General features: G+C 33.0%; 51 protein-coding genes and 3 tRNA genes (2 of these 54 running past the window's edge). 26 read left to right on the top strand and 28 right to left on the bottom strand.

Features of this window, described 5'->3' with window-relative positions; all coding sequences use genetic code 11:
* The 6 genes from AC6CH4_RS16640 to AC6CH4_RS16615 form a co-directional block, all read left to right on the top strand.
* Nucleotides 1-1623, top strand: the 3' portion of a protein-coding gene (locus tag AC6CH4_RS16640) for a SusC/RagA family TonB-linked outer membrane protein (RefSeq protein ID WP_498104900.1). It extends 1572 nt beyond the left edge of the window; only the last 1623 of its 3195 coding nucleotides appear in the window; its start codon lies beyond the left edge, outside the window; its stop codon occupies nt 1621-1623.
* Nucleotides 1624-1634: 11 nt separating this feature from the next.
* Nucleotides 1635-3233 (top strand): RagB/SusD family nutrient uptake outer membrane protein, encoded by a 1599-nt coding sequence (locus AC6CH4_RS16635; protein ID WP_498104898.1) that lies wholly within the window; start codon nt 1635-1637, stop codon nt 3231-3233.
* 17 nt (nt 3234-3250) lie between these two features.
* A complete protein-coding gene (locus AC6CH4_RS16630; RefSeq protein WP_498104896.1) occupies nt 3251-4309 on the top strand; it encodes an IPT/TIG domain-containing protein in 1059 nt (352 codons plus the stop codon).
* Nucleotides 4310-4398: 89 nt separating this feature from the next.
* On the top strand, nt 4399-5634 hold the full coding sequence (locus AC6CH4_RS16625) for a glycoside hydrolase family 27 protein (protein WP_498104894.1): 1236 nt from the start codon (nt 4399-4401) through the stop codon (nt 5632-5634).
* Between the two features lie 11 nt (nt 5635-5645).
* A complete protein-coding gene (locus AC6CH4_RS16620; RefSeq protein ID WP_498104892.1) occupies nt 5646-6611 on the top strand; it encodes a glycoside hydrolase family 5 protein in 966 nt (321 codons plus the stop codon).
* A gap of 617 nt (nt 6612-7228) precedes the next feature.
* Complete coding sequence (locus AC6CH4_RS16615; RefSeq protein ID WP_498104890.1) at nt 7229-8302, top strand: outer membrane beta-barrel protein; 1074 nt, start codon at nt 7229-7231, stop codon at nt 8300-8302.
* Nucleotides 8303-8754: 452 nt separating this feature from the next.
* Here the strand turns inward: AC6CH4_RS16615 and AC6CH4_RS16610 are convergent, their stop codons facing one another.
* The 5 genes from AC6CH4_RS16610 to AC6CH4_RS16590 all read right to left on the bottom strand — a co-directional run bounded on the left by AC6CH4_RS16610 (nt 8755) and on the right by AC6CH4_RS16590 (nt 14288).
* A complete protein-coding gene (locus tag AC6CH4_RS16610; protein WP_498104888.1) occupies nt 8755-9660 on the bottom strand; it encodes an N-acetylmuramoyl-L-alanine amidase in 906 nt (301 codons plus the stop codon).
* Nucleotides 9661-9692: 32 nt separating this feature from the next.
* Nucleotides 9693-10232: a hypothetical protein gene (locus AC6CH4_RS16605; protein ID WP_498104886.1), complete on the bottom strand. Its 540-nt coding sequence runs from the start codon at nt 10230-10232 to the stop codon at nt 9693-9695.
* A gap of 41 nt (nt 10233-10273) precedes the next feature.
* Entirely contained in the window at nt 10274-11587 is a 1314-nt protein-coding gene (gene rimO, locus AC6CH4_RS16600; RefSeq protein ID WP_192187480.1) for a 30S ribosomal protein S12 methylthiotransferase RimO, read from the bottom strand.
* 175 nt (nt 11588-11762) lie between these two features.
* Nucleotides 11763-13259, bottom strand: coding sequence for an OmpP1/FadL family transporter (locus AC6CH4_RS16595; RefSeq protein ID WP_498104884.1), 1497 nt, complete (start codon nt 13257-13259; stop codon nt 11763-11765).
* Nucleotides 13260-13307: 48 nt separating this feature from the next.
* Nucleotides 13308-14288, bottom strand: coding sequence for a hypothetical protein (locus tag AC6CH4_RS16590; RefSeq protein WP_498104882.1), 981 nt, complete (start codon nt 14286-14288; stop codon nt 13308-13310).
* A gap of 101 nt (nt 14289-14389) precedes the next feature.
* On the opposite strand from AC6CH4_RS16590, the gene proS reads away from it, so the two are divergent.
* The 5 genes from proS (at nt 14390) to rpsT (ending at nt 16655) form a co-directional block, all read left to right on the top strand.
* The gene (proS, locus tag AC6CH4_RS16585; RefSeq protein ID WP_498104880.1) at nt 14390-15868 is read left to right on the top strand and encodes a proline--tRNA ligase; all 1479 of its coding nucleotides are present in this window, start codon (nt 14390-14392) and stop codon (nt 15866-15868) included.
* Nucleotides 15869-15945: 77 nt separating this feature from the next.
* Nucleotides 15946-16017: transfer RNA gene (locus AC6CH4_RS16580), tRNA-Glu, on the top strand.
* A gap of 44 nt (nt 16018-16061) precedes the next feature.
* Nucleotides 16062-16133 (top strand) — tRNA-Glu (locus tag AC6CH4_RS16575).
* 44 nt (nt 16134-16177) lie between these two features.
* Nucleotides 16178-16249: transfer RNA gene (locus AC6CH4_RS16570), tRNA-Glu, on the top strand.
* Nucleotides 16250-16403: 154 nt separating this feature from the next.
* Nucleotides 16404-16655, top strand: coding sequence for a 30S ribosomal protein S20 (gene rpsT, locus AC6CH4_RS16565; RefSeq protein WP_498104878.1), 252 nt, complete (start codon nt 16404-16406; stop codon nt 16653-16655).
* 353 nt (nt 16656-17008) lie between these two features.
* Here the strand turns inward: rpsT and AC6CH4_RS16560 are convergent, their stop codons facing one another.
* Nucleotides 17009-17425, bottom strand: coding sequence for a response regulator (locus AC6CH4_RS16560; RefSeq protein WP_498104876.1), 417 nt, complete (start codon nt 17423-17425; stop codon nt 17009-17011).
* A gap of 5 nt (nt 17426-17430) precedes the next feature.
* On the bottom strand, nt 17431-19140 hold the full coding sequence (locus AC6CH4_RS16555) for a PAS domain-containing sensor histidine kinase (protein WP_498104874.1): 1710 nt from the start codon (nt 19138-19140) through the stop codon (nt 17431-17433).
* Between the two features lie 167 nt (nt 19141-19307).
* Here AC6CH4_RS16555 and typA point away from each other — a divergent pair, with 167 nt between their 5' ends.
* The gene (gene typA / locus AC6CH4_RS16550; protein ID WP_498104872.1) at nt 19308-21104 is read left to right on the top strand and encodes a translational GTPase TypA; all 1797 of its coding nucleotides are present in this window, start codon (nt 19308-19310) and stop codon (nt 21102-21104) included.
* Nucleotides 21105-21210: 106 nt separating this feature from the next.
* Here typA and AC6CH4_RS16545 read toward each other — a convergent pair whose 3' ends face one another.
* The 4 genes from AC6CH4_RS16545 to AC6CH4_RS16530 form a co-directional block, all read right to left on the bottom strand.
* Complete coding sequence (locus AC6CH4_RS16545) at nt 21211-23655, bottom strand: T9SS type B sorting domain-containing protein (protein ID WP_498104870.1); 2445 nt, start codon at nt 23653-23655, stop codon at nt 21211-21213.
* 182 nt (nt 23656-23837) lie between these two features.
* Nucleotides 23838-26168, bottom strand: a complete 2331-nt coding sequence (locus AC6CH4_RS16540) for a T9SS type B sorting domain-containing protein (RefSeq protein WP_498104868.1) — start codon at nt 26166-26168, stop codon at nt 23838-23840.
* A 13-nt stretch (nt 26169-26181) separates the two neighbouring features.
* Complete coding sequence (locus AC6CH4_RS16535; RefSeq protein ID WP_498104866.1) at nt 26182-27018, bottom strand: ABC transporter permease; 837 nt, start codon at nt 27016-27018, stop codon at nt 26182-26184.
* A 3-nt stretch (nt 27019-27021) separates the two neighbouring features.
* On the bottom strand, nt 27022-27933 hold the full coding sequence (locus AC6CH4_RS16530; protein ID WP_498104864.1) for an ABC transporter ATP-binding protein: 912 nt from the start codon (nt 27931-27933) through the stop codon (nt 27022-27024).
* A 108-nt stretch (nt 27934-28041) separates the two neighbouring features.
* On the opposite strand from AC6CH4_RS16530, the gene AC6CH4_RS16525 reads away from it, so the two are divergent.
* Together AC6CH4_RS16525 and AC6CH4_RS16520 are read left to right on the top strand one after the other, a co-directional pair.
* Nucleotides 28042-29094 (top strand): hypothetical protein, encoded by a 1053-nt coding sequence (locus AC6CH4_RS16525; RefSeq protein ID WP_498104862.1) that lies wholly within the window; start codon nt 28042-28044, stop codon nt 29092-29094.
* A 50-nt stretch (nt 29095-29144) separates the two neighbouring features.
* Nucleotides 29145-30005, top strand: a complete 861-nt coding sequence (locus AC6CH4_RS16520) for a hypothetical protein (RefSeq protein WP_498104860.1) — start codon at nt 29145-29147, stop codon at nt 30003-30005.
* Nucleotides 30006-30224: 219 nt separating this feature from the next.
* Here AC6CH4_RS16520 and AC6CH4_RS16515 read toward each other — a convergent pair whose 3' ends face one another.
* Entirely contained in the window at nt 30225-33956 is a 3732-nt protein-coding gene (locus AC6CH4_RS16515) for a metallophosphoesterase (protein WP_498104858.1), read from the bottom strand.
* A 26-nt stretch (nt 33957-33982) separates the two neighbouring features.
* Between AC6CH4_RS16515 and AC6CH4_RS16510 the strand changes: the two genes are divergently transcribed.
* On the top strand, nt 33983-35161 hold the full coding sequence (locus AC6CH4_RS16510) for a Pycsar system effector family protein (protein ID WP_498104856.1): 1179 nt from the start codon (nt 33983-33985) through the stop codon (nt 35159-35161).
* A gap of 21 nt (nt 35162-35182) precedes the next feature.
* Here AC6CH4_RS16510 and AC6CH4_RS16505 read toward each other — a convergent pair whose 3' ends face one another.
* Entirely contained in the window at nt 35183-37552 is a 2370-nt protein-coding gene (locus AC6CH4_RS16505; RefSeq protein WP_498104854.1) for a GAF domain-containing protein, read from the bottom strand.
* A 227-nt stretch (nt 37553-37779) separates the two neighbouring features.
* Between AC6CH4_RS16505 and AC6CH4_RS16500 the strand changes: the two genes are divergently transcribed.
* Both AC6CH4_RS16500 and AC6CH4_RS16495 read left to right on the top strand, forming a co-directional pair.
* Nucleotides 37780-38532: an SDR family oxidoreductase gene (locus AC6CH4_RS16500; protein WP_498104852.1), complete on the top strand. Its 753-nt coding sequence runs from the start codon at nt 37780-37782 to the stop codon at nt 38530-38532.
* Between the two features lie 73 nt (nt 38533-38605).
* A complete protein-coding gene (locus tag AC6CH4_RS16495) occupies nt 38606-39187 on the top strand; it encodes a TetR/AcrR family transcriptional regulator (protein ID WP_498104850.1) in 582 nt (193 codons plus the stop codon).
* 75 nt (nt 39188-39262) lie between these two features.
* On the opposite strand, the gene AC6CH4_RS16490 is transcribed toward AC6CH4_RS16495, so the two are convergent.
* The 12 genes from AC6CH4_RS16490 to AC6CH4_RS16435 form a co-directional block, all read right to left on the bottom strand.
* Nucleotides 39263-40225, bottom strand: coding sequence for a hypothetical protein (locus AC6CH4_RS16490; protein ID WP_498104848.1), 963 nt, complete (start codon nt 40223-40225; stop codon nt 39263-39265).
* A gap of 12 nt (nt 40226-40237) precedes the next feature.
* Complete coding sequence (locus AC6CH4_RS16485) at nt 40238-41278, bottom strand: hypothetical protein (RefSeq protein ID WP_498104846.1); 1041 nt, start codon at nt 41276-41278, stop codon at nt 40238-40240.
* A gap of 209 nt (nt 41279-41487) precedes the next feature.
* A complete protein-coding gene (locus tag AC6CH4_RS16480) occupies nt 41488-42546 on the bottom strand; it encodes a nucleoid-associated protein (protein ID WP_498104844.1) in 1059 nt (352 codons plus the stop codon).
* 43 nt (nt 42547-42589) lie between these two features.
* Nucleotides 42590-42949: a four helix bundle protein gene (locus tag AC6CH4_RS16475; protein ID WP_498104842.1), complete on the bottom strand. Its 360-nt coding sequence runs from the start codon at nt 42947-42949 to the stop codon at nt 42590-42592.
* A gap of 93 nt (nt 42950-43042) precedes the next feature.
* Complete coding sequence (locus AC6CH4_RS16470; RefSeq protein WP_498104840.1) at nt 43043-43582, bottom strand: IS1096 element passenger TnpR family protein; 540 nt, start codon at nt 43580-43582, stop codon at nt 43043-43045.
* Between the two features lie 184 nt (nt 43583-43766).
* A complete protein-coding gene (locus AC6CH4_RS16465) occupies nt 43767-44369 on the bottom strand; it encodes an HPP family protein (RefSeq protein WP_498104838.1) in 603 nt (200 codons plus the stop codon).
* A 102-nt stretch (nt 44370-44471) separates the two neighbouring features.
* The gene (locus tag AC6CH4_RS16460; RefSeq protein ID WP_498104836.1) at nt 44472-45749 is read right to left on the bottom strand and encodes a chloride channel protein; all 1278 of its coding nucleotides are present in this window, start codon (nt 45747-45749) and stop codon (nt 44472-44474) included.
* A 243-nt stretch (nt 45750-45992) separates the two neighbouring features.
* The gene (gene gloA2 / locus AC6CH4_RS16455; protein WP_498104834.1) at nt 45993-46382 is read right to left on the bottom strand and encodes an SMU1112c/YaeR family gloxylase I-like metalloprotein; all 390 of its coding nucleotides are present in this window, start codon (nt 46380-46382) and stop codon (nt 45993-45995) included.
* The gene (locus tag AC6CH4_RS16450) at nt 46382-46957 is read right to left on the bottom strand and encodes a sugar O-acetyltransferase (RefSeq protein ID WP_498104832.1); all 576 of its coding nucleotides are present in this window, start codon (nt 46955-46957) and stop codon (nt 46382-46384) included. The genes gloA2 and AC6CH4_RS16450 overlap by 1 nt, the downstream gene beginning before the upstream one ends.
* A gap of 8 nt (nt 46958-46965) precedes the next feature.
* Nucleotides 46966-47424, bottom strand: coding sequence for a YciI family protein (locus AC6CH4_RS16445; protein WP_498104830.1), 459 nt, complete (start codon nt 47422-47424; stop codon nt 46966-46968).
* Nucleotides 47425-47434: 10 nt separating this feature from the next.
* Nucleotides 47435-47893: a DinB family protein gene (locus AC6CH4_RS16440; RefSeq protein WP_498104828.1), complete on the bottom strand. Its 459-nt coding sequence runs from the start codon at nt 47891-47893 to the stop codon at nt 47435-47437.
* A 51-nt stretch (nt 47894-47944) separates the two neighbouring features.
* Nucleotides 47945-48673: a carbon-nitrogen hydrolase family protein gene (locus AC6CH4_RS16435; RefSeq protein ID WP_498104826.1), complete on the bottom strand. Its 729-nt coding sequence runs from the start codon at nt 48671-48673 to the stop codon at nt 47945-47947.
* A 140-nt stretch (nt 48674-48813) separates the two neighbouring features.
* On the opposite strand from AC6CH4_RS16435, the gene AC6CH4_RS16430 reads away from it, so the two are divergent.
* The 9 genes from AC6CH4_RS16430 (at nt 48814) to AC6CH4_RS16390 (ending at nt 55738) form a co-directional block, all read left to right on the top strand.
* A complete protein-coding gene (locus AC6CH4_RS16430; protein ID WP_498104824.1) occupies nt 48814-50979 on the top strand; it encodes a TonB-dependent receptor in 2166 nt (721 codons plus the stop codon).
* A gap of 305 nt (nt 50980-51284) precedes the next feature.
* Nucleotides 51285-51908, top strand: coding sequence for a hypothetical protein (locus AC6CH4_RS16425; protein ID WP_498104822.1), 624 nt, complete (start codon nt 51285-51287; stop codon nt 51906-51908).
* A 21-nt stretch (nt 51909-51929) separates the two neighbouring features.
* Entirely contained in the window at nt 51930-53288 is a 1359-nt protein-coding gene (locus AC6CH4_RS16420; RefSeq protein ID WP_498104820.1) for a 2TM domain-containing protein, read from the top strand.
* A 2-nt stretch (nt 53289-53290) separates the two neighbouring features.
* Nucleotides 53291-53593 (top strand): 2TM domain-containing protein, encoded by a 303-nt coding sequence (locus AC6CH4_RS16415; RefSeq protein ID WP_498104818.1) that lies wholly within the window; start codon nt 53291-53293, stop codon nt 53591-53593.
* Between the two features lie 2 nt (nt 53594-53595).
* Nucleotides 53596-53904 (top strand): 2TM domain-containing protein, encoded by a 309-nt coding sequence (locus AC6CH4_RS16410; RefSeq protein ID WP_498104816.1) that lies wholly within the window; start codon nt 53596-53598, stop codon nt 53902-53904.
* A 2-nt stretch (nt 53905-53906) separates the two neighbouring features.
* Entirely contained in the window at nt 53907-54236 is a 330-nt protein-coding gene (locus AC6CH4_RS16405; RefSeq protein WP_498104814.1) for a 2TM domain-containing protein, read from the top strand.
* Nucleotides 54237-54238: 2 nt separating this feature from the next.
* A complete protein-coding gene (locus tag AC6CH4_RS16400) occupies nt 54239-54544 on the top strand; it encodes a 2TM domain-containing protein (protein ID WP_241775775.1) in 306 nt (101 codons plus the stop codon).
* A gap of 18 nt (nt 54545-54562) precedes the next feature.
* A complete protein-coding gene (locus tag AC6CH4_RS16395) occupies nt 54563-54931 on the top strand; it encodes a 2TM domain-containing protein (RefSeq protein ID WP_498104812.1) in 369 nt (122 codons plus the stop codon).
* A 39-nt stretch (nt 54932-54970) separates the two neighbouring features.
* A complete protein-coding gene (locus AC6CH4_RS16390; RefSeq protein ID WP_498104810.1) occupies nt 54971-55738 on the top strand; it encodes a LytR/AlgR family response regulator transcription factor in 768 nt (255 codons plus the stop codon).
* Here the strand turns inward: AC6CH4_RS16390 and AC6CH4_RS16385 are convergent.
* The 3 genes from AC6CH4_RS16385 to AC6CH4_RS16375 all read right to left on the bottom strand — a co-directional run.
* Nucleotides 55719-56744: a COX15/CtaA family protein gene (locus AC6CH4_RS16385; RefSeq protein WP_498104808.1), complete on the bottom strand. Its 1026-nt coding sequence runs from the start codon at nt 56742-56744 to the stop codon at nt 55719-55721. The two genes, AC6CH4_RS16390 and AC6CH4_RS16385, sit on opposite strands and share 20 nt — an antisense overlap.
* Before the next feature lie 331 nt (nt 56745-57075).
* Nucleotides 57076-57363 (bottom strand): hypothetical protein, encoded by a 288-nt coding sequence (locus AC6CH4_RS16380; protein ID WP_498104806.1) that lies wholly within the window; start codon nt 57361-57363, stop codon nt 57076-57078.
* 54 nt (nt 57364-57417) lie between these two features.
* A protein-coding gene (locus AC6CH4_RS16375; RefSeq protein ID WP_498104804.1) for a CCA tRNA nucleotidyltransferase crosses the window boundary here: on the bottom strand, nt 57418-57671 show its final stretch. Its footprint extends 1174 nt past the window's final position; 254 of the gene's 1428 nt are visible here — the last part of the coding sequence; the start codon falls outside the window, past its right edge — the gene reads right to left on this strand; the stop codon is at nt 57418-57420.

Below are 57671 nucleotides of genomic sequence, written 5' to 3'. Positions count from 1 at the left end.
AATATGCTTACTTACAGAAATACTATTGGTAAACACAATTTTACAATTTTAGCTGTTCAGGAATCTAACAGATCACATTGGGAGGGTTACACTATAACAGGAGAAGGTTATAAAGATAATAACGACAAATCTCTTGCCGCTTCAGATTTGCCTAACGCAGTTACTAGTGGAGTGTATTCCGGAACTCAAACTTTAGCATCTTATTTAGGAAGGGTAGTTTACGACTTTGGTGATAAATATAGCATTTCCGGAGCTGTAAGAACTGACGGATCTTCAAAATTCTTTGTTGGAAACAAATGGGGTGTTTTTAGTTCTGCTAGTGGTTCATGGAAACTTTCTAATGAATCTTTTATGGAAGGCACTAAAAAATATGTTGATGGTATAAAAATTAGATTAGGTTGGGGACAAACAGGAAACAATCAAATTGGAAATAATTTGTATGATTCAAACCTGCATTTGGTTATTAGCTCAATGGGAACTTCTTATTTACCATCAAATACTCCTAATAAAAATTTGAAATGGGAAACTCAGGATCAGACGAATTTAGGATTAGATTTTAATATGTTTAAAGCGAAACTTACAGCTTCTATAGATGTCTATAAAAAGGTTTCTAAAAATTTCCTATATCAGGTTCCCTTACCAAATTTCCTTTCCGGTGGTGGTGATTATGAAGGTGGTGTAAATCCTCCTTACTTTAATCTTGGAAATATGGAAAATAAAGGTATTGAGGTTACACTTGGTTATACTCAAAATTTCTCTGAAAATTTCTCATGGAATGGTAGTTTGAATTTTACTAAATATGTAAATGAGGTTACTGATATGGCAGGATTAAATATTGTGAGAACAATGGGAACTCTTGCATATAATACGGTAACTGTATCCAGAACTACAGAAGGTTTACCAATAGGTTCATTTCTTGGATATGAGGCTTTAGGGATTTACAGAACAGACGAAGATTTGACAACTTACGGTCATACAAATGCTACAGGTACGAAAGTAGTTTTGAAAAACGGAACCAATTCTTTGCTTCCGGAATTTCAAAAAGGAGATGTTATTTATAAAGATTTAAATAACGATGGTATTATTGATCAAAACGATTTGAAAGCCATTGGAAATCCAAATCCTAAATTTACTTACGGATTTACAAACAATTTTAAATACAAAAATGTTGATTTATCTGTTTTTCTTCAAGGTACAGCTGGAAACAAGTTAATGAACCTGACTCGTTTGTCGGGGACTTTGAATAATGGTACCGGAACTAATTATTTGACTGAAGCTGCAGATTTTTATTCTGCTTCAAATGTTAATGGCTCTTTGCCGAGACCATCAACGTACGATAATATCAATAATGCAGTATCATCACGTATTATTGAAGATGGATCTTATTTAAGAATTCAAAACGTAACCTTAGGTTATTCTTTACCTTCAGACATGATTTCAAAACTTAGTTTATCAAGATTGAGAATTTATGCTTCCGGACAAAATCTTTTCACTTTTACAAAATACAAAGGTTATGATCCTGAGGTAGGTGCTTACAACCAGGACGCCTTGTTGTCAGGAGTTGATAACGGTCGTTATCCAGTGCCTAGACAGATTACTTTTGGTTTTAATGTTGAATTTTAATACGAATTAATATGAAAAATATAATAAAAAGAAGCGCCGCTATTGCTATGACATTTGTAATGTTAATATCAACGTCTTGTTCTCAGGAATTCTTAGACGTGCCGGCAGAAGGAACGCCAACTATCGGTAATTATTACGACTCAGATGTAAAATTAGATAATGCTACAAACGGATTATACGGTCTTGTGTGGTTTAATATGAACAAATCAGCTTTTTACGGTATTACAGATGTAATTTCTGGTAATATGTATGCTGATATATATAATGATTTTGGAAAATTTACTGATTTGAGTTTTACCAACACGCAATCGTTTATATCTGATGCGTGGAGATCATGTTTTGGTGCTATTGCGAATTCTAATGCTTATATCAGCAATTTGCCACAAAGTGTGGGGCCAAATGTGAGTAAAGAAGCCTTAAACAATGCTTTGGGAGAATCACATTTTATTAGAGCTTTCTCTTATTTCTTTTTAGTAAGACTATTTGGCAATGTGCCAATTATAGAAAACAATGCTGATTATTCTCAGAATTTTGTAATTCCAAGTAATCCTACTGAAGACGTTTATAAATTTATTGAAAATGACTTAAAATTTGCCATTGCAAATTTAAGAACAAAAAACAGAGGCTCTGATTACGCTGCAAATGCACACGTATCTGCCGGATCTGCTAAAGCACTTTTAGCTAAAGTTTATTTGTATCAAAAGAAATATGATTTAGCCAGACAAATGGCGCAGGAAGTTATTAATAGTGGAGAGTTTAAATTATTAGGTGGAGATGAGTTGCCTACAAAATCTTTTGCTGATCTATGGTTGCAAAAAAACAACAATAATGAAGAGTCAATTTTTTCCTGGCAATGGAATGGTGCCGGAACTTACTTTGATGGTAACTTTTCAAATACATTATTTGCTCCTGAGAACAGATTGGTTGAAACTACTTATTCGGGGCAAATAGCACCTTCACAGGATTTAATAAAAAATGTTTATGAAAATGGTGATAAAAGAAGAATAGAGACTTTCATGTTACCGGGAGATTTTTATCCAAACCTGACTTATGCGCAAACGCTTGCTGTAGATTCTCCAAAACTTTTAGGATATACATTTGATATTCAATATGAAGCGCAGAAATCTGGTGCTGGATTAAAGAAATACGTAATCGGAAAAGAAAATTTACCTATTACAGGTCCTTTTAATCCTCCATTCAATGGAGAAAGCAGTATGAACAGTTACATGATGCGTTATGCAGAATTATTGTTAATTCACGCAGAAGCAATTTTAGGATCGCAATCAGGAAGTACTTCTGATCCAAATGCTCTTAAATCATTTAATGCAGTTCGTAAAAGAGCTGGTGTAGCGCAAAAAGCATCTATTTCTTTTGATGATATATTCAAAGAAAGAAGAGCAGAATTAGCTTGCGAGGGAGATTATTATTTTGATTTAGGACGTTTGCCTTTTGCAAAAGCCAAAGCAATATTAGAAGCTCAAAACAGAGGAAACAGAGAAACTGAAAAACATATTTCAATTTCAGCAACTAACCTTTTATTGCCTTATCCTTCAGATGATTTGATTAAAAATCCAAAATTGACAGAAGTAGCACCATATACTTTTAAATAATTTTTAAAAATAAAAACATGAAAAATATAAAAATTGTTTCGTTAACAGCATGTATGGCATGGATGTTATCTTTAATGCTTTTTAGTTCCTGCTCAAATGATGATAGTGCTTCTTCTACTTATGTCGGAGCTCCGGTTATTGAGTCTGTTATGCCTTCTGGTTATAATCTGGATGGCAGCCTTAAGCCTTTAACTCCAACAACGCTAGTAGATCCTAAAAATTATTATGTCATTCACGGAAAAGGATTTCTTAGTACTACAAAGGTTTATTTTAATGATTTCGATACCTACTTTAAACCAGTATTTGTAACTGATACAGATATAATTGTATTGGTAGATGAAAAAACGCCGTATGCGAATGCTTCTAATCAGTTAAAAGTTGTGACCAAAAGTGGAACTGCTGTTTTTGATTTAACGGTTGCGCCTCCTATACCAACATTTAATTGGTTCAATTCTATAAATGCTGCGGAAGGCGATGTTGTAACTATTAATGGGGATTATTTTCTAAATCCTATTGTAAAAGTTGGAACTCAAAATGCCACTGTTATATCTTCTACTTTAACAGAAGTTAAATTTAAAATGCCGGCAAATGGTTTAGATAAATATGTGTCAGTTGCCAATATTTCTGGTGTCACATCGTCTACTGTTGCTGTTGGATCGGCATTATATGATGATGTAATGCAAGGAGATGCAGGGCATTGGATGTGGAATGGTTCAGATGTATTCGATACAAATTATAAAACAGATAAGACTCAGGGAGATTCATCAATTAGATTTGTTTTTGCTGGATGGGGCGGAGCCGACATGAAATTTAATTCTAGAGATGTTTCAAAATATAAAGCCTTCAGAGTAAAGGTTAAAAGTATTTCTGCCAATACAGATGCTAAAATAACGTTTGTTTTTGGAGGATGGGCTTATCAAATCCAAAAATCACTTGCTTCAACATGGACAACAATTGAAATTCCATTTTCAGCGATAGGAAACCCAACTACATTCGATCAGCTGACGCTTCAGGAATCAGGTAATTTTGGCGGTAATACAATACTTATGGATGACATGGGATTTGTCCTAAAATAAAAGAATTGATTATTTGAGTTAGTTTTAGATATTCCCTAATTGAAAGATTAGGGAATATCTTTTTATAATATATTTTAAAATTTTAAAGAATGAAAAATATCATTTTAGCAATTGCATTAAGTATATCAAGTTTAGGCTTCACTCAGGGAAATACACATACACAGGGAGCAGGCAAATTTGAAGGTCTGGCAATGACGCCGCCAATGGGTTGGAATTCATGGAATACTTTTGAAACTAATATCGATGAGAAATTAGTAAGGGAAACAGCTGACATTATGGTTTCATCAGGAATGGCAGCTGCAGGATACAATTATATAGTACTTGACGATGGATGGATGACCAAAGAACGCGATGCAAACGGAGACTTAGTTCCGGATCCGGTTAAGTTTCCAGGTGGAATGAAAGCTGTTATTGATTATGTACACAGTAAAGGTTTAAAGTTTGGTTTGTATAATTGTGCAGGAACTCAAACGTGTGCAGGATATCCGGGAACTCGTGGTTACGAATATCAGGATGCCCGTTTTTATGCTAAACTCGGAATAGATTTCTTAAAATACGATTGGTGTAATACACAAGGAATTACAGCTAAAGAAGCTTACACAACTATGAGTAATGCACTTAAAACGGCTGGTAAACCAATTGTTTTTAGTCTTTGCGAATGGGGAGATAACCAGCCATGGGAATGGGGAAAACCAGTAGGAAATCTTTGGAGAATTTCAGGAGATATCTATCCATGTTTTGATTGCGAATATAAACATGTAGAAGGAAACTGGTCTTCCTGGGGATTTATGAAAATAATTGAGATGCGAAAAGACATTCGTAAATATTCAGGCCCGGATCATTGGAATGATTTTGATATGATGGAAGTGGGTGACGGAATGACAAATACAGAAGATAAATCTCATTTTGCAATGTGGTGTATGATGGCTTCACCTCTAATTGCAGGAAATGATTTCAGAAAAATGTCAAAAGAAACATTAGCAATTTTAACCAATAAGGAATTGATTGCGGTGAACCAGGATAAATTGGGAATTCAGGGATTTAAGTATTCTGCCGAAGATGGTTTGGAAGTTTGGGTAAAACCTTTATCAGATAGAAATTGGGCAATTACTTTTTTAAACAGAAGTGATAATGCAAAAAAAATCAATTTCGATTGGAAAAAACATTCGATTAAAGATGCCGATTTTGGTTATGAAGCCGATTTTAATAAAGTGGTTTATAAATTAAAAGATCTTTGGAAGAATAAGGAGGTCGGAAATACAAAAAAGAATTTCCAATCTGATATTGCTTCTCATGATGTAATCACATTAAGGTTAATTCCGTAAACTCGATCTAAATGAAATCAAAAGCTAAATTTTATACCATTATTATGTTGCTTGTATTTTGTGTTTCAAAAGCACAATTTGTAAAACATCATGGACGGCTTCGTGTACAAGGAACTCAATTGACAGATCAAAATAACAATTCTATTGTATTGAGAGGAATGAGTTTTGGCTGGCATAGTATGTGGCCGAGATTTTATAATGAGAAAGCGGTAAGTTGGTTGAAAAAGGATTTCCATTGTAATGTGGTACGTGCAGCGATGGGTGTCGAACTTGGGCAACTGTCTTATATGAAAGATCCTGAGTTTTCAAAAGATAAAATTGAAGCAGTTGTAAATGGAGCAATTAAATCAGATATCTATGTTATTATCGATTGGCACAGTCATAATATAAATCTCAAAGAAGCGACAGAATTTTTTAATGAGATGTCTAAAAAGTATGCTAAATATCCCAATATAATATATGAGATTTTCAATGAACCTGATCAGGAAAGCTGGCCGGAAATTAAGGCTTACGCCGAAGAAATAATTAAGGTAATTAGAAAAAATGATCCTGACAACATTATATTGGTAGGTTCTCCTCATTGGGATCAGGATGTTGATCTTCCGGCGGCAGATCCCATAAAAGGTTATGATAATATAATGTATACCATGCATTTTTACGCGGCCACACACGGTAAGGAACTACGGGACAGGACAGATGAAGCTATAAAAAAAGGTCTTCCAATATTTATTTCGGAATCTGCAGGAATGGAAGCTTCTGGTGACGGACCTTTAAACATGAAGGCCTGGCAGGAATATATTGATTGGATGGAGAGTCGAAAGTTGAGTTGGATTACCTGGTCGGTCTCTGATAAAGATGAAACTTGTTCTGTTCTTAAAAAAACGGCGAAATCAGAAGGGAAGTGGAAGAATGAAGATCTAAAAGAAGCCGGAATAAAAGTTCGTGAGTTTTTACGAAAGTATAATACGCAAGAGTAGAGGTAGTTACTTTATTTTAGAAAAAGCCTGTTCAGTTTTTGAACAGGCTTTTTCTCGTTTTAATTGTAAAGCTTTTTGTTATTGATTTAAGAATTATACCGAGCGTTTCAGGCTGATGAAAGTGTTTTTTGGTATTTATTTTTGTAAGAATTTTTATTTCTTGAAGTACCGTTATTTTATAAAATATCAAATTAGGGATTATTTTTTAATTTTTAAGTCAAAAATATAAATACCCCTATTTTTTATAGGGTTATTTATATTTTTGACTCATTTTGTAGTTAATATTTGGTTGTTTTCAGGTGCGTTTTTGTTATTGACCCTAAAAAAATTCTGATTTTTACTAAAATAGCGTTAGGGAATTTTCAAAAATAAATCAGTATTAATGTCAAATAACGATTATTGTTAAATTAATTTTTGTAATCCATAATTCTGCTTGTAAAACTTCAAAAAAATAGATTTCAATTCTTGTACTCATACAAAAGTTAATAAATTCGCTAATGAAAATGAAGAGGTTTTAGAGGGGAGATTAAAGGTTTTAGAATAGACTTATAGTAGCAGATACATATATAAAAGATTAACTAACCAGAATCAATTAATAACTAAAAACCAATTAAAACATGAAAAAAGTATTACACATTTTAGCCGCGATGTTGACGAGTTCTTTTGCATTTGCTCAGGAAGATACCGAAACTCCAGTTGTACCAGCGACTACATGGGGAGGATCCGCAGATGCTTACTATAAATATGATTTTTCAAAACAAATGAATGGATTAACGAGCTTTACCAACTCTCAGGATTCATTTGAATTAGGAATGGCATCTATTAATGCAGGACATACTTTCGGAAAAGCTTCTGTATTTGTTGACTTAGGATTCGGAAAAAGAGCGGGCGAATTTTCATATAATGAAACAACAGACAAAGATATTACAGCAAAATTTTTGATAAAACAATTATTCTTTACATATCAGGTTACTGATGAATTCAAATTTGTAGCAGGTAGTTTTGGTACACATATAGGTTATGAGGTATTAGATGCTGTCGCAAATAAAAACTACAGTATGTCATACGCATTCTCATACGGACCATTCTTTAATACTGGACTAAAAGCACAGTATACTTCAGGTAAGTTTACAGCTATGTTTGGTATAACAAATCCTACCGATTTTAAATCAGCAATGGATGCGGGTTCTTCTCAAAAAACATACATTGGACAAATCGGATACGTTGGAGAAACAGGTAGTGCATATTTAAACTTCACATCAGGAAGTTCTAATCCTGCATCAGATGAAAACAAGACGCAATTTGATCTTGTAGCTTCTAAAACAATAAGCGATTCTTTTGCTTTAGGATTTAATGCTACTTATGCTAAAACTGCAAATGATTTCGATAGTACTTTAGATGGTGATTGGTTTTCATTAGTTGGATATGCTAACTATTCATTTAGCCCTTCTCTATTATTAGCTTACAGAATAGAATATTTTGATGCTAAAGATGCTGCTCCAAGTTTAGGAACATTAACAGGATCTAATGTATTTGCAAACACAGTTTCATTAAACTATAAAGTTGGAAAACTAACCATTATTCCTGAGTTAAGATACGATGCTGCATCTGAAGATATCTTTTTAGATAGCGATGCACTTCCAACAGGTGGATCTTTCTACGGATTAATTGCTACAACTTACTCTTTCTAGAGATAAAGATTGATATTTTTTTTTTTTTTTGGAGCTGTCAAAACATGTAAATGTTTTGGCAGCTTTTTTTATTTTAGCTTTGGTTTTCCTGCCACAGAGATTAAAGGATTAAAAGATTTTCTTTTGCTACGAATTACACAAATTAAAAAGTAAATTTTCTGATAGTAGGTTAAAAGCTAAAAAAATGTCTCTTTACTAATCACATGGTTTAATAAGTTAAAAGAAATTTTAATTAGGATGATGTAAAAAATAGAGAAAATTAAAGAAAATTAGTGCGAATTGTGGCAAAAATAAGCAATGCAAAATAATTCTTTTAATCCTCTAATCTGTGGCTAAAACTCTCTATTTTAATTCGTATAAATTCGTGTCAATAGTGGCAAAACTTATCCACAACAAAAAAAACGCGTTTCTAAACTTTAGAAACGCGTTTTGTATTTTAGTAATTATTCTTTTTACTGAATCTGTTTTTTGTAAATCGAATAAATAGTATCGATTGTTTTTCGATCTAAAACAGCTGTGGCATCTGTTTGAATATAATGCAATTTAAAAGCCTGAATTGCTGCTGAAAGATTCTTGGTGTTATAGCCAATAATGCGTAAAGCAGGTTCTATTTTAAAATCAAATGGAGCTTCTTCTAAAATCAGGTCCGGCCAGATTCCAAATCCTTTTTCTGCTAAAGTTTTCCATGGAAATAAAGCACTTGGATCTTGTTTTCTGCCAGGAGCAATGTCAGAATGGCCCAGAAAATTTTGAGTGGGTATATTGTAATCTTTTTTAAGCTTTGTCAAAAGCGCTACTAAACTGCTGATTTGTGCTTCTGTAAAAGGTTTAAAGCCATTATTGTCCAATTCAATACCAATAGAGCAGGAGTTTAAATCTGTGTTTTTACCCCAGGTAGATGCTCCTGCATGCCAGGCTCTTAAATAATCATTTAGCATCTGTACTACTTTTCCGTTTTCAGAAATTATATAATGGGCACTTACCTGTGTTTTTGTTTTGGTAAAAGTACTTATGGTTTGTTGTACAGAATCCTGGGCCGTATGATGAATAATGATAAAGCTAGGCTTTCTTAGGTTAAAGTTAACAGTACCAATCCATTCGGTATTAATACCGTTCAATAAAGCAGTTGAACCTGTTTTTGACAAAGTGTCTTTTACGATTCCTAATTGTGAAGCATAAGAAGTATCAATAATCACAGGGCTAATAGCGGGAATTGCTTTTGCCTCTTTACTTGTAATTTGATTTTCGAAAGTTTTAAGTTGTTGGTCGTAGACCTTTTCTGTAGATTTATAAGGATTCGTTGAGCAAGAAGTAATTATAATTGCTAAAATCAAATAATAAAAATGCTTTTTCGCCATAGTTAGTTACTTTTTAGAGTAAGTTAAAACAATTATTCGTGAACTTTTGTTGCTTCTGTTTCCTCTTTTATTTCTTTTGTGTCAGAATCTTTTTTCTTTTTATTTTTCGTTTTCTTGATCTCTTTAAAATTTGCCATGAAATTGGTGTATTTTTCTATTTGATCAGGATTTAGAAAAGCAGTGATTTTTTTAGTTGTGCTTTCTCTCAACGCAGTCATTTGCTCGATTTTTTGATCCTGGCTGCTATTTTCATTTTTCAAAAGAATTCCTTGCTCTCTCATGCTGTCAGCAATAACATTGGTAATTGCAATAGCTTGCAAATCATCAAGTTTTACTTCAGGCTTCATTTGCTCAACAATTTTCGCAGCAGTTTCTTCAGCAGGAATCTCTTTAGGTTTACTAGGTGAGCTTTGTGGTCCTGCCATCATGCTTCTGTCCATTCCCATTCCGCCACCTCTTCCATAACCGCCACCACCGTAACCATTATTATATCCATTTCCGTATTGTGCCGAAACAGAATTGAAACAGAATAAGGTGAAAACCAAAATAAAAAGTGTGTGTGTAGGTTTCATAAAAGTGTTTTTTCTAAAATTGACAATTGTTTAGCGTAAATTTAAGCAGGTTCTCCGTATAAATCAAATTCTGTTGCTTCTATTATGCGTATATTAACAAATTCGCCTGTTTTTACATAATGTTTAGAGGCGTCAATTAAAACTTCGTTGTCAACATCCGGACTATCAAACTCTGTTCTGCCTACAAAATGGGCACCTTCTTTTCTGTCAATAATACATTTGTAAACTTGTCCAACTTTTTCCTGATTCAAATCCCATGAAATTTGCGATTGCAATTCCATAATTTCATTTGCTCTGGCTTGTTTTACATCAGCGGGAACATCATCTTCTAATAAATAAGCATGAGTGTTTTCTTCATGAGAATAAGCAAAACATCCCATTCTGTCAAATTTCATTTCCTGAACAAAATCTTTTAAAATTTCAAAATCTTCCTGAGTTTCACCAGGGTAACCAACGATCAAAGTAGTTCTGATTGCCATTCCGGGAACAGCAGCGCGGAAATCTTTTAATAATTGAGTCGTTTTAGCCTGAGTTGTACCGCGACGCATTGATTTTAAAATAGAATCTGAAATATGTTGCAGCGGAATATCAATATAATTACAAATCTTTGGTTCACGTTTCATTAATTCTAAAACGTCCATTGGGAAACCGGTAGGATAAGCATAGTGCAAACGAATCCACTCGATACCTTCTACTTTTGCTAATTCTTCCAGAAGTTCAGCAAGATTTCTCTTTTTATAAATATCAAGACCATAATAAGTTAAGTCCTGAGCGATTAAAATTAATTCTTTAACGCCGTTTTTGGCTAATCCCTGGGCTTCTTTAACCAGTTTTTCAATTGGTTGAGAAACATGAGTACCTCTCATTAATGGTATAGCACAGAAACTACAAGGTCTGTCGCAACCTTCGGCAATTTTTAAATAAGCATAATTTTTAGGAGTAGTAGTTAAACGTTCTCCCAGTAATTCATGTTTATAATCAGCTCCTAAAGCTTTCAATAGTTGAGGTAATTCAGTTGTACCAAAATATTGGTCTACGTTCGGAATTTCTTTTTCTAAATCAGGTCTGTAGCGTTCAGATAAACATCCGGTTACAAAAACCTTATCAACTAATCCTTTGTCTTTTTTATCAGCATATTCCAAAATCATATTTACTGATTCGGCTTTAGCGTTATCAATAAAACCACAAGTGTTTATTACGATAATGTTTCCTTCTTCTGCTGCAGGTGCTTCATGTTGTACTTCTTTGCCATTAGCACGAAGCTGTCCCATCAACACTTCACTGTCATATACATTTTTCGAACACCCAAGAGTGATTACGTTAATTTTGTTCTTTTTTAAAGACTTGGTTCTCATACTTTTATAAATTGGAGTGCAAAATTACACTTTTTTATTCAAACACCGCTTGTTTCGGTTTCTTTTAGCTGTTTTTTGTGAAGCTAATCTCCCGAAGTCTCGGGACCATCAGGGCTAAAAAAAATCCGTTAAGCCAGGCCCAACGGAAATTTCAAATTAATCTATTTTAATTTAATTACAATTCAAATAATAAAGTCAGGGAAACATTATTAAGTTTCGATGAAATGTTTGCGCCATCAGTAAATCCAGTGGCAAAAAATCCCTGATTTGATTTTCTCTCTAAATAAGAATAGGCTAAATCTAATTTAGTAGCGCCAAAGCTATAGCCTAATCCACCAGAATAGCTGTTTAAATCTCCAATTGTTGATCCGTTTTTATAAGGGCTACCCTCAAATCTGTAACCACCCCTCAAACTCAATCGGTTTATTTTGTATTCACCACCAATTCTTAATTCACCATTACTAGTCAATTGATTGCTGATATCACCATTTAATCCTCTGAAACCCGGATCGCTTGTTGGTTTGTATTTTGTGTTTGAATAATCTTTAATCGCGTAATCAACACTAATTAAACCTGATTTTTCAAATACCAAAGCACCACTAAAAGTCCATTTTGCCGGAGTTTGCAAAGTGTAAGATTCATAAACATTTACAACATTTGGATTGATACTCTCGTGAATTGGTTGTCCCCCGTCAGCCTGTCTGGTTGTAGATAGGCTCTGGGTAACTTCGTCATAAAGTTCATACCATGTGTTAGATTCGTAAGCGATACCAACTCTTAAGGCTTCTGTAACTTTACCTATAGCACCCAATTGAAATGAAAATCCATTTCCATAGGTATAAAGGTCATTGTTAAAACGTAGGTTAGATATCGTTTCTGTAGATTCTAAGGGATTGCTATTGTCTTCATAAAAACTGCTTGATCTTCTAAAATCCGTAACATGTACATTTAAGTTTGCTCCGAAATAAACTCTGTCCTTAAATGATGTTGCAATATTGAAACTTACTTTGCTATTATATCCGCTAGTGTAAATTTCATTTTCGTGATAATAATTTCCGCCAGTTGGAACATTCGAAGTATATTGTGTGTTATTTGGATCGTTAGAAACAGGGTTTATTACATATCCTTTGTAGCCAAAATAAGCTTGTTGTTCATCATAAAACAGGTCTCTATAAGGAACATCAGCAATTACATTTAATGGAATTCCATTTGCATAAGCCAAAAAGTATTGATCAACAGAATTTGTGGGATTCGTACCTGCTGAAAAAACCTGATTATTAAAATTATTGGTGTTTTCATAAGTGGCACCAATTGCAATTTTTCTCCAGTTGTTGTTTGGATTATTAAAAACAAAAACGCCACCAGCCTGATTTAGAATAAAAGAGTTTTCTTTCTCGCTGGTTTGGGTTCCAAAATAATTAGAATTGTTTTTAATACTCTGATTGCTAAAAGTTACTCCAACCTGATTGTTATTGAATATTGCAGAACCGGCAGGGTTAACTGTTAAAGCTGATAGATCTCCTCCAACAGCTCCAAAGGCGCCACCCATAGCTCTAAATCTAGCTGTTCCGGTTAAATTATCTTGTGCATAACGTACAGCATCTGATACTTCCTGAGAATGTGAGACGCTAAAAGTTAGTCCTGTAATAAAAAGGAAAAGTATTTTTTTCATGTGGTTAAGTTTTTTTTAATGTGAGTTATCTGATTAGCGAAAAAAGAATTATCTTCTTCCTCCACCGCCGCCGCCAGATCTTCCGCCGCCACCGCCACCGCCGTATGATCCGCCACCAGACGATCTCATGCTTCCGCCACTACTGTTCATTGAACGGGATGGGCTAGGAGAATATGATCTTGATGAGTTACTGTTGGTGTTGTTGTAACTTCTGTTTGTGGTTGTAGTGCCAGATCTTCTGTAATCATAACTGTTACTTTGACCTTGTGCAGTGCTTCTTCTATTTGTAAAATTTGGACTTGAATAATTTCTTCCGTTTACATTAGAACTTCTTCTGAAGTCAGAGTAATCTGTACGTCTGTTAGTTGTGTAGCTGTTTCTGTTTGTGGTGTAGTTTCCTCTGCCAGCATAATTTCTGCCAGTACTATTATACGAGCCTCTTGTAGAATACCCTCTTGATCCGTAGTAAGCTGCAGATCCTCTTCTTCCGTAGCTGTAAGAGTAGTTGTTGTATCCATAACCATAGCCTGGGTAATAACCTGGATAACCCCAACCAGGGTAGTATCCCGGGTAGCCCCATCCATAATAAGGATAACCCCATCCATATCCGTATCCATATCCATAATATGGGTATCCCCATCCGAATCCGATTCCCCATGACCACATTGGGTCAGAATAAACGGTTACTGATACGTCTGAATTAGCGCTTCCCCAAGCTGGATAAGCGATAGAAGTAGCAGAAGCTGTCTGGGTGCTGTCATTTTCGGCATAATTACCATAGCTGTCTACGTCTGTAAAGATTTCAGTTGGCTGACCGTCATTTTGTAACGATTTAAAGTAATCTTTATATTGATTATTAACATTTGAGGTGTTATTTTGAGTATACGTTCTTTGTGAACCACCATATACTCCATCATTGTCTTGATAGGATGAATTTTGGTAAGAACCACACGACGTAACCAGAAAACTCAGTAATCCAATTAAGTAAAAATAACTTGAGTTTTGGCGGAGAGTAGTAGAAGTTTTCATATCTGTGGTGTTTTTTATTGTTGCACATTACAAAAATAGTTAGTTTTGTCAAACTATTTAGTTAAAATTATTAAAACAAAATTTGTGCCAAACTATTCAATATGAGTAAGAACCTCACTACAAGATCAGAAGATTATTCGAAATGGTATAACGAACTGGTTGTTAAAGCAGATTTAGCTGAAAACTCAGGAGTTAGAGGATGTATGGTTATTAAACCGTACGGATATGCCATTTGGGAAAAAATGCAGGCGGAGTTAGATCGAATGTTTAAAGAGACAGGACATCAAAATGCATATTTTCCTTTATTCGTGCCGAAAAGCATGTTTGAAGCGGAAGAGAAAAATGCAGAAGGATTTGCAAAAGAGTGTGCAATCGTAACACATTATAGATTAAAGAATGATCCGGATAAACCCGGAAAATTAATGGTCGATCCAAATGCTAAATTAGAGGAAGAACTTATTGTTCGTCCAACTAGTGAGGCGATTATTTGGTCTACTTATAAAGGATGGGTACAATCTTATAGAGATTTACCATTGTTGATTAATCAATGGGCTAATGTTGTTCGTTGGGAAATGCGTACGCGTTTGTTTTTGAGAACTGCAGAGTTTTTATGGCAGGAAGGGCATACGGCGCATGCCACAAAAGCAGAAGCTATAGAGGAGTCTGAAAAAATGATGAATGTTTATGCTGATTTTGTGGAGAACTTCATGGCAATTCCGGTTGTAAAAGGTATAAAAACTGAAACAGAACGTTTTGCCGGTGCAGATGAAACCTATTGTATCGAAGCTTTGATGCAGGACGGAAAGGCGCTGCAGGCTGGTACTTCTCACTTTTTAGGACAAAATTTCGCAAAAGCTTTTGATGTGAAGTTTGCGAATGCCGAAGGAAAACAAGAGCATGTTTGGGGAACTTCATGGGGAGTTTCAACTCGTTTAATGGGAGCTTTGGTTATGACTCATTCTGATGATCAAGGGTTAGTTTTGCCTCCAAATTTAGCACCTATACAGGTTGTAATTGTTCCTATTTATAAAACAGATGAGCAATTAGCTGAAATTACAACTGCTGTTAATGATTTAGCTGCGAAGCTAAGAAAGTTGAAGATCTCTGTTAAATATGATGACAGAACTACTCAAAAACCAGGATTCAAATTTGCTGAATGGGAATTGAAAGGTGTACCTGTTCGAATTGCAGTTGGTCCAAAAGATTTAGAAAATGGAACTTTTGAAGTTGCAAGACGAGATACATTGACAAAAGAGACAGTTTCTGGTGAAGGAATCGTTACCTATATAAATGATCTGTTAGAACAGATTCAGACTGATTTATTTAATAAAGCATTGGACTATCGTAATACACATATTACGGAAGTAAATAGTTTTGAGGAATTTAAGGAAATTTTAGATGGTAAAGCAGGGTTTGTATCGGCTCATTGGGATGGTACGGCTGCTACTGAAGAGAAAATAAAAGACTTGACAAAAGCAACAATTCGTTGTATCCCTTTGGATAGTGTAGAAGAGGCGGGAACCTGTGTGTTTACTGGGAATCCGTCTACAAAAAGGGTGTTATTTGCGAAGGCATATTAAATTTTTTTATTTTTTTTTGCATCAGGTATTGTACATCTTAAAAATAGTTGTATTTTTGCATCCGCATTAGAGAAGCAGGCCCGTTCGTCTATCGGTTAGGACGCATGGTTTTCATCCATGTAAGAGCGGTTCGATTCCGCTACGGGCTACTACTTTTCCTGCGAAATTGTTCTTAAAATATTGAGAATTAAATGGCCCGTTCGTCTATCGGTTAGGACGCATGGTTTTCATCCATGTAAGAGCGGTTCGATTCCGCTACGGGCTACAATAATACCTCTATTTAAATATAGAAAAACTTAGAACGATAATGGTCCGTTCGTCTAGGGGTTAGGACTCCAGGCTTTCGTCCTGGTAACAGGGGTTCGATTCCCTTACGGACTACTGAATTAGTTGTAAATAAGTTTTGTAAAATAAAAATTGGTGTCTCGATTTTTGTTTTATTAGTTAAAACCAAAGTGATTGTTTTGCAATTGTGGGAGGTTTTTCTTTTTTAACTAGTATTTATAATAATTATTACATCTAAAATTAAAAAAAAATGGCAAATCATAAGTCAGCATTAAAAAGAATCAGAAGTAACGAAAAAAGAAGAGTTCTTAACAGATATCAACACAAAACTACTCGTAATGCGATTAAAGCATTAAGATTAGCTACTGAAAAATCTGATGCTACTGCTAAATTATCAACTGTAATTTCTATGATTGATAAATTAGCTAAAAAGAACATCATTCATGATAATAAAGCTTCTAACTTGAAGTCTAAATTAACTAAGCATGTTGCTAAATTGTAATTAATTACAATTTCCTAAATATACAAAAAGTCCTCTTTTAGAGGACTTTTTTTGTTTGGACAAAACGGAGAATAAATTCCAAAATGAAAAATTCCAAATTCTAATGCTAATCTTTGTTGAGTAAAGATTGTGCTATTGCAATTTGGAATTTTTTTATTGAGATTTATTTTGAACTAAAAGTTGAATTTATTTAGAGGTCGCATTAGGGATGGGAACGATATTTCCCGATTTAGAAAAACAAACCTTTTAGCTGTGGTTTTGTTGATCGGGAATATAGTGGGATAGTCCAACCTGGAGGGAAACGCCATAATTATTCTTATTGATAAAGATCTGTTTAGAAAACAATTTAGTGCTTAAATATCAATCTTCTTTTTGAGATATTCCAACATGGGCTGAGTAATTGGTTTTGAAAGGAAATCAATAATTATTGGATATTTTTTTGCTTTCGCTAAGTCTTCAGGGTCAATTGTGGAAGATAAAACAATGACACTTGCAGCGGTGTTAAAATCATTGTAATCTTCAGATGTAAAATGATCCAGGAATTCCCAACCACCCATCACAGGCATGTTTAAGTCTAAAAAAATAAGCTCAGGTTTTTTGTTTGCCTTATTTTTATTGTTGGTATATTTTAGGGTATTGAAGTGGAGTAGTGCTTCTTCGCCGTTTTGAGCCGTAATAATTTCATTCGAAAACTCCGATTTTGAAATTACTTTTTTGCATAGCATTAATGTGATTGGATCGTCATCAATGCATAAGATTTGCTCAAGCATGATAGTTAATTTTTAAATGTTATTGTAAATGTGGTTCCTTTATTGACTTCGCTGTCGATACTAATCGTTCCGCCCATGGTTTCGACCTGTGATTTTACCAGATACAATCCTAATCCTTTACTATCAGGATAATTATGGAATCTTTGATAAAGACCAAAAACCTTGTCCCGATTTCTTTCAAGATCTATGCCAATTCCGTTGTCTTTAAAAGTTAATATGGCCTGATGGTCTATTTGTTCAGCCGTTATTGATATTTTTAATTTTCGATTTTCGGATTTGTATTTAATGGAATTCGTTAGTAAGTTGAGTAAGATGCTTTCTATATAGGCCTTGTTTGTATTTAATAAAGGTACTCTGTCGAATTTAAGTTTGATGATTGGCTTGTGCAATTCTATTTGAAATGATAATTGACTAAATACGTTTTCGAATACTTCTTTTAATGAAACCTCTTCTTTTTGCATCGAAGGATTGTCTTTGATAATGATGACTTTCACGAGATCATTGATGGTTTCGTTTAGGAGGTGTGTCGATTTTGTAAATCCTGCGATAATTTCCTGGAGTTCCGGATTGTCGACTGGGATGTCTTCTATGAGATTTAAAAGTCCAATTAAATTAGATAGGGGGGCTCTAAGATTGTGTGATGTGATGTATGAAAACTGTTTTAAATCCTTGTTATTTTGGGTTAGTTCACGAATTAGGTGTTCTTTTTCTGTTTCTAGTTTTTTCTCGTCAGTAATGTCTCTTTGTATTGATATCCAGTGGGAAATCACGCCTTCATTGTTGAAAATTGGAATCATTGAAAAACGAACCCAGTATTCTTCTTTTTGTTTAGTGTAGCTAATAGTTTCGATTAAGCATTCTTCTTCATTTTTAATAGCTCTTAAAAGTTTTTTTAGCTCGTCAGAGTCAGATTTTGGTCCTTTAAAAATGTTTGGAGATTTTCCTATAATTTCGTTGGAATGATATCCTGACATTTCAGAAAATGCAGGGTTTACATATACTATTTTTGGAATTCTGTGGCTTACAGAATTGGCTTCTGTTATTAAAATAGAGTCTTTAGATTGTGTAATTACAGTTTCTAAAAGTTTTAATCGCTGTTCTTCTTCTTTTTGTTTCGTAATATCCTGAATAGCTCCAATCATTCTGATGGCTCTTCCTTTTTCGTCTTTAAGTAAAAAGCCCCGGTCTAATACGTATTTATAGGTTCCGTCAGCACATCTGAAACGGTATTGATCCTGCCATTTCTCTGTTTTTTGCTCAATGAACGAATATAATTTAATTGACATTCTAATACTGTCTTCAGGATGAATTTTGTCAAACCACCATTTTGAAGTTGTACCTACATCTTCCTGATTATAGCCAAACACGCTTTCTATTCCTTTGTTCCAGCTAATGCTGTCTTCCTGAATTTTCCAGTCCCAAATTGTGTCGCTTGTTGCTTTGGCAACAATGTCATATTTTTCGTTCGATTCTTTAATTTCTTCGTTTGTCTGTTTTAATTTTTCAAAAACAGATTTGTTCCTGACTTCATTTTTTGAGAGTATATATTTGAAGACCAGTCCGGTGGCTAAAATGAAAAAAAAATCTTTTATAAGGAACAGATTGTAGTTTTCTGGGGGAGAAAAGTAATTAGTGAGTAATTTATGACAGATTATGGCCATAAATAACGAAATAATAATATAAATTAGAGTAATTTGGAGAGTTTTACTTTTCATTACTCAAATATAGTTAAATTAACTATAATTCAGCAATTATTAGATGTCAATTTGACACTTAAATTTACATTGATTCAGGAACTAATTACTTGGATATACGCAAACTATCAAAGAAACGTTTTTTATATCAAAATAAAGTGTACCTTTGCACCCATTAAAAATCACAGATGGAATCTATTAGAAACATTGCAATTATTGCCCACGTCGATCACGGTAAAACCACTTTGGTTGATAAAATTATGTATCACTGTCAATTATTTCGTGACAACGAAAATACAGGTGATTTAATTCTTGATAATAACGATTTAGAGCGTGAGAGAGGTATTACTATTACTTCTAAAAACGTATCAGTTCAATATAAAGGAACAAAAATCAATATTATTGACACTCCAGGCCACGCCGATTTTGGAGGTGAAGTAGAACGTGTATTGAACATGGCCGATGGTGTATGTTTACTAGTGGATGCTTTTGAAGGTCCAATGCCACAAACTCGTTTCGTATTACAAAAAGCTATTGACTTAGGTCTTAAGCCATGTGTAGTTATCAATAAAGTAGATAAAGAAAACTGTACTCCTGAAGAAGTTCATGAAAAAGTTTTTGACTTAATGTTTGAATTAGGTGCTACTGAAGAGCAATTAGATTTTCCAACTGTTTATGGTTCTGCTAAAAACAACTGGATGTCTGATGATTGGAAAAATCAAACGGATAACATTGAGCCTTTATTGGATATGGTTATCAAAAATGTACCTGCTCCTAAAGTATCAGAAGGAACTCCTCAAATGTTGATTACATCTTTAGATTTCTCTGCTTTTACAGGTCGTATCGCTATTGGTCGTCTTGAAAGAGGTGTATTGAATGAAGGTATGCCAATTTCTTTGGTAAAAAGAGATGGTAAAGTTTTGAAATCACGTATTAAAGAATTACATACTTTTGAAGGTTTAGGCCGTAAAAAAGTACAACAAGTAATTGCTGGTGATATCTGTGCTATTATTGGAGTTGAAGGTTTTGAAATTGGAGATACTATCGCTGATTCTGAAAATCCTGAAGCTTTACAAACTATCGCAATAGATGAGCCAACAATGAGTATGTTGTTTACAATTAACGATTCGCCTTTCTTTGGTAAAGAAGGTAAATTTGTAACTTCTCGTCATATTAGAGAAAGATTAACAAAAGAATTAGAGAAAAACTTAGCTATGAAGTTAGGTGAAACTGATTCTGCTGATAAATTCATGGTTTTTGGTCGTGGAGTACTTCACTTATCTGTTCTTATTGAAACAATGAGAAGAGAAGGTTATGAGTTGCAAATCGGTCAGCCACAAGTTATCATCAAAGAAATTGATGGTAAAAAATGTGAGCCAATTGAAGAATTGACAATCGACTTACCAGAAAACCTTTCAGGTAGAGCAGTTGAATTCGTTACGATGCGTAAAGGAGAAATGCTTTCTATGGAAACTAAAGGGGAACGTATGATTGTAAAATTTAATATTCCATCACGTGGAATTATTGGATTGCGTAACCAATTGCTTACTGCAACAGCTGGTGAGGCTATTATGGCACACCGTTTTATTGGATATGAGCCTTACAAAGGAGAAATTGCCGGACGTAACAAAGGTTCATTGATTTCTATGGAAAAAGGAAAAGCTATTCCTTATTCTATCGATAAATTGCAAGATCGTGGTAAGTTTTTTGTTGAACCAAATGCCGAAATTTACGAAGGTCAGGTAATTGGAGAAAACTCGCGTGCTGATGATATGTGTGTAAACGTAACTAAAGAGAAAAAACAATCTAACGTTCGTTCTTCTGGAAATGATGAAAAAGCAAGAATTATTCCTCCAATTATTTTCTCATTAGAAGAAGCTTTAGAATACATTCAAAAAGATGAGTATGTAGAGGTTACTCCAAAATCTATTCGTTTGAGAAAAATCTATTTAACAGAAACTGATAGAAAAAGATTTAAAATCTAAGGATTTAAAATTAAAAATAAAAAGTCCCAAATTCCTTCTGGAGTTTGGGATTTTTATTTTTCAGCTATTGGGATTCGTTATTTTTAAATTGGAATTTATTTTAGTTTTATCTTTTTAAACTAAAATGTCCTTTTGCTTCCCGGTTATCTTCTAGTTTCAAAGTGTACCAGTAATCGTCTGAAGGAAGAGGATTACCAACAAATGTTCCATCCCAACCTAAATCTGAAGGATGAATCTGTTTTAATAATTTGCCATATCGATCGTAAATAAATATAATGGCATTTTTATTGATATCTGTGTTTAATCCGATAATATTCCAATAATCATGATAGCCATCGCTATTTGGGGTAAAGTAATTTGGTGCTCCAAGCACCGCCACTGTCTTGTTTATTAAACCGCAATTTTTCTTGTCATTAATATAGATTTCGTGAATGCCGGAAACTACATTTTCAAAAATATTCGACTCTTGAAAAGGCCCGTTAGGAGTATTTAAACTGTATTCATAATCGCCTTTTCCTGAGACATTAATTGTGATTTTATTTGAATTGTCTACTAGTAAATCTATAATGCCTACATTTTCGATAGTTGCTGTACTAGATTCAGAAACTTCAATTGTTCTTGTTTTTGAACAGTTTGATTTGTTGGTTATTATTACTGTGTAAATACCAATTTGGTTTGTCTCTAATGTTGGAGAAATTTCATTGGGAATAGTTACACCGTCTTTACTCCATACATATGAAAAATCATTTGATTGATTGTTGATTAGTCCGGTATTCAAATGTGCTTTGTATGCCGTATTGTTTTCACATACATTGGTGGTTGCATTCGTTTCTATATCGGGTAATTTATTGACTTCTAGTTTTATTTTACTTATTCCGTAACAGTTATTTTCTTCTTCTATCCTGGCAAAAACAAATTGGTTATAAGGAGTTTCATTTTGATAAGAAGATGGAGTTGCAATCTCATTTTGTTCTAATAATGCATCATTTTCATTTGGAAAATAGTGTATGTTTTGCGTAGGTGTAAACGGAATTTGTGCTTTGGTTAAATCAAATAGATGAATTCCATCTTCAAGACCATCATCATCACAAGCCGCATCTATTGTGTAAGTTGTTTCGGAAATTACATTTGCTTTTAATGTCAGTTTGGATATTGTATAGCATTTAGTTTTGGAATTCGTTACTCTGACAAATAGGATTTGGGGATTACTTATGTTTTTGTATGTAGTATTTAAAACTTGTGTATTATTTAAAGCGTCAGAATTATTTATAAAAAATGAAGTTTCAAGATCTGGATTATTGTCTGTTAAAGTTGCATTTGCTTCTTTTAAATTAAATAAAACGAAACCATCTGCATTTATTCGGGAATCGCATTGTACTAAATCGTTATCATTTACTTTAGGAAGAGAATTTACAATAAGTTTAATTTCCTTGATAAGAACACTGGATTTATTATTGGATACCTTAATGAAGACAGATTGTTGGAATGGGATAGTGTTGTAAAAATCATTTGGAAGTGCATTAATATCATCTATAGCATCATTTTGCGATAAGTAATATTTGAAACTTAAATCAGGAATGTTTTGATTTTCTAGAATTGATGTTGTTACTTGGTTCAGATCGAATTTTGCTTTTCCATCAAAAGCATCTGTATCACTATTATCACAAATTTCATAAATAGTATTTTTGATGGTTAACTTGTCACTAATTATGAGATTAAAAGAAGTCCAGTTATAGCAATTGGTCTTGTTGTTGGTAATTCGGGTATAAATAGTTTGAGGATTTGTACTGTTTTTGAAAGCAGTAGGATTTTCAATTGCGTTTGAATTAATGATAGCGTCATTAGAAGAGATATGATAAGTAACGGTTACATCTGATTGACTGCCTGTTATAATAAGAGTATTTTTAGTTAAATTAAAATCAACGATTGGATTTTCGTTTCCGCTAAAGTCAGATTCTTCTAAATCAATCGCTCCTGGAGCTGGCACATTTAAGTTTGGAGGGTCATCGAATGTTGCGGTGCCAAGCCATTCTAATGAGAAATTACTGTCTCCAAAAAAGCGATCAATAGCTATAAAATAGGTTTGGCCGGCAGTTACTGTAAGCCATTGTACAAAATCATCTCCATTTGAACCTGGTCCCTCGGCAATATCTGAGTGTTGCCCGGTCATACCAGTTGTATTATTTTGAAGTTTTGCTGCTGCCGGATTTGTTGTTGAACATCTAATGGAGTTACCAAGTGAATTGCATGTGGCTGTGGGACCGAAAACAACAAAATCAAAATCAACATTAAGGTCTTTGTTTTCAGGTGTTAGAATGAAGCCTAATGTTCCGGGAGTTTTGATTGATAATTTTAACCATATACTGTTGTTTTCTTGCGCAAAGCAACTTTTATCAGAAGGATCATATTCTACAATGGCTCCGGCACCTCTTGCATTTAACCCTTGAAACCCTGTGTTGCCACATACAACAATGGCATCCTTACAGTCGTTCTGAGCATAAAAAACATTTGAAAATAGAAGTAAAAACAACAAAAATTTAACTGGATTCATCTTATGAAAATAAGTTACTAATATAAGATAATGTAGTTAATATTTTGATTTTGAGGATGGTTGTTTATTTTGTTTTTTATACTTTTCGTTGAATTTATAATTATTTAGTGGATATAAACTCTGGCTATGAACGGTATTGTTCTTAAAAAAGTTTCGAATTGTTAGTTTTGAAGATTTGTTTTTTATCTTTTTAAACTAAAATGACCTTTGACATTTCTACCATCAGAAAAAATTAAATTAAACCAATAATCATCTGCTGGTAATTGTTGTCCATTAAATAAGCCTGTCCATCCGCTGCTATTTTGATTCATTTGTTTTACTAATTTCCCATAACGATCAAAAATAGAAATCGTATAATCCGGAAGCTGATCCAGATTTTTAACGTACCATATATCATTATAACTATCCCCGTTTGGTGTAAAGAATCTAGGATAATCTAAAACAATTAGCTGATAAGAATTAGAAAGTCCACAGCCATTTTTATCTCTTGCAATTGCATTATAAATTCCTGGATTTACACTATTAAATAAAGGCTCGCCCTGAAAGTTTATACCATCTAATGAGAATTCATAGTTTCCAACACCCGTATATTCAATTAAAACTGAATTTTCATTGGCAGCAAAATCCTTTATAGTCACTCCTGTTATGGTTGCAGGCTCTGATGGAAGTATTTTATATTTTTTGGCCTTTTCGCAACCATTATTATTGGTAACAGTTACCGTATAATCACCAATTGCATTTACTGTTATAGAATTTGCTGTACTTCCGGTATTCCATAAGTAATTACTAAAACCAGTTGCAACAGTTAAGGTACTTTCATCTCCGCTGCATAGATATAGCGTTTCATTTTCAAAATTTGCCGGATCAAAAGTGTTTACAACAAGCGTAATTGGAGCAATATCATAACAGTCAGGTCCGTTAATGACTCTTGCATAAATTGTCTGACTGAAAGCAGTTGTATTCTTAAATGTATTTGGTAAAGAATTTGTTTCTGTTAAGGCATCATTCGGATTTAAAAAATAATTAACGGTCAATCCGTTTGGTAAACCTGAAATGAACTGTGGAGTTACTTCTGTACTAAGATCAAATTGATACAGTCCATCCTGATTTTCATCGCCATCACAAATTGCTATCGGGTTTTGATTTGTAATGTTGTTGTTTGAAACCTGTAAGGTCACTTCGGCGATTTTAAAACAGCTATATTTATTTTCAATTCTGGCAAAAACAACCTGATTTGTTGTCTTGTTGGTATATTTTTCAGGTGTTAAAATAGGATTTGTCTTTGCCTCAGCATTGGCTAATGTTTCATAGAATCCCTGATTGATATTTTCGGTAGTATTGTTTTTTACAATGTTATTGACTTTAGTCAGATTAAAAATTGAGACTCCATCTGTGTTGTCATCACATTGATAAATAGAAGTATTCGTCGTTACTATTTCAGGTGCAAATTCAATTTTTATTTCTCCGGTTAGTATGCAAGCTGAAGGCGTTAAGGTGACTTCAACCTTGTAAGTTCCTGATTCGGTTGGATTGTAAGAGGGTTGGTTTGCTGAATTGATAACAACACCATCTTTATACCATTTATAAGAATAAGCCGCTGCCAAATTTGTATTTAAAATTTTTGGAGTACCATAGCAAACCGGATTATTGGTCAGGGATGTCTGGTCTGGTCCAAAATCAATTTTAGAGGCAAAACTGCCGGCTTCTAAAAAAACTGCCGAGTCATAATATCTATTTTTATCATCAGCAATAACTAGTTTTATATGGTATTTTTTGCCTGCAACCACACTGGTCTGGGCATTCATTACGATAGTTTGACCGGCATAGTTTATTGGACTCCTATTGTTGTTTAAACCATTAAAATAGTTTTCATTTATGGCAGGGCATCCATCATATCGATCTCCGTTAATGGCTACACTAGGGGCGATCGTTGGGTGTACAATTGTTGATGAAACTGGCGTTGTAGTGTTCGGTAATACTGCTAAATTCTTATAGGCATCATTTGTTCCTGCTTCCTTAATTAAAAATGCAAATCCATCTGAATATACGCAAGGATAAAAAAATTGATATTCGTTAGAAGCAAAAATATAATTGAAACTTAAAAAATCAGTAAGAGGAACATAGTCAAATTCTAGTACTGTTGCGTTTATGGAATTAATCCCTAAAGCCTGATCTAAATCGGGGTCACCGAGCCACTCAGGACTTCCTTCGCCCAGATAACTAGAATAGGGTCCAACAGCATTTCTACTTGTAGAGGTTGTTAGAACAACGCCTTCCGCAAAAGGAAATTTACTTGTACCGGCATTAAAATAAGCAAAACTATTTTGTGAGGGTGTAAAATTATCTCCTTTTCCGGAAGCATTGGTAATGGAAACGCACGAACTGTTTACTAAAACATCTTCAACAAGTTGTTGCGGTGTTTTTTGATCGTTAATATCAATATATTGTGCATTTATCTTACCAGATAAACAACAAATAAATACAACAATCAAAAGGTTTTTAATGTAATTCATAGTAACAAATATACTATAAATCCCTATTTTTTAATAATTTGTATGACAAGTAAACAAATAAAAATGTCCAGACCAATACAATAAAAATTGACAAATAATGAACGCCGTAATCTTTTGTATTTTCAACTCCTATTTGAGTCCCGATACTTCTGATTACTGATAGTCTTGTAAATGGTTCAACAATTAAATTTGACATCGCCTCTAATGGTAAAAACTTCATTATAGTATATCCTGTTGTGCTTTCAGGGAAAAGTTTAAAAACTAAAAGCGCTTTTGCGATTCCTTCGAAAACACTCCATACTAATAAGAAACCTAAAGCAAAAGCAGAACGTTTTACTAATATTCCTAAAAATAAACAGAAAGAAAAGAAACCGGTTAATTTTACAAAAAAGGCTAAAAGATAGTCCAGATCCATAAAAATGACATCAAATTCGTTATAAGATGAAAAGCATAATCCGAGAATTAAACTCATGAAGAAAACAAAAATAGTCGAACACAATGCAAAAAGCACCACAGTTAAAAACTTGGACAAAATAAATTCTTTTTTACTTAAGCCGTCAATCAAATTTTGTTTTAGTGTACCATAGCTGTATTCATTAGCCATCATAGAAACAATGACAATAGCTAAGAAAAATTTCAGCCAGGCTGCTACATAAGTATTAAAATGCCAGATAAATGGAAAATTGAAAATTCCCATTTCAGCCAAATGAAATTTAAAAACTCCTAAATCAAACTTTATAGAGGCAATTAAAGCAATAAAGGAAAGTAAAACGAAATAGGTTAAAGTAAGAACACGACTGGCTTTGTTTTTCCAGATTTTTTGTAATTCTATAGATACAAGTCTTTTCATGGTTTAGTTTTTTTGGATGGTAGCGTTTTTGGTTAATTCTAAAAATTGTGCTTCTAAACTATTTTTACGTTTTACTAAATGGCTCAAAGTAATATTTTTAGAAAACAAAAACTGATTAAGTTCTGAAGCTGATAATTCTGATTTTAAATACACTAAAATTTTTCCATCTTCATCTGTAATTCTGTCTATAGCCGGATGTTCCTGCAAAGCCGTTTTCAAAAGTAAATTATCATTGGCTTGAACTTCAAAGAAACCTTCATTCGCCGACATCCCGTCAACTGAACCTGAATATAAAATTTCGCCTTTTCTTAAAACAATTACATGCGAACACACTTTTTCGACTTCATCCAATAAATGTGAAGCCAGTAAAATCGTAGTTCCCTGCGAAGCGATTTTTTTAATAATATCACGAATCTGGTGAATTCCCTGTGGATCTAAACCATTTGTTGGCTCATCTAAAATTAAAATTTCAGGATCGTTTAAAAGCGCCGAAGCAATCGCTAAACGTTGTTTCATTCCTAAAGAAAATGTACTAAACCTGCTGTCTTTTCTTTCGGTTAAACCAACTAAATCAAGTTTTTCATTGATCTTAGCATAATTGATACTTTTGATTTTACAAACCAGTTTCAGGTTTTCTTCGGCTGTCATATAGGGGTAAAAGTTGGGTCTTTCTATAATAGCTCCCACTTTTTTTAAAGCTTCATGTGTTTGCATTTGACCGTTAAACCAACGGTAATCGCCCGAAGTTCTGTTTACAACACTAAGTACAATTCCCAAAGTAGTCGATTTTCCACTTCCGTTTGGGCCTAAAATACCGTAAACACGGCCTTTCTGTATTTCAAAAGATACATTTTTTAAGGCCTGAATGCGCCCGTATCTTTTACTAAGATTTTCAATGGTAAGAATGGTTTCCAAATTTATTTCGGTTTTAGTTTTTAGTATGACGATCCAACTTGTATATTGTTACGCTAAATTTATTTATATCATGCGATTGATGTAAATTTGTACTAAAGATATTCAAAAATGAGCGAACCTTTAATGGTTTTAAAAAAACCGTCTTATCCTTTAACACCATCTCTGTTAAGTTATTTAGAACGCTATGAACGTATCTCGAAAGTATCAGTGTTCTATGATGATTTGTTGCGATTTGCAGGTTCTATAAATGTCTACGATAAAAATGAAACGGATACTTTGTGGATTCGTGTTTACTACAGTGAGTTTGAAAGAAATGAAATAGACTTAAATCTAAAAAAAATATATTCACTTTTGCATTCTGATGGAAACAGTGAGATAATACAGTTTCTAAATATTGATGCTATTGACTACTGTACGTTCGGAAACTCAAAACCTTTTAGAATTAAAGTCCGAAACATTCTGAATGACAATTATGTTCATTTCTATATTAAAAAGGCAGATGCTTCCAGAATTTATGGTTTAGAATTAGAAGATATTCTCTCGCCGGATAAAATCAATTTTTTAGTTTTTAAAGACACCTTAATTGAAGAACATATTATCGGAATTCCGGGTGACGTTTTCATGGATACTTTATTGGATAGTTGTACTGAAATGGAAAAATCCCAAATTGCAAAAGAGTTTGTAAAGTTCAATGAACGTTGCATGATCAGGCTTTTGGGAGATATGCGTGCGTATAACTACGTAATTGTCCCGATTCATGATTTTGATCAGGTGGTTTATAAAATTCGCCCGATTGATTTTGATCAGCAATGTTATGAAGGTAATTTCAAGGTTTATCGTCCGCAGTTTTTCAAGGAAAATTATCCGATGATAAAACTCATCAAAGAGAAATTAGAAGATCGTTCGATTATTCAATATAAAGATGAAGAAAGGGCGATTCTGGCAAAACGTATTCATTCTGCCGAAAACAGGATTAAAAAATTGCTGAATATTATGTGTCATGATACCATTTCGACAGAAGAACATCTGAATCAACTAAAAATGGAATTGTATCGTTATACTAATGATATGAAATTTAAAAATGCAAAATCGATGGGGCATATTATGTTCGCGGCATTTGAATTTATTACTCGTAACTTTAAGAACACGAATTTAATATAGTATATAATATTGTCCTCCGTCAGGATGACAAGAACAAATAAAACAATCTTATGAAAAAGTCTCTTTTATTGGTAGCTTCTATTTTTTTATTGGCTTGTCAACAACAATCGAATGATGATTTAAAAACACTTTATTCACTTCCAAAAAAACTAAAAGAAGTTTCCGGAATTACCTATTTTTCAGATTCTAAATTGATTTATACCTTAGAAGACAGAGGAAATAAAAATGCCATTTATGCAATAAATTCTGATGGGAAATTAGATAAAACGATCACAATTACCAATGCAAAAAATGTAGATTGGGAAGATATTACCAAAGATAAAAAAGGGAATATTTATATTGGAGATTTTGGAAATAACGACAATGAAAGAAAAGATCTTTGTATTTATAAACTAAATAAAAATCAGCTAAATAAAGATCAGGCTTCCGCCGAATATAAAGTTTCATTTTCGTATCCTGAACAAACAGAATTTCCTCCAAAGAAAAAAGAAATGTTTTATGATGTTGAAGGTTTTTTTGAATATCAAGACAACTTCTATTTATTCACAAAAAACCGAAGTAAAGATTTTGACGGAACTGCTTTTATTTATAAGATTCCAAATAAGGCAGGAACTCAAAAAGCAACTAAAATTGGTGAGTTTAAAACCTGCAGTAACTACAATCATTGTGTGTTAACCAGTGCAACCATTAGTCCGGACGGAAAAAAAGTAGTGTTACTAAGCCACGATAAAATTGTTTTATTCAAAGATTTTAAAGGAAATTTATTCCATAAAGGAACTCAAACCGAAATAAAACTAAATCACTTTTCCCAAAAAGAAGCTATAGTTTTCAAAGACAACAACACCTTACTTATCGCTGACGAAAAAACAAATAAAGTAGGAGGTAACGTCTACGAATTCAAATTAAAATAAATTAAGGTTCTAAGATGCTAAGGTTCTGAGGTACTAAGATTAAAAAGTAAGCCACGAATTTCACGAATTTCCACTAATTTTTTCGCTCGATAAGTGAAAAATAATTCGTGACAATTAGTGAAATTCGTGGCAAAATAACCTTTGTTACTTTGAGCCTTTACAACTTTGAACCTAAGAAAAAAAACTCAGAACCTTAGTATCTCAGAATCTTAGCAACTTCTAAAAGCTATATGCTGCTCCAAAAATAACTCTTCCCACTTCATCAGGAGATTGAAAATACGAGATTCTGGCTGTTATAACATTAATAGCATTCAACCAAAGTCCGCCTCCATAATCCTGATGCCATTTTTTAGAATCTTCTCCATCAAGCCAAATTCTACCGTAATCAAAACCACCTAGAATTCCGTAAGTTAAAGGAGCAACAGTTCGTTGAATTTTCCCAATACTAAATCTCAAATCAGTGCTTTGAGAAAAATAAGAGTTTCCTAAAAAACGATCGTTTCTGTAACCGCGTAAATCGGTATCACCTCCCAGAGATGCACCGTGATAAAAATCGAAATTATTATTTAAAATAGCTTTTCCTTTTAAAAATGTAGCTAAAACCAGCTTTCCGTTATGATCAATTCGGTGGGTAAAACCTAAAATACTTTCCAGTGTTGGAAAATTTTGTTTAGTATCATTTAAATTGGTTTGCCAGGTTGCCGATGCCATAAAAGCAATTCCCAGAGTTGGCTTAGATGCAAAATCAGCATTTTTAAATAAATATTTGACTTTTAAACCTCCATAATTCTGACTGTCAAAAACAATTGGATTTACAATATTCGGAATATCAATATATCTATTTTCAGTTTCTTCAACGGTCATTCTCTGGAAAATAGGCTGTACGCTAAACTCGCTTCCATATCGTCCAACGTGTCTGATTGCACCGGAAACATTAAATTTTCTGATACGAACACGATTATAGTCCAAATCGTCTTCATTATCATATGGAGTTTCATTTCCGAATCCAAAATAGTTCATTGCGAAATTTGGTGTTGTGTATAAGGATTCAACATCAATAACCCATTTACCTAATAAACCCGGAAAATGAGCTGCATAATTAAACTCTAAACCGCCAGTAGCAAAATAGTAAAAGGCATTAAAAATATGTCTTTGTGTATACGGATTTTGTTTAAAATTATTTACAGTATAATTGATGTTAACGCCAACTTTTACACCATCATCAGGATTGTAACCAATATTAGGAAGACCTGAAATTACATTGTATTTTGGTTTTTCATAATTGTACAAGTTGACATCATAATCGTCTGTAAGTTCAGTTTTGGTCTTTGAATCCAGATTGTAAGTGTTCTCTTTTGATTTGAAATCGTAAACAATCACTTTTCTTCCGTTTTCAATGTTATAAGTATCATTGTTTTGGCCACCAATCAAACGGATTTTAATGTCAGATTTTTGTTCTCCTGTCACCTGAAAAACATCAGCATCATCTAATCCATAAATCCATAGGTTCTTAGTTCTGGCATCATTGACTGTTTTGGTATAAATCAATTCATCGCCTTCTTTTTTCATTCTGAAAACCTGAATTTCAATGCTTTTCCTTGCAGTATGATTTAAAACAAATTTGTCTTTTTTGTCAGTTCCGGCAATCATTACTGTTTTATCAAGAACATCTGAATATTCTGAGGCATATTTTTGAAGCTCTTTTTTTCTGTTTTTTAATTTTCGTTTAATGTCTTCAATTGTACCATCCTGAACTTCTTTAGGTAAATTTTTAAATGCATTGTCTATATCGCTGTCAGATAAATGTTCCTGAATATATTTAGCCTGTTCAATCCAGTCTTTTTCTTCAGCAGTTTTTAAGAAAGCCAAATCTAACGGATAAGGTTCTCTGTTAAGCCATTTGACATTATCAATTTTATTTTTAAAAGTCCTCATATGGCGAATAGCCGGAACGTTCATTAAGATGGAAAGTAAAGTTCCGTCATATTTAGGGAAAGCCTGATCACGATCGCGTGGAATAGGAGTGTACACTACTTTATCGTCAATTTTATGTTCTGCCCAACGCCATTGATCACTATGTCTGTCCCAGTCTCCAATAAGCATATCAAATAAGCGGACTTTCATATATTCTTTTTGATCAACCGAATATTTTTCGTCTTTATGAAGATTAGCCATCATGTCGTCAGTGCTAATAATATCAGTTGGTTTTCCAAAGTTTTTTCCATCAAGATGGTTGTCTGCAGGTCTCTCTTCAACCATATACAATTGATCTCCAAAATTCGAATTGAATTCTTTCAGTCCATTTTGTTTCGGAATATAATATAAAATGGGATTGGTATGCAAAAGCCCTAATTTATCTGACAAACTTGCTATCGCATAAGGAGTGTATGGATGTGTTGTAGTATAAAAATCCAAAAGAAAATCTTCGGCATAGGTTTGTTCAAAATCATTTACAACATATTGATCTTTAAAAGCAACCGACTGTAAAAATACCGTAGCACTTTTTTTCATTGCGCGCATTACGTATTCCCTTCCTTTTGGGTCTGACATTCTTAAAGAAACAGATTGATGCCCGCCGCCTTCGCGAATAGGTTTTAAACCGCCCATTAAAGTATCCAAAGTTGCTGTTCTGGCTTCAATTGGCATACTGTAATACTTTCTGTAATGTTGCCCGAATAAGAATTTATGAAAGAGACTCTTATCTGTCATTTTAGCCGAATAGATAGAAGTTGTAACTGTTGGCGGAAATTTATTGTCTACAGTTGCCGCCCAGTTAATTTCTTTTGCTTTAATGATTTCACGTTCAAAAAGCTTTTTTTCGTGATTATTTTCATTTCCAAAGAATGTCACTTTTGCATCACCACTTTTAAATAAAGTTAGTGTTGCATAACCATTGCCGCCATACGAAAAATCATTTGGATTGATGGCTCTTGCTGCTTCAGATTTAGATCCGGCGCCGCTAATAATCTGTGTGATGTTTTCGTTGTTTATATATTGTAGATTGTGATCATGTCCGGATACTACAATAACATTTTTCTGGCCTTGCAACAGCGTTTTAATTCGCTTGGCATAAATAGTATATTGCTTGTTTTGAAGATCCTGGGGACTTACTCCTGAAGTCTTTCGAAGTAAATTGATAAAAGAACCAATTACAGGTAGTGGGATTTTTTTTTCCAAAGGAAACAATTGTTTTTCCCAAGAATATTGTCCTCCATGCGATCCGTTGCTTAATAACGGATGATGAATGGCTAAAACAACTGTTTTTTCCTGATTTTTATTTAAGATGTTTTCCAGTTCATCAAAAAAGTCTTCGCGTGTTTTAATATCGCAATTGTCGTTTATTGTGGGATGGTTGTCCCAATCTTCTAAAAACCATTCACTGTCAACAGTAATTAACGTAGTTGTGCTATCAATTTTTACATCTTCAATCGGACAACTTTTTCGAGGAAGAAAAGCTTTTTTGTCATTAAGATATTTGGTAACAAAATCAGCCTGATTTTCTAAACCTTTAATACCACTATACCAATCGTGGTTTCCCGGAATTACAATCGTTTTTCCTTTAAATCCTTTGGTTAATTTTAGTTGATTAGTAAGTTTGGTTTCGGCTAAAGCCTTTTCTGAATCATTTTTATCAGCAGGAAAACCTTTCGGATATATATTATCTCCTAAAAATACCAAAGTCGATTTTTTATTGGCTTTTTTTAGTTTTTGGTGTAATAATTCTAATGTTTGTTGCGCTTGTTTTTCATCAGCATTTCCGGCATCACCTACTAAAAATAAGGTATGGGCAATTTTTATGGTGTCTGTTGCGTTCTCGGTTTCGTTAGCACTTACATTTTTGCCATATTGTGCTTTATGTGTCGCACAGGAATTAAGCAGAAGTGTTAGGCTTATTACAAAAGAATAAGTTTTAATCTTCGTAATAAAATGGTTATACAAAAACAATTTCATAATTTAGTGGTATAAAAATATTCTCAATGAATCTAATAGATCAATCCGAAGATTTCGTCAGTAATTTACTCAAAGATAAACTTTCTAATTTATATTCTTATCATAATCTCAATCATACTTTAACAGTTGTAAGTGCGGTAAAAGAGTTATGCAAAAAAGAAGAAATTAAAGGAGAAGATAAAGAGCTACTTCTCGTAGCCGCTTGGTTTCATGATACTGGATATACTGTTGGTTTTGAAAACCATGAAAAGGAAAGTGTAAAGATTGCGACTGCTTTTTTGAAAGAGAAAGGCCAATCAGACGATTTTATCGAAAATGTTTCCAGTTTGATTTTAGCCACAGTTAAAGAGTATATTCCGAAAACGCATTTGGAAAAAATCATGAAAGATGCCGATTACGCGCATCTTGTGGGGCCTGAGTACGAAATTACCTGTGAGTTATTGCGTATTGAACTAAAAAATGCTTTTAATATTTCTTATTCTAATACAGAATGGGCGAAAGAGAATTTAAATTTTTTAATGAACAAACATCGTTTTTATACTGATTTTGCATTAAAAAAATGGCAGCCTCTCAAAGAAAGAAACATACTTCTTGTACAGAAAAAAATTGAAAAGCAAGAAAAGAAAGAGGCAGATAAAATGGAAGAAGAGAATAAAAAGAAAGATAAAATAGAAAAACCGGATCGTGGTGTCGATACTTTATTTCGTGTAACTTTAGGGAATCATACGCGATTAAGTGGTATTGCTGATAGTAAAGCCAATATTTTATTGTCTGTAAATGCCATTATTATTTCGATTGCACTTTCGTCTATTATTCCAAAACTGGACAGTCCAAAAAATGCCCACTTGGTAATTCCAACTTTTATTATGCTGATGTCAAGTGTAACAACAATCATTTTTGCGATTTTGTCAACGCGTCCAAAAGTAACTTCTGGTTTTTTTACCCGCGATGATGTCGAAGCAAAAAAAGTGAATTTAATGTTTTTTGGGAATTTCTATAAAATGCCATTGGTAGAATACGATTGGGCCATGAACGAAATGATGAAAGACCGCGATTATTTGTATTCAACTATGATCAAAGATTTGTATTATCTTGGACTGGTCTTGCAACGAAAATATAATTTATTGCGAATTGCTTATAATATTTTCATGGTTGGACTAATCGTAACGGTAATTTCGTTTGTGATTGCCTTTAAATCAATTTGATAATAAAAAAGATGAGCTCAATTAATTGAGCTCATCTAATAAATCCTGATACGTAATTTTTTTTGCTGCTGGGTTTGCAGTGTTATTAATCACTTTTACTCGAATTGCCCGTAATCCTGAAACGCCTTGAAGATCTTCAACTTCAAATTGTTCTATAGCAGGTTCCAAAACTTTTTTGTGCTGTAAGTATTTGATATACTTCAAATACTCCGTTTCTTCGTTATTTTGAGAATAAACGATTGTAATTTTTTCTTTTTCTGTAATTCGGTCTTTTGTGCCTTTGATATTTGCTTTGTCAATTCGTTTTTTCACGACTTCATATCTTGCATTGTAAGTTCCGTCAACATCAAAACGTTTTTCATCCATTCTAAAACGAATCGAAAGCGGGGCACTGAAAACCAAAATCAAAGAAGTAACATCCAATTCATACGGAAGTGACTCTTTAAGCTGATGATGTTCTAATTCCATTTCGCATAAAGTTTGCAATTGCCATAAACGTAAGTTGTGCAAATACATGATGTCGAAAGGTTTTGCTGGTGCAATTGATGCTCCAATATACAAATTATGCTCAACGCCATCTGTTTTAAAACGTTCGTAATAATGCGGATAAATTTGTTGTGCTTCAACTTGTTTTCTGTCTAAAACAGAAGCTAATTTTTTGTTGATAATAGACATCGCATTATCAAATTTCTTTCTTTCCTGATAAAACAAGCCCGTTTTTTCATCCAGGTTTTCAAAGTATAGTTCTTCTAATTTCTCGTTTTTGGCATTACCTTTTGTGTTTTTTAAAATCGGATGAATTTCATCTTCAATATACCTCTGAATATGCTGTTCGGTATCTGCTTTTAACGGAAAATCCAATTCGTCGCGAAGCGATTCCAACTCAAATTTTCTTTGCTCTAAAAGAACCAGATTCGAATTTGGTTTTTGGTTGTCAAAAATTTCCAAAAGCGTATTAAGCTGACTTTTTAAATCTCTTTTTACGGTTTCATTTCGATGTTCTGATGAACCTTTAATGTCGATTTGACCATACAGCGGATAGACATTTTTAAAGACAATTTCTTTGAAAATATAATCTTTCGTGGGATTGTTGTTTTGGAAGTAATTTTGAGATTCTTTTCTGAATTTCCAATAAACACTTGGATGAATCGTAGTGTATTCACGCTGAATAATCGCCTCAATCTGGTGCTGCATATCGGTATTGTAACGATCAATAGTATCTGTTAAATACGGTAAGACTAGTTCCAGTTTCTTAATATTAACGCTGTTTAAGGCTCTTACATCTGAAGAAACTAATTCTAAAACACCTAATAAATGATCTTCTTTTATGACAGGAGCAAATACACAGCTTTGAATATTTTGTTTTAATAAATGTTCGCCCAATTTTTTGTTTGGTGATTCTTCTATGAATTTGCTTACGTTTGAAATAACAAAAGGTTCCTTTTTATTCAACAAATTCTCAAAAGAACATCCAAAAAAGGCATTTTTACAATCTATTTCCTGATCATGGGAAAGTAAAAAACTCTGTAAATGACTTTCTAATTTTGTAGGCTTGAGAAATTTTTCTTCTTCGGGATTATAAATAATAAAACCTACTCTTAAATCAGGAATTTTAAATATTGATTTAAAAATATTAGCTACAATTTCATCAGTTGCAACAGATTTTGAACTTGGTTTCAGTAAATTACTTTTCAAATTTGATATGGCACTTTCTGTCGTGGCATCAAATAAAGATACAATTCCGAATCCCTTTAAAATCCAGCTTCCTTTTGGAAATTTAGATTTCCAAAGTTCAATATCATCATAGTTGTCAATTAATGTATCAATATCATCCTGAGTTAAGGTAACAGCATTTTCTGTTGGAGTAATTTCCATAAAATCCGCATTGTATAAGATCCTGTAATGTTTTTCGATCCCATCTTCATCCGGAATATCATAGAAAAACGGTTTGTTAAAATCAATACGCTGTTTGTAATAACTACTCAGAATTAAGCAACAATTATTAATGTAAAACTGATGATCATCAAAATCCCGAATTTCCATATAAAATTCATCACCGGCATTACGCAGGATTTTTTTGAAACGCTCTGTATAATTGAAAGAAATATTTTGAAAAGGAATCGTTACCGCTTTGATTTCGTTTTGAGTTAAAGCCGTAGGGAATAAATCAGCTAAAATGTATTTAATTAAAGCTTCATTATTTTTAATTATGGAATAATCCTCAATTCCTGTTCTCAATTCGGGAATTGATTCTATTTGTTGTAGTATGGCCTTAGCATAGTTTGCACGATAATCGATATTCGAGGAAGCTATTTCTTCAAAAGATTCAATTAGCTTGTGAAAAGAAATGATAGTTTTAAAAGGACTTTCGTTATGTAAATGAATATCCATCTTTTTTGTTTTTAGGCTACAAAATTAAGCATAAATTAAGAATGTTTTACAATTTATAATTTCTTTCGTTTATGGTTCCATAGATAGAAGCCTTGTATTTATGGGTGTTTTTTAAAGGGTTAATTATTTTAACTAATTATTAACAATAATAATAACGGAACGATCGTTCCGTTATTATATCTTTGTGCCATAATAATTGAATAATCAATAATTTAAAACAAATAAAAATGAAAAATTTAGAAAACAAAGTTGCAATCGTAACTGGAGGAAACAGCGGAATTGGATATGCAGCAGCAGCTGAATTAGCAGCTAAAGGGGCAAAAGTAATTATTACAGGAAGAAACAAAGAAGCTTTGATAAAAGCTGAAGCAGAGCTAAATGTAACGGGAATTGTATCAGATCAGTCCGACCTGAAATCTATTGATGCATTAGTAGAAGGAGTAAAAGCAAAATTTGGGAAAGTTGATATTCTGTTTTTAAATGCAGGAATTGCTTCTTTTGCGCCAGTTGAGTCTGCTTCAGAAGAACATTACGACAGTATTATGAATGTGAATGTGAAAGGAGTTTATTTTACAGTTCAAAAAGTGTTGCCAATATTGAATGATGGAGGTTCTATCATTTTTAACACTTCTATAAATGCTCACGTTGGTATGCCAAATTCAAGTGTGTACGCATCAAGCAAAGCAGCAGTGTTGTCCTTAAATAAAGTTTTTGCTACAGAATTAGCACCAAGAAAGATAAGAGTAAACGCAGTTTCTCCTGGTCCCGTTGAAACTCCTCTTTATGGTAAATTAGGTTTAGAAAAAGCAGAAGTAGAAGGGTTTGGAGCTATTTTAGGAGAGAAAATTTTATTAAAACGTTTTGGACAAGCTTCAGAAATTGCTAAAACTGTTGGTTTCCTTGCTTCAGATGATGCATCATTTATAACCGGAGCTGAAATTGTTGTTGATGGTGGACTTACTGTAAATGCAGTAGTATAATTTTTTTACAAAAATTCAGGAATGATTGTTCCGTATTTTTTATACCTTTGTAAAGTAATTTAATTTAGAAATCATGGCCAGAACAAAAGAGTTTAATGAAGATCAGGCTTTAGACAAAGCAATTGAAATATTTTGGCATAAAGGTTATAACGGAACTTCGGCCCAGGATTTAGTAACTTATTTAGGTTTAAGCCGTTCTAGTTTGTACGATACTTTTGGAGATAAGCAAAAGCTCTTTGCCCGATCTTTGCAACGTTATCAAAAAAATGCACAGGATCAAATTGTTAAACTTTTTGATGAATCTGCTAATATAAAAGAAACATTGCAGGATATCTTTAAACAAGCTGTTATAGAAAGCCTCGAAGACCGAATTACCAAAGGCTGTTTTATGGTAAACTCGTCTGTAGAACTTGCCATGCATGATGAAGAAATTGGAAAGATTGTAAAAAACAACAGCCAGGTTATGGAAGAGGTTTTTACAAATGCAGTTCAGAAAGGTCAAAATGCAGGAGATATTTCTACGAAGATGGATGCCAGAACTTTAGCGCGATTTATCTTTAATACTTATTCGGGAATTCGTGTTTTGGCCAGAACAGGCGAAAGAGATAAACAAGTGTATGACGATATAGTAAAAGCAATGTTTTCTTTATTGTAATATTAGAAAAACGTTCAAATAAAAAGTGGCAGATACAATTTTGTATCTGCCACTTTTTTATCTATAAATGTGAATCTATTTTGTCCTCATGATTACCTTTTCGATCACAGAAAATCGATTGCTTTCCCCAACTTTTGATTCCGTTTGTTTTTGAATAAAATATTTATCAAGTTCGTAGGAAACAGCGGCTGAATCCGAAAGCTCTTTTAAGATTCTTTCTTTTGGTATTTCAAAACGACTTGTAATATTATTTTGGTCATGCATATACATTAATATTCCATCGGTTGTGTTTAAAAAAATGGCTTCTTTTTTTAACAGATTTACAAAACTAATTCCGGGATTGTCGGATTGATGTGGCTGCCATCCGCTGCTTAATTTATTTAATTCTTTTTCTAGTTTTGCAGGTTCTTTTAAAGCAATCAATTTTTCTAAGTCTTTAAATTCGATGTCCCGATTAGAAATATGTTTGAATCTTTTTATTGATTCGTCATCTACTATAACCCTGAAAATTTGTGGATTTTCTTTTAAATAAATAATATCGACATCAAGACCAACACCTACTTTTGAATACGCTTCTGCAGAAACATCTTCAGCAATAAGTTTATGTTCTACATTATCATCAGTAGTTAAAGTTAATGCAAGTGTATGGTCTGTATAACTACTTCGGGAGGATTGTGTTGTTTGAGAAAAGCCGCTGTCAATAGTTGCTTTCGCAAAAACACCTTCTTTTTTAATCTTTTCTTCCAGACGTTTGCTATAATTTATATTGATAAAAATAGATCCGAAAATAAAAATAGCAATAGGAATTAAAAAATTAGTTGCACTGTTTAAGTTTGGATCATCTGAATCAAAATAAAATAATTCGCTTATAGAATCCATTTTTGTGATTCCAAGAAAAACAAAAAATGCCACTAATAATGAAGTTACGACTCCAATTGACCAGCCTAAGGAATTATAATCAGTTTCAGGGAACAAAAAGAAAGGTAAGACGAGAATTACCAAAGCGACAAAATACCATTTTAGGTCTTTAATATTCATAATTTGGGGGATTTAAGATGAGAAGATAAAATTTGATGATCCACTGCCTTTAATTAGAAATGAATGTTTGATGTTATTAGAATCCAGAATGGTAACCTGAAAGCTATAATCCTTGTTATTATAGAAACTAAAATTATCACTTTCAGTATTCTCGAGAATAAATTTTGTAGGTTTTGATTTTGTTCCGGCTGTTACTTCCAGAGGTAATGTAGTATTCCACGGTATTGAGTTTGTAACGTTTTTAATAGATACAATCTTAAAAGCAGTACTGGAGTTGGTTAACTCAATCTGAATTACTTTATAGTCACTATAAGTTTGTGTAATGTTTATTTGAGGCTGGAATTTTTTTTCTACTGAAACCAATACATATAATCTATTTGATTTTAGAAGATTTTCGCCTTTGTAATTATACGTTTTAGAAGCATCATAATCTTTGTTAACAGCATTTTTTAGTGCCGCTTTTGATATTGAAATGGTATCTAAATTTTCTTTGTTATCATTGTAACATTCTTCTAATTCTACTTGTGTCGAATTAAGAAAAAAGCCCGGAATCAGCGTAAATAAAATTCGATCAGCATATACTTTTTCTACTTTCAGATACATTTTAGAATCAGAGGTATCTTCTTTGATATCTTGAAGTGTAAAGAATTCGTTTACGGTAGCGTTGTCAATATAATTGTCCAGTAACTGAACGTTTTCGTTGAAATATTTAATATTTTGTTTATGATAATTACTTTCTTTTACCTGTTCAACAAGGAAATAAATAAGAAATCCTATACCAATCAAAATAGGCAAGGTATAAGTGTACCAGGGACTTCTAATTTTTTGCCTTTTTTTTATTTCATAGATATAATGAGCCGGAAGCTCATATAATTGTCCATCTTTTTTTATGGCCCATATTTTTCCTGTTCCAAAAAAAGGTATCCAGTAAATATGAAAATAATTTTGACGAATTTCTATGTCGAAATGATTGTCTTGTTGAGTAGTAAAACCGAATTCATGCGAACTAAGTTCCTTAATTTTAAAATTTCTTTGACCGAAAACTATTCTCATATTTGGGGGGAGTATTGGTTTTGTATAGGCTAATTATGTTTAATGTTTTGAAAAAAAGGTTAAAATTTATTTGACGAATATATTAAAATAAATGTATTATTAACAAGTATTTTTTTTGTAAAGAAGTAATTATCAATAAAAAACGGCAATTACATATGTAATTGCCGTTTTCTGTTTTAGTAAGTAAGTAATGGAAAATGAATAACTTCTTAGCTTTTTTCTTCTTTATTGAAATACACTAAGTAGTAATACATCTGCTTTTCTTCATCCCAGCCTTTTTCAACAAATTTTTCTGCACTTTCAGGATTGATGAAATCCATTTTAATCTGAATGTGAGTGTCCAGATTAATAACGTTTTTAATCGATTTTCTGGCGTCAGAAACAGCTGCATTGGCAATAGGGAATGAGGTTACATCTTCGATGCTGTATTTTTCTCCTTTATCAACTTTATAGTTTTTGAATTCAGGAATTAAATCGGGATTGTCTAATACTTCATTTAAGAAATTTTGTTCTTCAAACTGATCATTTTTAGCAAAATAATTCACAGATCGGTTCATGAACATTACTTCTTCTTTCTTGTCTTCGGCAGGAAAAACAACATCTTTTGCAAATCCCTGGCAAAATTTCAGGTATTTTTTTGTGATAAAGTTTTCATCTTCAAAGGCATCTACAGACAAAAAGTGCTCTAACCAATAACGCGCGTCATAACGGTTGCTGTCTACAGTCAAAATTTTGTATCCTTCTTCTTTTTTGTAATTAAAAATCAAACAGCCTTTGTCAAGTTTGCTTAGGTTGATTCCTTGTTGCAAAATCATTTCAAGATTGCTCTCTTTTTCTTCAAACTGTAAAAAATCAGCCTGTATCTCACTTTTAAAAATTCCGATCGCATCAACAACATTATTGTCGATACTTAAATTTGTTAAGTAAGTAACATATACCTCTCCGTTTTTAATATGCGGATGATTAGACTGCTCAAATAAATGGGTAGTAATGTTTTTAGAAATCTCTTGCAATCTGCTCGGGTTATCAAAAATTTCAGTTGCATATTTAAACATGTCGTTATAATCCAAATCGACTTCGTGCGCAAACTGATAATAGTTTTCTTCTTTCTCTCTAAAAGGTTTAAAAAAGTACTCTTTTATCAATGGCACAATTTCATCATTCAAATTAAAAGGCTGTTCCGATAAAAAAATCGCTTCGTTTCTGCTTTTGTTTCCTACGCGGTGTATCGCAAGCGTCTCGATGTGGGTGTTGAAAAGGTTGATCATATTTTGAGTTACTGAGATTCTAAGTCTCTAAGATTCTAAGTTTTTAATTGGAGTCTTTTAATTTTCTGATTAATGACGCCAACATTCTTTCGATCTCTCGACTGTCCTCATATAAAAGGTTAAATTCTTCTTCGTTTATGTAAATTATATTTTTTGCAATTTCAAGCTGAGTTTGCATTTCAAATATAGAACCAAGATATATATATATAAATCGCAAAAAATCTTTATTACTTTCTCTCCCTGATCCTTCTGCAATATTACTAGGAATAGAAACTGAACTTCGACGTATTTGAGAAGTTAATCCAAACATTTCTTCTTTTGGAAATGTACTCGTTGCTTTGTAAATTTTGGTAACTAAGGTAATTGATTTCTGCCAAACTAAAATCTTTCTAAAATGACTCACTTTTTTATTTTTAAATCAATTATTAAAAACAAGAAAAATCTCTCAAATATAAAAGCTTAGAATCTTAGTATCTAAGCATCTTAGCAACTTGGATTAATTCCAATTCTCCTCAAATCCAAAATCCTCAAAACTATCATCTCCTTCGAACATGTCAAGATCTTCTTCATCCAGATCATCTTCAAATTCGCCGTAGATATCGTCGTGCATATCGGCTTCAAAGTTTTTTTCGATGGCTTCGTCAGGCATTTCTCCGTGAGAGAATAAAGTTTCAGGATACGGAACTCCGGCAATTTGGTCTTCAATAGCGGCTAATTCAACTAAGAAAGTCCACATATTGATGAAGTCATACACGTAGATTATTTTAGTGTTTTGTTCATCTAAGAGATCGGATAATTTGTAATCGCTCATGGTTCTTTGTTCTCCCGGAATGTCGCCCGTATCAAAAAGTGCGATTTCATCTTCCTGATTCCAAGTTTCATCGCAGGTATAAAACGAAGCTACTTCCATTCCGTCAAAACCAAAAGCGTTGAAGATCGCATTGTGTAAATCTTCAAGTGTATCATCTTCAAGAATTGCAATGTCTCTAAAAATATCTTCTTCGGCGTCTAGAATTACTCTAAATTTATAAACCATAATCTTTGTTTTTATTGAAAGGTCAAAGGTAAAATATAATTAATGATTTACGAATTAGGAATTGTGATTTGTTGAAAAGATTTTTCTTTTGTCAGGCTGAGCGAAGTCGAAGCCCATTCCGGTTGACAAGCTTTCTCCCGAATTCTCGGGATGCTTAGGATGACAATTGTGTTTATATAAAAATTTATTCTTTTCTGCCCAATCGTTTTCTAATCTTATGATAATGTTTGTGATAAGTACTATGACTCGGATAAGTTCTGCTCGAAGTCATATTATTAAAAATTAAAGCCGTTAGAAATAAGATTAAACAGCCAACTAAAACCGGAGAAAGCACATACATATAACCCAAAGCTTTTATTTTATCAGAACCAATAACAGCGATAAGAGCTGTTGCGCCTCCTGGTGGATGCAGGGTTTTGGTGATTTGCATTAAAATAATAGCCAGTGAAACAGCAAGAGGTGCAGCAATCCAGATAATATCCGGAGCTAGTTTATGAACTGTAACCCCTATAAATGCTGAAACTAAATGTCCGCCAATTAAATTTCGGGGTTGTGAAAAAGGGCTCTGAATAATTCCGTAAACCAAAACGCTAGAGGCTCCAAAAGAACCAATTAAATAAACGGCGTCATTTCCTGAAAAATGTATCGATTGAATATAAGCCAGAATTCCGATACCAACGAATGATCCCAAAAATGACCAAAAATGTTCTTTATAATCTACTAAAGTTTCTTTGTAAAGAATATAACGTGTTTTGCGATATCCTCTTTTTATTTTTTGAACAGGCATGTGGTATTTATATTTTAATAAACTTCGTTCCTAATTTTTGCTACAGATTTAATGATTCTAAAAGATTAATAATCTGTCTAATTAGTGAAAAAAACATCTTTTCTACTTTAATAAACTCGGAGCGTAGGTATAAACGGTGTGCGGGTAGATCATTTTCGCTGTATATTTAGAAATCAGGCAAACTACCAAAATTGGAAAAAACAAAGTATAATCGTTTGTTAATCCACAAACTAAAAATATTGCTGTAAAGGGCGCGTGAATACTTGCGCTTAGAACAGCTGCCATTCCGATAATCATAAAGTTTACAGGAATTACATTTACATGAAAAAAGGTATTTAAGATTGAAGCCAAAAGTAATCCTAAAAAAGCTCCGATAAAAAGGCTTGGAGCAAATACACCACCATCGCCACCTGAAGCTAATGTTATCGAAGTCACAATTGGCTTGAGAAGTAATATTCCGCCAAAAGTTAAAGCTAAAGTAAGTGTCATTATTTGATTTGAAGCAATGAAACTTGTTTTAATTGCATGATAACCTTCTCCGTATAATTGAGGAAAAATAAATAATGAAATACTCAAAACCGCTGATCCCAAAATAATTTTGTAATAATGAACCCCAATTTTTCCAAATTGAGATTTAAAGAATAAAACACAACGAGTAAGATAAACAGAATTCATTCCGGCCAAAATTCCCAAAAGAATAAAATACGGAATTGCTTTTAAATGCCAGGTTGTAATCGTAACAGCAAACAAGGGTTCTTCTTTTAAAATAGTAAGCAATCCAAAAGCCACTGAAACGGCGATAACATTAGATATAATAAAAGCGCGTGTCACTTTTCGTGAAATAACTTCCAGAGCAAATAAAATTCCGGCAATTGGGCTGCTGAATAAAGCAGTAACTCCCGCAGCAACACCTGCACAGATTAATTCGGTTTTGTATTGGCGAAAAACATTTTCTTTTTGTTGTGCTACAGAACCAATTGTGGCTGTGGCAACAACGGTAGAAACTTCTATTCCTGTTGATCCTCCAAAAATTACAGTTAATAAACCGTTTATAAAGTGTGACGGAATTTTGTAGGAAGGCAAATGTTTTGTTTTTGATTCTGTGCTTTCAAAAACTTCTTTGATGCCTTTGTTTTCCTTCTTTTTGAAAAGATATTGTCTCAGAAAATAAATTACAGATAATCCAAAAACAGGAAAAATGATATAAAAAATAGGATTTACCGAAACTTCATGAAAGAAGATTTCTTCGTAATATTCAGTGATTTTTTTTAGTGAGATTCCGAGAAAGGCAGAGAGAAAGCCAATTAATATAGAAACAATAACTAATTTTCGGAATTTAATAAATTGATGATTTTTTTTGATTTGCGCCGTTTTGTTCATCAGAAGTTAAATTTGTAAACCGCAATATTTTTATGCGGATTACAAAATTAGAGATCAAAATCGGTTTTTACTAAAAAATAGTCATTATATTATGTTAAAATTGAGAATATAGGAAAAATCTTTCAGTGTGTTTTTGTTGATATAGCGAGAAGGTATTTTGCCACAAAAACACAAAGGCGCTAATTTTTACATTATTTTCTTCTTTGTCCCTGTGAACCTCTGTGCCTTTGAACCTAAAAAAAATTATCTTTCATAAAACTCAATGGGCAATTCATCCGGATCAGCGATGAAAGTAAAGCGCTTTTCAGTGGTTTCATCAATTCTGATGGACTCTGATTCCACTTTTTTTGAATTCAGAAAAGCAATAGTTTCATCTAAATTAATTACTTCAAAAGCCAAATGACGCAAACCAACAGCTTCTGGTCTTGACGGACGTTTCGGTGGATTTGGAAATGAAAACAATTCGACAATATAAGTGCCATTTAAGGCTAAATCGAGTTTGTAAGATTGACGTTCTTCGCGATAAATTTCTCTGATAATAGTTAATCCCAAAACTTCAGTATAAAAAGTTTTAGATTTTTGATAATCGGAGCATAAAATGGCAATGTGATGAACTTTATTTAAGGTAAGCATTATGTATTTTGTTGGGGTTCTTGATTTAATTTTCTAATTATTTTCGCCGGATTTCCAACGGCCAACGAGTTGTCCGGAATGTCTTTTGTAACTACAGATCCTGCTCCAATAACACACCCTTTTCCGATGGTTACGCCTGGACAAATTACCGAGTTTCCGCCAATCCAGCAGTCGTCTCCAATAGAAATGGGTAATGCATTTTCTAATGATTTTCGTAATTCGGCATCAAGCGGATGTGTAGCAGTATAAATTTGAACATTCGGCGCAAAAAATACATTTGAGCCAATAATGACGGGCGCGCAATCTAAAACAACACAATTGACATTGAAATAAACGTTGTCTCCGCAAGTAATATTGTATCCGTAATCGCAATGAAATGGCGGTTCTATATAAAAACTCTTTCCTGTATTCGGAATTAATTCGGCCAAAATTTCTTTGGCTTTTTTAGTCAAACGATATTCGATTACATTTAAGCGATGTAATAAATTTTTGGCTTTTCGACGTTCTTTTACTAAAACAGGATTACCTGCGATGTAATATTCTCCCGAAATCATTTTTTCTTTTTCTGTCTTCATGCAGTAATCTATATTTTTTTCTTAGAAATCTTCTCATGAATTTTCAACGTTTCCTGCAAAGCCGCTGTCGCATACCAAGGCGTTAATTCGGCTTCTAATAAATTTGCTTTTATTGCCGGATCGGTTGCAACAAGTGCTTGTGCCTCTTCAATTGTTTCAACATTAAAAATATAAATGCCTCTGTAATTTCGATCGTTTTTCATAAACGGCCCGGCAACAACCAATTTACCTTCTTTGGCTAATTTGTTGATATTGGCCATATGACCTTCAAATAATTTTTGAGTTTCTTCTTTTGAAGCCGTTTTATTTGTCCCGGATTTCAAGAGACAGAATACGTATTTCTTCATTCCGTATTCATCGGCATTCAGAGATTTTGCCAAACTTTCATCGAATTTCACTTCAATTTCCTGAGCAAATCCAACTGCACTTAGGAGTAAAAACGCGAATAATAGTATTGATTTTTTCATATGAAATATTTTAAAGCAACTTCTTTAAAATCACAATCTGCCCCAAATGATAAACGTCATGCTGAATAATGCCATGAATATCTTCATAAAAATTATGATTGTTATTTGGATCTATTTTATCAAAATCGGCATCATTGAAATCATTAAAAAAGGCAGTCCATAATTCCTGTGATTTTGCAAGGCTTTGAAGGGATTGTTCCCAGGAAACTTCAGATGAATCCAGAATAGGAACAAAATAGTTATGATCAGGAGTTACTACAGTTTCACCCTGCACACGTCTTAGAATATTCCTTCTCCATTGTATAAGATGGTTGACAATTTCCCAAATCGTATTTAAATTCGGGTTTATTTTTCTGTAAGCCTGCTCTGCGGTCACATCTTTTAAAGTATTTGCTAAAGTTACCTCCAGCCACGGATTTCCATTATAAATGGATTGATATAAATTTGAAACTCTTCTGCTTTCTGACATTATGATGTTGTTTAATTGTTTGACTCTTAAAGATATAAAAAATGAATCTAGTTAAATAATTTGTTTCTTAACTTTCTCTGTTTCAGTATTAAAAATTATTATGCCTTCTTCCTGATTATCAAATTGAAGAAGTAATTCTCCTTCTTTATTCCAAACAGAACTAAAACCAGCACTAGTAAAATTATCACATTCTCCGATACAATTTGACATTAAAACAGGCATTTTATATTTTTTAGCGATGTTTGGATAATGAACAGAAGCTTTATTTATTCCGTTTTGTGACTTAGCAACGCTTGCAATATAAATTTGTGCTCCAAGCTTAACAGCTTCATCTGCATGATCAATTTGTAAGCTCTCGTAACAAATTGCGGGTGCAATTTTTTGGTTTTTAAGAGTGATTAAAATTTGTTCATTTCCATTTTTAAAATAAGGGAATTCATCCTCATGAAGCTGTTGCTTTGAATAAACTAGTCTTGGCTGTTTGGGCTGAAAAATAATCATGCTGATACGAGTTCCGTTTTGATGTATAGTTGGAACTCCAACTCCAAAGGCGATCATTTTCAGGTCGCTGATCTCTTGCAATACATCAAATTTTTTGTCATTTTTATTTACAGCAAGTTTTTCTGAAAGTTCTGGTTCATAACCTGTTAACGAAAGTTCCGGAAAAAAAATGAAATCAGTTTTTAATATAGAAGCAAGTTCAATAAATTTAATATGTTTTTCTATGTTAGCCGGAATATCTCCTTTCACTGGTTTTATTTGTGCAATGGCAATGTTCATTAGTTTTTTATTAGAAAGAAACAAAAGCTAAGATACAAATAAGTATTTTACAACTCATCCCCGAAATTCTACAATTGGGTTATTTAATATTTTTTAACAAGAATTGTTAAAATACATTTGCTTCATCAAAATCAAAAACCATGAAGACCAAATTATTTTTTACGATTGCCTTTTTATTTATTACGACACTCTTTTTCGCTCAAACTACCATTTCCGGAAAAGTGGTTGACGAAAAAGGAAAACCAGTTCCGGGCGCCAATATTTATATAGATGGAACTTACGATGGCGCAACAAGTTCTGAAACTGGAGAATTTTCTTTTGAAACTACAGCAACAGGAAATCAATTTTTAATAGTGAGTTTTTTAATTTATGATACTTTCAAAAAAGAAATTGATGTTACTAATTTTAAAGAGCAAACGATAAAATTAAGAGAAAATGTAAATGCGCTTGATGCCGTTGTAATCACTGCAGGAACTTTAGAATCTGGAGATAAAGCAAGAGTTTCGGTTCTTAAACCTTTAGATATTGTAACCACCGCAGGATCTGCAGGGAATATTATTGCAGCTTTGCAAACTTTGCCTGGAACGCAAACTGTTGGCGAAGACGGACGTTTGTTTGTGCGTGGAGGAGAAGCCAGCGAAACGCAGACTTTTGTTGACGGAATTCGTGTCGCACAACCGTACGGAGCTACAACCAATAATTTACCAACAAGAGGAAGATTTTCTCCATTTTTATTCAGCGGAATTGCTTTCTCAACTGGTGGCTATTCAGCTGAATATGGTGAAGCCTTGTCAAGTGTTTTATTATTGAACACACAAGATGAACCAGATATGAACAAAACCGATATTGCTTTAATGACCGTTGGTTTAGGTTTGGGAAATACTCAAAAATGGGAAAAAAGCTCTTTAAGCGTAAATACAGCTTACATTAATTTAGCACCTTATCAGGCCGTGATTCCTCAAAATGTAGATTGGAATAATCCATATCAATCTTTGTCTGGAGAAACGGTTTATCGTTATCATTTTGCAAACGGAATTTTTAAATTATACGCCGCATTTGATTCGGAGAAATTCGATTTGAATCAGAAAAATGTAAACTTCGAAGATAAAATCAGAACCGATTTGAACAATAATAATTTCTACTTAAACGCTTCTTACAAAGGAACTTTCGGAACGGGCTGGCAATTAACATCCGGGATTAGTTATGGCTACAACAGCAATAAAGTAAAATATGATATTAATGATGTTGACAGCAACGAAAACGCCGCACAATTGAAACTAAAACTGAGAAAAAATGTTTCAGATCATTTTAAATTGTCTTTTGGAGCCGATTATTTCATTACTAAATTCAATGAAAATTTCAATGATAATACTTCTATTCAGGTTTCAAATGGTTACGATTCAAATATCGCCGCCTTTTATACTGAAGGAGATATATTATTCTCGAAAAATCTGGCTGCAAAAGTAGGTTTTAGACTTTCAAACAACAGTTTGTTGAACGAAACTAATATCGCACCAAGAGCTTCAATTGCTTATAAAGTTTCAAAAAGCAGTCAGTTTTCTTTCGCTTACGGAGATTTCTCTCAAACACCAGTAGTAGATTACATTAAGTATTCAAAATACCATCAATTTGAAAGTGAAAAAGCAAGACATTATATCTTAAACTATCAATTTACAAAACCAGGACAAACTTTTAGAGCTGAGGCTTATTATAAAGATTACAGCAATTTGGTTCAGTACGATACGAGAGATATTGCTTATAATTCGGTTTTCAATAATAACGGTTCTGGATATGCAAAAGGTTTGGATATATTTTGGAGGGACAGCAACTTATATAAAAATTTAGAATATTGGATTTCTTATTCTTATATCGATTCAGAAAGACAGTACAAAAACTTTCCAACAATGGCAACCCCAAGTTTTATTGCCAATCATAGTTTATCAATTGTAACCAAATATTTCATTACCGACTGGAAATCGCAAATAGGTTTCACCAACAGTTACAGTTCAGGTCGTCCGTACAACGATCCAAACCAAACGCAATTCATGAACGGAAAAACAAAATCATACAACAGTTTGAGTTTTAACTGGGCGTATTTATTGACAACGCAAAAAATCCTGTATTTCTCTGTTTCAAATGTATTAGGAAGTCAAAACGTGTTTGGATACGATTATGCCAAACTTCCAGACGCCGGCGGAGCGTACCAAAGACAAGCCGTTGTACCGACCGCAGACCGATTTTTCTTCGTAGGCTTCTTCTGGACAATCAGTAAGAATAAAAATGAGAATCAGTTGAAGAATCTTTAAAAAAGATGCTAAGGTTCTGAGATACTAAGTTGCTAAGGTTTTTCTTAGCAACTCAAATTTTAGAAGCTTTAAAAAGACACAAAAGGGGGAAAACCTTAGAACCTTAGAACCTTAGCATCTTAGTCTCTCAGAACCTCAAAAAAAACAATTCAGTCATCAAATTCGACAACTCAGTATCATTTAATTTTAAAACAGTAAAAACCGATATACTTTTGAAGTATAATTAATCACAGAGTTTTAATCATCAATAAAAAAACTTAGACCCTTAGTAACTTAGAATCTTAGAACCTTAAAAAAAAGAAATCATGACCAAAATCATTACAATTACCACGTTATTTATTTGCAGTTTATTATCTGCACAAACACAATTTGAACAAGGAATGGGAAAAGCTTTTGGGCTTTGGAAAGAAGGAAAAAATACAGAAGCTTCGGCAATGTTTGAAAGAATCGCAGCGGCAGAGAAAACAAGTTATTTGCCAAATTATTATGTAGCTTTAATCAACACTACATCGGCTTTTTCTGAAAAAGACAAAACTAAAATCGATTTGTTATTGACAAAAGCACAAGACGCCTTGGACATCGAATTGATTAAGGATCAAAACAATGCTGAGTTATATGCGATGCAAGCTTTAATTTACACCGCCTGGGTAGTTGCAGATCCGATGACAAACAGTATGAAATATTCATCAAAAGTAATGGAAGCTTACGCAAAAGGAAAAACGATAGACCCAAACAATCCAAGAATTGTTTTTGGAGAAGCCGATTATCAATTGGGAGGAGCAAAATGGACAGGAGTTGATACAAAACCACTTTGTGTACAAGTTGATAAAGCTGTCGAACTTTTTGCTACTTTTAAACCAGAAACACCTTTTTCTCCAAAATGGGGATTGGAAAGAGCTTTAGAAGCACAAAAAAATTGCAAAAAATAAAACTAATTTAAGCTGATTATAATGAAAGATAATAGAAATACATATGCAGATTTAAAAAGCGGAACACTAGTTTCGTTTAAGATTTCTATGATTTTTACTGTAATATTTTCAGCTTTTTTAGGAGATGATTTAACGTTTCGAAACGTTCTTATAACTTTTTTTATAAGTTGTCTTTATTCCTTTGGAGTAGGTTTTGGAAATGGATATATCAATGTTCTTTTAGATAAAAAATGGGATTGGTTAGAGCAGACAAACTTAAGGGTTTATTATGGAATAATGGTAACGATTTTATATACGGTACCGATCGTTTTAGGAATAAATTATTATGTTTTTGTTATCCTTCAAAATTTCCCGATGGATAAATTCTTTAGCGAAAGAATGATTTGGATACATCTGTTTTACATTATTTTATCTTTAGCTGTTTCAACTTTCATGCAGGCCAGAAGTTTTATGGTAAAATGGAAACAGGCCTCAAAATTTGAAATAACACAACAAAAGATTATTGCGGGAACAGCAAACGCCAAATTCGAAAGCTTAAAAAACCAGATCGATCCGCATTTTCTTTTTAACAGCCTAAATGTATTAAGTTCCTTGATTGAAGAAAATCCGGATAATGCCCAGCGATTCACTACTTCTTTATCTAAAATTTATCGTTATGTTTTAGAACAAAAAGATAAAGAATTGGTTTCTGTTGATGATGAATTGTTGTTTGCAAAAACCTATATGAATCTGCTAAAAATGCGTTTCGAAAATAGTTTGTTTTACGAATTGCCAACGACACCAATTAATCCGGATGCAAAAGTGGTTCCGCTGTCATTACAGCTTTTATTGGAAAACACAGTAAAGCACAATGTAGTAAGCGAACAAAAACCATTGCATATTAGAATTTTTATTGATGGAGATTATTTAGCGATTCAAAATGATTTTCAGAAAAAAGAAGTTTTACAAGACAGACAAGGAGTTGGATTACAAAATATCGTAAATCGTTACGGAATTGTAACCAACAGAAAAGTATTGATTGAACAAAATGAACAAACATTCACAGTTAAGATTCCGATTTTAACAAAACAAATAACAGTTATGGAAACAAACGCAGACTATAGCGATGAAAATAAAGCTTATTTCAGAGCTAAAAAAAGAGTAGAAGAATTAAAAGGATTTTACGGAAATATAATTTCGTATTGCTGTGTAATTCCGTTTTTAATTTTTATAAATTTGAGGTATTCTCCTGGCTTTCAATGGTTTTGGTTTTCGGCTTTAGGCTGGGGATTTGGAGTTGTAATGCATGCTTTTAAAGTTTTTGGTTATAGCTCAGATTGGGAAGAACGAAAAATCAGAGAGATTCTGGAAAAAGAGAATAACAAGCAAACCTGGAAATAATTATGGAACCAAATTACGCTGAAGCAGAACGTTATTACCAGGCTCAAAAAAGGGTAAAAGAAATTAAAGATTTTTATTCACACTTAACGGTATACTTACTTTGTAACCCAATTGTAATCGTAGTAAATCTAATGACTTCGCCTGGCTATTTATATTTTTGGTATTCTTTACTTGGTTGGGGATTTGCGATTGTGATGCACGGATTGAAAGTTTTTAGAGTTTCACCAATTTTTAATAAGGATTGGGAAGAACGAAAGATTCGGGAAATTTTGGAGAAAGAAAGTAAAACGCAAACTTGGGAATAGTCATGGAACCAGATTATACTAAAGAAAGACGCTATCATCTGGCTCAGAAAAAGGTGAAAGAGATAAGAGAATTCTATCAGCATTTAACAGTTTTCATTCTTGTAACTATAATGCTAATTGTAATAAATCTTATGACTTCGCCAGAATATTTATGGTTTATTTGGTGCATACTGGGCTGGGGAGTAGGTGTCATTTTCCACGGATTGAAAGTTTTTGGAGTTTCACCATTTTTTAATAAAGAATGGGAAGAACGAAAAATTAGAGAATTTTTAGAGAAAGAAAAAGAAAGTAAAAAACAAACCTGGAAATAGCCATGGAAACAAATTGTAATTACAACAGAGAAAAATTTGAGCTTCAGGAAATCTTTAGCAAAAAGATAATAAAACTTAAATCCTTTTATATACACGCATTTATTTATGCTATCGGACTAATTGTTTATGTTTTAAAAGAATATTACGGAGTTTCTCTGAACTTCTTTCCGATACGATATTTGAATAGTGTTGTAATGGTAATTTGGACTACAGTATTTTTAGTGTCCGCAATTGATTTATTTGCATCTTATAAAATCTTTGATGAAGAATGGGAAGAACGCAAAATGAAAAGTCTTTTAAATAAAAAAACAAAAACACAAAAATGGGAGTAATTATGGAAATTAATTTTAACGAAGAAGATAAATATTATCTGGCTAAAAAGAAGGTCGAGAATATAAAAGGGTTTTATGGTAATTTAACATCTTATATAGGTGTTAATATCGTTTTGATTTTTATCAATTTATATACAACGCCACATCATTTATGGTTTTATTGGCCCTTAATATGGTGGGGAGTAGGAGTTGTTTTTCATGGTTTGAAAGTTTTCGAAATATTTCCGGTTTTAGGAAAAGGCTGGGAAGAAAGAAAGATCAAAGAGATCATGGATAAAGAAAAAGAGAACCAAAGTAAATGGCAATAACTTTTAAAGCGAAATAAAATGGGACGTTATAGAAGACGCATGTACGAAGAGTACGGACAGGAATTTAATAATGACGAACGCTTTGAAATGGCATATAAAAAAGTAAAAAGAATAAAAGGTTTTTACTCACATTTAAAGATTTACATTATTGTAAATATTATAATTATCATTTCAAATTTGAATAGGGATTTTGTTGGATTCAGATTTCAACAGAATGATTTACTAGATTTGCATACCTATTCAACAGCATTTTATTGGGGTATAGCCTTATTGATTCACGCCTTTACAGTATTTGGGCCGGACATTTTTTTCAATGGTGATTGGGAGCAAAAGAAGATCCAAAAATATATGGATAAGGAAGCTTCAAATACCAATAAATGGGAGTAATTTTTAAATTATTTTTTTTCAATTTTTTCAGTTTAGTAAATGACTACATTAATTATAGAAGACGAAAAACCGGCAGCAAGATTATTGCAGCGAAAGCTTGAAAAGTTAGAGATTGCCGTAGAAACCATGTTGCATTCTGTAGAAGAATCTGTAGATTGGTTCACCAACAATGAACATCCCGATTTGATATTTTTGGATATCCAATTATCTGACGGTTTATCGTTTGAAATTTTTGAAAAAATAGATATTAAAAGCGCTATTATTTTTACAACAGCTTATGATGAATATGCTTTAAAAGCATTTAAGCTGAACAGTATAGATTATCTTTTAAAACCAATTGATGAGGATGATTTGGAAATAGCTGTTGCTAAATTTAAAACGCGTTTACCAAAATCAAATTCGGAAAACCAAAATCTTCAGCTTGATTTTGAACAAATTCGCCGAATGCTTTCAAATCCTTTTGAAAAGAATTATAAAAAGCGATTCACCGTTAAAATTGGTCAACATTTAAAAGTAATTACTACTGATGAAATTGAATGTTTTTTCAGTGAAAACAAAGGAACTTATATACATACTTTCGATAACAGAAACTATTTAATCGATTCGACTTTAGAAATCCTGGAGCAGGAATTAGACATGAAAGATTTCTTCCGGGTAAGCAGAAAATTCATTGTGCCGCTTCAGGCGATAAAAGAAATTCAGGTCTATACCAATTCCCGTTTAAAAGTAATTTTACCTTCATACAAAGAAGATGAGGTAGTGGTAAGCCGTGAAAAAGTACAGGATTTTAAGAGTTGGCTGGGTTAGGTTTTTTAGCTTCCAAAATCATATAAAACTGAATTCCGAATAAGATGGAAGCCAATACCAAGTGTATCGCCTGACTTCCTATTGGGAAATCAAGATAGGCCATCGCCATTCCGGTTAGGATTTCAACTCCAATTAAAGCAAGTACCCAGTTTATTTTTGAATATCCCAAGCCAAATTTGGTGTTTTTAATGTATAAATAAACATTTACCAAAAAGACCAAAATAGAAAATGAACGATGAACGTAAAAAGTAATTGATGGATTTTGCAACCAAAGGATACTGGCGGTCAAACCATTTTTAACTTGTTCATCTACAAACTGACGCACTTGTGTTCCAATTGCTACCTGAATTAAAGTCAGTAAAAGAGAAAATAAAAGTACGTTTCTAAAAGTTGAATTGTACTTTACAGTAGCTACTTTTGGTCTGGCCAATTGAATGATATATAAAATTACCGCAACAATTACCAAAGCCATAACCATGTGAACTGTTATTTTTATTGGGTTTAATACGGAGTAAACTACTTTTGCACCTAACCAGGCCTGAAAACCCATCATAAAAACGACTAACCAGGAAAGTAAAGTGATTTTTTTGTTTTGTTTCCAATATCTGAAAGAGGCGATTGCCATGAAAAAACAAGCCATTCCCGCTAAAGCACCACAAAGCCTGTTGATGTATTCAATCCAGGTATGCAACGGATTAAAAAGCGCATAATCATGTTTAGTATATTTTTCCCAATGTGAAGCATCAAAGGAAGTTTCTGTGGTAAAATTATCTTTTGCAACCAAAAGACTTTTATCTTTAATAATTACTTGTCCTTTTTCGAAAACACGATTCGGCTCCCAGGTTAATTCTTTCAAATCTGTTGGCGGAATATAATATCCAAAACATTTCGGCCAATCCGGACAACCCATTCCAGATCCTGTCATACGAACCAAAGCTCCTGCGACAATTACTAAATAAACTAAAACTAATGCTGTTTTTGCGATTGTAGGGAAATGTTTTTTCATTCTTTTAGTGACTAAGATTCTGAGATTCTGAGATGCTAAGTTTTTTAATTTTATTTAAATGGAAAATTATCAGGACGTTGCCTAGTGTCCCAGATGTCCAGAACGATAATTTCGGTTGGCGTTATTTTATAAGTTAATTCAAAATGATTAATAATTATGAATTTTATATCTGAGTTATTTATGGAATTACCAAATTCAGGAAGCCTTAAAACAATTTTTAAATTTTCATTAAAAAGGACATTCAATTTGTTGCTATATATTTTTGATTTATTTCGAAAATTCCAATAATCAAAAATACTCTTCCTTGAATTTTGAGCAGTAATTGACCAAATTAATCTTCTAACCATGCCTGTATTTCTCGTTGAGCTTCTTCATCAGAAATACATTCGCCATTTTCGTATTCTCTTAATGCCTGATCTATTTTTCTTTGTTCTGCGGGAGTAAAAATCCGTATATTTTTTTCATACTTTAAAGCTGGTTCATTGACTTCAGCTAAGCTTTCTTCTGATACTACATAATTAATATCTTCTAATAAAGATTTTATTCTTAACAATAAATCGATATCAGCTGTTTCTATTATTTTTTCTAATAAATAGAGTTTTAATTCGGATGTTGTCATGACTTATATTTTTTACAAAATTAAGTAAATTTTCCTACAATTTAATTTGTGTGTTTAAATTTTTGACAAGCCCATTTTTTCAGCTTTTTTGATTATAAAATCATAAGCGGCTTTATATTCGTTTGGAATATCACCTTCTAAAATGGCTTCTTTTACAGCTTCTTTTAAAACTCCGATTTCTCGGGAAGGTTTCAAATCGAAAATTTCCATGATTTCTTCACCGGAAATTGGCGGTTGAAAATTACGCACATGATCACGTTCTTCCACTTCAACAATTTTCTTGCGAACAATATCAAAGTTTTTATGGT

This window comes from Flavobacterium sp. GQ95, from assembly GCF_059758655.1.
The sequence above is the reverse complement of the archived record's forward strand: the minus strand, read 5'-3'. Positions and strand labels throughout refer to the sequence as shown.

What these genes read in the sequence shown, in the direction of transcription:
- AC6CH4_RS16635 (WP_498104898.1), top strand. Translation starts at nt 1,635, where the DNA reads ATGAAAAATATAATAAAAAGAAGCGCCGCTATTGCTATGACATTTGTA.
- AC6CH4_RS16630 (WP_498104896.1), top strand. Translation starts at nt 3,251, where the DNA reads ATGAAAAATATAAAAATTGTTTCGTTAACAGCATGTATGGCATGGATG.
- AC6CH4_RS16625 (WP_498104894.1), top strand. Translation starts at nt 4,399, where the DNA reads ATGAAAAATATCATTTTAGCAATTGCATTAAGTATATCAAGTTTAGGC.
- AC6CH4_RS16620 (WP_498104892.1), top strand. Translation starts at nt 5,646, where the DNA reads ATGAAATCAAAAGCTAAATTTTATACCATTATTATGTTGCTTGTATTT.
- AC6CH4_RS16615 (WP_498104890.1), top strand. Translation starts at nt 7,229, where the DNA reads ATGAAAAAAGTATTACACATTTTAGCCGCGATGTTGACGAGTTCTTTT.
- AC6CH4_RS16610 (WP_498104888.1), bottom strand. Translation starts at nt 9,660, where the DNA reads ATGGCGAAAAAGCATTTTTATTATTTGATTTTAGCAATTATAATTACT.
- AC6CH4_RS16605 (WP_498104886.1), bottom strand. Translation starts at nt 10,232, where the DNA reads ATGAAACCTACACACACACTTTTTATTTTGGTTTTCACCTTATTCTGT.
- rimO (WP_192187480.1), bottom strand. Translation starts at nt 11,587, where the DNA reads ATGAGAACCAAGTCTTTAAAAAAGAACAAAATTAACGTAATCACTCTT.
- AC6CH4_RS16595 (WP_498104884.1), bottom strand. Translation starts at nt 13,259, where the DNA reads ATGAAAAAAATACTTTTCCTTTTTATTACAGGACTAACTTTTAGCGTC.
- AC6CH4_RS16590 (WP_498104882.1), bottom strand. Translation starts at nt 14,288, where the DNA reads ATGAAAACTTCTACTACTCTCCGCCAAAACTCAAGTTATTTTTACTTA.
- proS (WP_498104880.1), top strand. Translation starts at nt 14,390, where the DNA reads ATGAGTAAGAACCTCACTACAAGATCAGAAGATTATTCGAAATGGTAT.
- rpsT (WP_498104878.1), top strand. Translation starts at nt 16,404, where the DNA reads ATGGCAAATCATAAGTCAGCATTAAAAAGAATCAGAAGTAACGAAAAA.
- AC6CH4_RS16560 (WP_498104876.1), bottom strand. Translation starts at nt 17,425, where the DNA reads ATGCTTGAGCAAATCTTATGCATTGATGACGATCCAATCACATTAATG.
- AC6CH4_RS16555 (WP_498104874.1), bottom strand. Translation starts at nt 19,140, where the DNA reads ATGAAAAGTAAAACTCTCCAAATTACTCTAATTTATATTATTATTTCG.
- typA (WP_498104872.1), top strand. Translation starts at nt 19,308, where the DNA reads ATGGAATCTATTAGAAACATTGCAATTATTGCCCACGTCGATCACGGT.
- AC6CH4_RS16545 (WP_498104870.1), bottom strand. Translation starts at nt 23,655, where the DNA reads ATGAATCCAGTTAAATTTTTGTTGTTTTTACTTCTATTTTCAAATGTT.
- AC6CH4_RS16540 (WP_498104868.1), bottom strand. Translation starts at nt 26,168, where the DNA reads ATGAATTACATTAAAAACCTTTTGATTGTTGTATTTATTTGTTGTTTA.
- AC6CH4_RS16535 (WP_498104866.1), bottom strand. Translation starts at nt 27,018, where the DNA reads ATGAAAAGACTTGTATCTATAGAATTACAAAAAATCTGGAAAAACAAA.
- AC6CH4_RS16525 (WP_498104862.1), top strand. Translation starts at nt 28,042, where the DNA reads ATGAGCGAACCTTTAATGGTTTTAAAAAAACCGTCTTATCCTTTAACA.
- AC6CH4_RS16520 (WP_498104860.1), top strand. Translation starts at nt 29,145, where the DNA reads ATGAAAAAGTCTCTTTTATTGGTAGCTTCTATTTTTTTATTGGCTTGT.
- AC6CH4_RS16515 (WP_498104858.1), bottom strand. Translation starts at nt 33,956, where the DNA reads ATGAAATTGTTTTTGTATAACCATTTTATTACGAAGATTAAAACTTAT.
- AC6CH4_RS16510 (WP_498104856.1), top strand. Translation starts at nt 33,983, where the DNA reads ATGAATCTAATAGATCAATCCGAAGATTTCGTCAGTAATTTACTCAAA.
- AC6CH4_RS16505 (WP_498104854.1), bottom strand. Translation starts at nt 37,552, where the DNA reads ATGGATATTCATTTACATAACGAAAGTCCTTTTAAAACTATCATTTCT.
- AC6CH4_RS16500 (WP_498104852.1), top strand. Translation starts at nt 37,780, where the DNA reads ATGAAAAATTTAGAAAACAAAGTTGCAATCGTAACTGGAGGAAACAGC.
- AC6CH4_RS16495 (WP_498104850.1), top strand. Translation starts at nt 38,606, where the DNA reads ATGGCCAGAACAAAAGAGTTTAATGAAGATCAGGCTTTAGACAAAGCA.
- AC6CH4_RS16490 (WP_498104848.1), bottom strand. Translation starts at nt 40,225, where the DNA reads ATGAATATTAAAGACCTAAAATGGTATTTTGTCGCTTTGGTAATTCTC.
- AC6CH4_RS16485 (WP_498104846.1), bottom strand. Translation starts at nt 41,278, where the DNA reads ATGAGAATAGTTTTCGGTCAAAGAAATTTTAAAATTAAGGAACTTAGT.
- AC6CH4_RS16480 (WP_498104844.1), bottom strand. Translation starts at nt 42,546, where the DNA reads ATGATCAACCTTTTCAACACCCACATCGAGACGCTTGCGATACACCGC.
- AC6CH4_RS16470 (WP_498104840.1), bottom strand. Translation starts at nt 43,582, where the DNA reads ATGGTTTATAAATTTAGAGTAATTCTAGACGCCGAAGAAGATATTTTT.
- AC6CH4_RS16465 (WP_498104838.1), bottom strand. Translation starts at nt 44,369, where the DNA reads ATGCCTGTTCAAAAAATAAAAAGAGGATATCGCAAAACACGTTATATT.
- AC6CH4_RS16460 (WP_498104836.1), bottom strand. Translation starts at nt 45,749, where the DNA reads ATGAACAAAACGGCGCAAATCAAAAAAAATCATCAATTTATTAAATTC.
- gloA2 (WP_498104834.1), bottom strand. Translation starts at nt 46,382, where the DNA reads ATGCTTACCTTAAATAAAGTTCATCACATTGCCATTTTATGCTCCGAT.
- AC6CH4_RS16450 (WP_498104832.1), bottom strand. Translation starts at nt 46,957, where the DNA reads ATGAAGACAGAAAAAGAAAAAATGATTTCGGGAGAATATTACATCGCA.
- AC6CH4_RS16445 (WP_498104830.1), bottom strand. Translation starts at nt 47,424, where the DNA reads ATGAAAAAATCAATACTATTATTCGCGTTTTTACTCCTAAGTGCAGTT.
- AC6CH4_RS16440 (WP_498104828.1), bottom strand. Translation starts at nt 47,893, where the DNA reads ATGTCAGAAAGCAGAAGAGTTTCAAATTTATATCAATCCATTTATAAT.
- AC6CH4_RS16435 (WP_498104826.1), bottom strand. Translation starts at nt 48,673, where the DNA reads ATGAACATTGCCATTGCACAAATAAAACCAGTGAAAGGAGATATTCCG.
- AC6CH4_RS16430 (WP_498104824.1), top strand. Translation starts at nt 48,814, where the DNA reads ATGAAGACCAAATTATTTTTTACGATTGCCTTTTTATTTATTACGACA.
- AC6CH4_RS16425 (WP_498104822.1), top strand. Translation starts at nt 51,285, where the DNA reads ATGACCAAAATCATTACAATTACCACGTTATTTATTTGCAGTTTATTA.
- AC6CH4_RS16420 (WP_498104820.1), top strand. Translation starts at nt 51,930, where the DNA reads ATGAAAGATAATAGAAATACATATGCAGATTTAAAAAGCGGAACACTA.
- AC6CH4_RS16415 (WP_498104818.1), top strand. Translation starts at nt 53,291, where the DNA reads ATGGAACCAAATTACGCTGAAGCAGAACGTTATTACCAGGCTCAAAAA.
- AC6CH4_RS16410 (WP_498104816.1), top strand. Translation starts at nt 53,596, where the DNA reads ATGGAACCAGATTATACTAAAGAAAGACGCTATCATCTGGCTCAGAAA.
- AC6CH4_RS16405 (WP_498104814.1), top strand. Translation starts at nt 53,907, where the DNA reads ATGGAAACAAATTGTAATTACAACAGAGAAAAATTTGAGCTTCAGGAA.
- AC6CH4_RS16400 (WP_241775775.1), top strand. Translation starts at nt 54,239, where the DNA reads ATGGAAATTAATTTTAACGAAGAAGATAAATATTATCTGGCTAAAAAG.
- AC6CH4_RS16395 (WP_498104812.1), top strand. Translation starts at nt 54,563, where the DNA reads ATGGGACGTTATAGAAGACGCATGTACGAAGAGTACGGACAGGAATTT.
- AC6CH4_RS16390 (WP_498104810.1), top strand. Translation starts at nt 54,971, where the DNA reads ATGACTACATTAATTATAGAAGACGAAAAACCGGCAGCAAGATTATTG.
- AC6CH4_RS16385 (WP_498104808.1), bottom strand. Translation starts at nt 56,744, where the DNA reads ATGAAAAAACATTTCCCTACAATCGCAAAAACAGCATTAGTTTTAGTT.
- AC6CH4_RS16380 (WP_498104806.1), bottom strand. Translation starts at nt 57,363, where the DNA reads ATGACAACATCCGAATTAAAACTCTATTTATTAGAAAAAATAATAGAA.